Below are 47,048 nucleotides of genomic sequence, written 5' to 3'. Positions count from 1 at the left end.
CCCCCCGCCCCCGGCAATACTTTTGAAGGTATTAGTGCTGGCGGGGCCGGTAGCGGGAGGGGTCCAGGGAGAGGTCTTGGAGGAGCCGGTGGACGTGGCGGCGATTCAGGCCCGCGTGCCGCGCCACCTTGGAAACGTTGCCCCTGTACTTGGTCAACAAGGCTTCCAGGTACCGGCGGGACACGTCGTCGACGGCCCGGGCCTTTACCTCGGCGTAGGTGAGGCCGGGGGGTTCGAACTCGGCGGCCGGCCCCGCCCCCGGCAGGGTCAGGTGTGGGGCGTCCAGCACGTCGACGTCATGGAACACCAGGGCCTGTTCCAACGTGTTCACGAGTTCCCGGACGTTTCCAGGCCAAGGGTAGGATTCCAACCGCCGGATCGCCTCCGGGGTTAGTGCCCGGGTCCGGCGCCCCAGCCGTTTCGCCAGCATCGGCAAATGGTAAGCGGCCAATGCCGCGATGTCCTCCGGCCGCTCCCGCAACGGGGGAATGCGAATCTGCACCACACCGAGCCGGTAGAAGAGATCGGGCCGGAACCGGCCTTCCGCAGCCTCGGCCCCGAGGTCCCGGTTGGTCGCAGCCACCAGGCGCGCATCCGTCACCCGCTCGCGCGTCTCCCCGACGCGGGAATAGGTCCGGTACTCGAGAATCCGCAGAAGCTTCTTCTGGACCCCCAGTTCCAGTTCTCCGATCTCGTCGAGGAACACGGTACCCCCCGAGGCCACCTCGAAGTAGCCCGCCCGATCCCGGTACGCTCCCGTGAACGCCCCTTTGGCGTGCCCGAAGAGTTCACTTTCCAGGACCGCCCCGTGGAGCGCCGCACAGTCGACCGTGATGAACGGCTCGGCCGCCCGCGGCCCCCGGCGGTGGATCTCCCGGGCCACGAGTTCCTTTCCGGTGCCGGTTTCCCCCGCGACGAGCACCGTGGAGTCCGTTCGCGCCACGGCCTCCACCCGGTCGAGCACCCCGCGCATGGCCGGGCTGGCCGCCACCAACCCAGGCGGCGGCCCGGCCCGCGCCAGGGCCTCCGAAAGGCCGTCCCTCTCCCGCATCAGGCGCCCCTGTTCGATCGCCCTGCGCAGGGTCGCATCCACCTCGTCCAGATCGAAGGGCTTCGTGAGGTAGTCGTACATCCCCTGGCGTAGGGCCTCCACCGCCCCCCGAATGGTCCCGTATCCGGTGAGGACTACCACGGGCAACCCAGGGATCCGCTCCCGTAACGCCCGGCCCAACTCGAGTCCATCCATTCCGGGCATTTTTAGATCCACCAGGGCCACGTCGGGCCCCCAAGGCGCCGCGCCATCCAATGCGGCCCGTGCGTTCCCCTCGGCCCAAACCTCGTACCCCATGGCACCGAGGGCCTTGGAGAGGGCCTGGAGCAACTTCTCGTCGTCATCCACCACGAGCACCCGAGGCCTTTCGCTCATTCCCCGTCTCCCCCGTTGCGGCCCGTGGGAAGCACCACCCGAAACACGCACCCTGCGGGCATCCGATTTTCCACCTCAATCTTCCCCCCGTGATTCCTGACGATCCGAAACGAAACCGGCAACCCGAGGCCGGTGCCCTGCCCCACCTCCTTGGTCGTAAAAAACGGCTCGAAGATCTTGGGCAGAAGGTGATCCGGCACGCCAGGGCCCTCGTCCTCCACCTCCAACACCACGACGGTGGTATCGAGGCGGGTCGCCACCCGGACCCGGCCCCCCGTCCCCTGGGCGTCCAAGGCGTTCCCCAGGAGGTTCCAGAGGACCTGCCGCATCCCCGACCGATCCAGCTCGAGCGCCGGCACGGCGGGGTCGAGGTCCGTCTCCAGCAGGATCTCCCGCGACTTCGCCTCGTGGCGCACCAGCCCGACCATCTCCTCGATCAGGCGGTTGAGGTCCGTCGGAACCCGTTGCGACGCGTCCGACCTCGCCAGATCGAGCAAGGCCCCGACCTTGTCGCGAATCCGGCGGACCTCCTCGAGCACCACGGCGAGGTCTTCCCGGGCGTCGGGCGGAAGGTCGGGGTTCCGGCTGAGCAGTTGGGCGTACGTCGCGATCGTCGCCAGGGGGTTATTGACCTCGTGGGCCACCCCCGCCGCCAACCTCCCCACGGCCGAGAGTTTTCGCTCCTGTTCCATCTCGGCGTACGCCCGCTCGAGCTCCCTCTTTTTCTCCTGGAGGCTCTCGGCCATGGAGTTCAACGCCCGGGCGAGCCGGCCGGTATCCCCCCGGCCTTCGGGCAGGCGGTGCTCCAGGTGCCCCTCCCCGATCCGGCGGATCCCACGGAGGAGAACCCGGAGCCCCTTGGATTGGTGCACCGCCACGAGCCAGGCGAGCCCGACCACGCCCAGGGTGGCGAACACCAGGATGTGGACGAAATTGACCCGGATGCGGTCCGTCTCCCGCAGGATCTTTCCCGCGCTCTCGTAGGCCGGCCCGACGACGTCCGCTTCGGGCACCAGCAGCGCGAGCCGCCACCCCGGCGGCCTCACCTCGGCCGTGGCCGCAAACCACCCACCGTCGCGCAGGTAGTGGACCCGGGCCGGATCCCCGGCGAGTTCCTGCCCCACCTCGGCCACGAAGGAGGCGGACAGGTCCTGGCCGTGGGCCGGACGCGATGGGTCCAGCCCAAGGTCCGCCAGGGGGAAGTTGGCGGAGGCGGCCAAAATCCTGGGCCCCGCCAGGAGGGCCGAGGCCGACCCCTCCGAGACGCGGATCGTTCCGATCTCCCGGAGCAGCTTGTCCACGGTCACGTCCATTCCCACCGTGGCGACGTGCTCCCCGCCGACGTAGGCGGGGGAAAGGCAGGAGATCATCCACTCGTGGCTCAGGGGATCGAGGTAGAGGTCGGTGAACACCTCGCCCCGGCCCGGGTTGTGAGCCGGGTCGGCCAGGTAATAGAAGGGCCAGGTGGTGTAATCCTTGTCCCGAGGCATCCCGCCGAAATCCCGCCAGGGATAGGCCCGGGTGATCCCGTCTCGCAGGATCATCCAGGCGAGCACGATCCGCTCCTCGCGTTCCACAATGGGCCGGGCCACCAGGTCGAAGACCTCGGTTCTCTGGACCAGGGGCAACAACTCCGGCCGGAATCTCGGCACGAACAGCACCGAGTTCCCGTCGTCGGTGAGGTTCCCGAAACTCCCGTCGGCGGCGAGCGCGTACACGCTGCCGTTGCGGCCGGCAAGGGCCCCGTCCCCCACAAGCACGCGCTCGACAAACCGCCGCAGGACATGCACCTCGTCGGCCAGGCGGCGAAACCCGCCGGCCAGACGCTCCGACTCCTGGGCCAGTTTCTCGGTCATGCGGTTCATCTGGGCCGAGATGAGAAGGGCGCGGGTCTCCTCGACGGCCGCCACCTGGATCGTGCGCAGGTGCCCCAGGGAGAGCGCGGTCATCACCCCGATGGGGGCGAGGGCGAGAACGAGAAAGCTGAGGACGAGTTTCGCGGGAAGACCCATGACTCCCGCCGTAGGGCCGAGGGAATCGGACCGGCCGCGGTCCTGGAGGCCGGCACCCGGTCGCCAGAAAAAGCAAATTTCAGGCCGTTTGTTACCCAACCCCGTCCAGGAGATCGGCCACCCGAGCCACTCCGGCGAGCTCAAGGCCCGGAACCCGGCCCAGGTGCTTGGCGGTGGTCGCGGGCAGGAACGCCCGGCGGAACCCGAGTTCCCGGGCCTCGGCGAGCCGGGCGTCGGGCCGGGAGACGCTCCGGACCTCGCCGGCCAGCCCCACCTCGCCGAAGAACACGGCGTCGGCCGGGAGCGGCCGGTCCCGAAACGCGCTCACGAGCGCCGCCACCACGGCGAGGTCCACGGCCGGCTCGGCCACACGAAGCCCTCCGGCCACGTTCACGAAGATGTCGTGGGTGGCAAGGGGAAGCCCCAGCCGCCGCTCCAGCAGCGCCGCCAGGATCTGCACCCGGTTTCGCTCGATGCCCGAGGTGGTGCGCTGGGGCGCGGCAAAGGCGGCCGGGGCCACCAGGGCCTGCACCTCGACGAGCAGGGTGCGGGTGCCCTCCAGGCACGGCACCACGGCGGAGCCGGCCGCGCCCCGGGGGCGCTCGGCCAGGAACAGGGCCGAGGGGTTCGCCACCCCCTGGAGGCCGGCGTCCCCCATCTCGAACACCCCCACCTCGTTGGTGGACCCGAACCGGTTCTTCACGGCCCGCAGGATCCGGTAGGGGTGGCCCCGGTCCCCCTCGAAGTAGAGCACCGTGTCCACCATGTGCTCCAGCAGCCGGGGCCCGGCCAGGGCCCCCTCCTTGGTCACGTGGCCCACCAGGAACACCGGCACGCCCCGGCCCTTGGCGAGCACCGAGAGCCGTCCCGACACCTCCCGCACCTGGCTCACGGTGCCGGGGGCGCTTCCGATCTCGGGGGCGTAGAGGGTCTGGACGCTGTCGGCCACCAGGATCTCCGGGGAGGTCTCGTCCACGGCCGCAAAGACCCGCCCCAGGTCGGTCTCGCTCAGCACGAAAAGACCCGGGGCCGGCCCGCCCAGGCGGTCGGCCCGCATCCGGATCTGGCGGGCCGACTCCTCGCCCGTGACGTAGAGGACCTTCCGGCCGGCCCGGGCCTGGGCCTGGAGCATCTGGAGGAGCAGGGTGGATTTCCCGATGCCCGGGTCGCCCCCCACCAGCACGGCCGAACCGGCCACGATGCCGCCCCCCAGCACCCGATCGAGCTCGGGCAACCCCGAGGGCCAGCGCAGCTCCGCCCCGCCCTCCACCTCGGCCAGGGGCGCGACCCTCCCCGACGACGCGAGCCCGGCGTAGGCCCCCCGGCCCGGGGCCGGCTCGGGCCGGGACTCGGCGAGGCTCCCCCAGGCCCCGCAGTCGGGGCACCGGCCCAGCCACTTGGGGCTCTGGGCCCCGCACTGCTGGCACTCGAACACGGTCCGGATCTTGGCCATGGGCGGCAGGGTAACACGGGGGTTCGGAGCCGAAAAGCGCCCTCACCAGATGTAATCGGCCGCGATGTCGCGCTTGTCCTTGCCCCAGAGCACGTGGACCACCCGCAGGCGCTTGAGGCGCTGGGGGCTCAGGGTGCCCAGCGGGATGTACACGATCCTCCGGTCCATCCACGAAGCGTACTGCTTCAGGAACCCCCGGGGCGGCCGGGGGGCGCAGTAGACCACGAACCGGTCCTCGGAGTAGTCGATGCCGGCCGCGAGGAGCCGTTCGGCCGGGGTGCGGGTCCAGGCGTAGTCGGGGTCGGTCCACACGTCGGCCATCCGAAGCGGCGGGTACGAGAGCAGGAACCCCCCGTACTCGCACCGGCAGATGCCGGGCCCCACCACGTTGTCCAGGGGCGCCGTGGCGTAGAACGCCATGTCCGACTCCTGGTCGTGTTCCCCGAGCCAGGTCATGGTGAAGGGGTGGCGCTCCAGGTCGGGGTCCTCGTCGAAGATCACCACCACGCTCCCGACCCCGCCCGGCACCTTCCGGAACTCCCGGACGTAGATCTCCCCCTCGGGCAGGTGGCGGATCGTCTCGCGCATGTCGATGCCGTCCAAGAGCGACCCCCGGAACGGCTCGGACCGGGCCGACTCCTCGGAAAGGACGCGACCGGCCTTCTGCTGGAGCCACCGGCCGAAGGCCTCGATCACCTCGTCCTCGGGCGGGTAGGAGCAGATGCCCTGGGGGTCGAACCCCTCGAGCCACTCGCCGGGGGCCTTCTCCCCCTTGCGCCGCCGGGGCACCCGGAGCACCCGCCGCTTCGTGCGGCCGAGCCGGCGGCGGATGCGGATGCGGCGGGACCCCATCCGGAGTTCGTCGGCCGAGAGTTCCACCGCGGCCAGGTCGTCGGCCCCCTTCTGCCACGGGGTGTGGCCCGCGAGCCGGAGCACCGCAAAGGCGAAGTTGTCGTCGGCCACCGACCGGGCCCCCTCGACGAGCTGGTAGAGGTCCGGCAGGAGCCGACCATCCAGGAGGGCCCAGTTGCGCAGGTACCGAAAGAGCGTGCGGACCTGCCAGGGCTCGAGCGTCTCCCCGGTCTCCTGCCGGTAGTGCCGGCCCGCGAGCCGTACCAGGTGGTAGAGGCACCGCTGGCGGTCGAGGGGCCGGCCGGGCGGCCCGTTTCGGGCGGCGGCCCAGGCCACGGCGTCGTCGAGGGCGCGTTTCTCGTCCCACCGGGCCCGGCCGGTCAGGATCTCCAGGGCCCCCACCCGCTTTCGCACGGTGGAGCCCTCGAGGTCGGGCTCGGCCACGGGGCCGGCCCGCCGAAGCTCGTACACCGCCTGCACGAAGGGGATCTCGCTCGCCACCTCGGGGAGGCTCTCGGCCGAGAGGTGAAAGAGCCGCACCCCCTCGCGCCGCAGCCGGGCCAGGGGCTGGGCGTGGGGGCCCGGGAGCATCCGGCCCACCCGCTCCAGGTGGGCCAGACCGCACACGAAAAGGACCCGCTCCCCCGGCCCGGCCGCCGCCGCGAGCCCGGCCGCCATGGCCCGCTCGCGCCGCAGGTCGGCCTGGGTGGCCGGATAGGGCCGCTCCCGCAGGCACGCCTCCACATAGGCCCGGTGGCCCACGCGGGTCACGGCGTAGGGGTCGGGGAACGGCTCGTCGTGCTCGGGGGGTTGGTCGATGTCGGCGTCCACGAAGTGGAGGGGAAGATTCGCCTCGCGGCCGCGGCGCAGGGCCTCCACGAAGGGGTCGGCCGGCTCCACGAGCCAGTAGACGGCCTCGTCCCCGGCGGTCTCGTAGGTCACCACCGAGACCCGGGGCAGCCGGGCCAGGGCCCGCTCCACGGCCTCCCGCAGGGTGGGCGGAAGTTCCACGGCCACGGCCGTGGGCCGCACCGCTTCGAACGCCCGGGCTACGGCCCCGGCGAACTCCACCCGGCCGTGGAGCACGGGCACGGCCACGACCTCCCCGCCCCGCGGGGCCTGCCAGCGGGCGAGGTAGAGGCCGCCCTCACCCATGCGGGGGCCCCTCCGTTGCGGATCGCAGGGCGTCCGGGTATGTTGTTGAAAGATTCAACATCAGGAGATGCCCCATGGCCACCGTGAATTTCAGCGTCCCCGACGAGGTCAAGAAGGCCTTCAACGAAACCTTCGCCGGCCGGAACAAGAGCGCGATCATCGCCAGGCTCATGATGAACGCGGTGGAAGAGGAGCGCCGCCGGGTGCGGCGGGCCCGGGCCATCGACGCGATCCTGGAGCTCCGGGCCACGGCCCCTGGCAGCACCGACGAGGAGATCCGCGCCGCACGGCGGGAGGGCAGGCCGTGACGACGGTGGTGGTGGACGCGAGCGTCACGGTCAAGTGGGTCCTGCCCGATCGGCCCGGCGAGGACGACGTCGGGCCGGCCGTCGCCCTGTTGCGGGATATCCAGGCGGGTGCCGTGGCCCCGCTCCAGCCGCCCCATTGGCTCGCCGAAACGGCCGCCGTGATCGCCCGCCTCGCTCCGGATCTGGCCCGACGGGCGACACGCCTGCTCTGGGCCCTCGAGTTCCCGGTCCTCGACACCTGGGAACTGTACGAAACGGCCACGGATCTTTCGGTTCGGCTGGGCCACCATCTGTTCGACACGCTGTACCACGCCGCCGCGCTCGTGAGCCCCGGGGCGGTGTGTTACACGGCCGACACCAAATACCTCGTCAAAGCGCAGGGGCTCGGGCGAATCGCCTCCCTCTCCTCCTACGTTTCCCGCTCCGGGAACTTGAGATAGGCCAGGGCGTCCTCGCCGATCACCTGCTCCAGGGCCCGGGGGACCCAAGCCACCGGGTCCTCCCCCGAGGCCCGGGCGAGCTTGAGGGCGTACCGGGCCGCGTTGATCCCGTCGCGCACGCCGTAGGGCTCGTCGGCGGCGTGGGCCGCCTGGAGGAACCCCACCACGTACCGCAGCAGGTCCTCCGGGGCGAAGGGCAGGTGCTCCCGGAGGATCGCCAGCTCCTCCTCGGCCTCGGGGAAGTCTACCTGGATCTGGGGCTGGAGCCGGGTGTGGATGTACTCGGGGATCTCGTAGGTGGAGGCGTCCTCGTTCATGGTGACGGCCAGCCGGAAGTCGGGGTGGGCCCGGATCTGGAGCCCCGTGAGCACCGACTCCACGTACCGCCGGTCGTCCAGGAGCGGGGCCAGGGAGGCCCAACTCTTCTCGCTCATCCGGTTGCCCTCGTCGAGCACGCACACCCCGCCCCGGATCGCCGCGGTCACGAGCGCGCTCGCCACGTACTGGATCTTCCCGTCGGGCCCCACCACCGGGCTCACCACCAGGTCCTCGGGCCGGGTGTCCATGGTGGCCTGGAAGAGGTACACCTCCCGGCCCAGGCGCCGGGCCGCCGCGAACGCCAGCGTGGTCTTCCCGACGCCGGGGCGGCCCACGAGCCGGGGGGTCATGGGCCGGTCGCGCTCGTCCAGCACCATCCAGGCCGCGAGCACCTGGCGCACCAGGTCCTCCCGGCCCACCCAGGGCAGGTCCAGGTCGGCCGGCCGGGCCAGGTGGAGGGTGACGCCGTCGATGGTAACCTGTCGCATGTCTCGTTCCTCGAACCGAACGCCCGGCGGCCTCGCCTGGGGGGCCGGCCGCGCGGAAAAGCGAAGGGACCGATGCCCCGCGATTATCCCCCACCCCGAACCCGCCCCACAAGGACGCTGCTCGCCGCCCTCCTCGTGCTCGCGGCGGCCTGCCTCGGCGCCGACCGGCCCGGCCGGTTCCCGGTGGAGGTCGTGCACGTGATCGACGGCGACACCGTGGTGGCCCGGTGGGCGGGGCAGGAGGCCCACGTGCGGCTCCTCGGGGTGGACACGCCGGAAAGGGCCCGCGAGGGCCGGCCGGCCGAGCCCTTCTCCGCCAAGGCCACCCGGTTCACCCGGTCGCTTATGGAACGGGCGGATCGGGTGGAACTCGAGATCGCCGGCGACCGGGTGGACGCCCACGGCCGGGTGCTCGGTTTCCTGTGGCTCACCCTGCCCGGCCGGCCGGACCCCGTGAACCTTTCGGAGGAACTCCTCCGGGCGGGGCTGGCCGAGGCCATACGGCACTTCGAGTATCCGGGGAAGGAACGGTTCTTGCGGTTGGAACGGGAGGCGTGCCGCCGAAGGGTGGGGCTGTGGCGCCAGCGGTCATGCCCCTACTGAGGCCGGCAGGGCCACCCCGACGCGGGTGCCCTGTTCGGGGGTCGAGTCGATCCGCACGGCCCCGCCCACGGCCCGGGCCACCCCCCACACCACCGAGAGCCCGAGGCCCCGGCCCAGGAACTTGGTGGTGAAGAACGGGTCGAAGGCCCGGCGCCGGGTTTCTTCGTCCATACCCGGGCCGGTGTCGACCACCTCGAGAAGGACATAGGGCGTGCCCGGCGCCGGTTCCCCGGCCTCGGCCCCCGCGAACCAGGCCGCCGGGTCCTCCAGGGGCGCCGCCCGCACCGTGACCCGCCCACCCGACGCCGCCACGGCCTCCACCGCGTTGGTGACGAGGTTCTGGACCACGAGCCGGGCCTGGGCGGGGTCGACCCAGGCCACCGGGGCGTCCGGGAGCGCCTCGATCTCCACCCCGACCCCGTCGGGCACCAGATCCCCCAGGTCGTCCACCACCTCCGCCGCCACCCGGCCCAGATCCACCGCCTCGGGCTGGGCGCGTTGCACCCCGGCGTAGGCGAGGAGCTTCGCCACCAGGTCCGCGGCCCGGCCCGAGGCCGCCACGATGCGCTCGAGGCCCTTGCGCGCCCGTCCGGGAAGATCCGCGTCCAGCAAGGCGAGTTCCGCGTTGCCCTGGATCACCATGTGGAGATTGTTGAAATCGTGGGCAATGCCGGCGGCGAACCGGCCCAGGGCCTCCAGCCGCTCGGTCTCCCGGAGTCGGCGCTCGAGAGCCTCGCGCGCCTCCCGGGCCCGGACGAGATCCGTGATGTCCCCCCCGTACACGTGGACCCACCGCCCGCCCGCCACCGGAAGGGCGTTCCACGAAAACCACCGCCCCGCCCACTCCACCTCCCGGCGCAGCACCGGCCGGCCCGTGGCGGCCGCCCGGCGAACCACCTCGGGGGCCGGCGGGGGCAGCAGGTCCTCCGGGCCCCGCGCGCCCACCTCCGCCGCGAGCCGTCGGGCCGCGGCGTTCGCCCATAGAAGCCGGCCCTCCCGGTCGAACGAGAGCACCGGTCCCGGGCTCTCCTCGGCCAGGGCCGCGAGGCGCTCGAGATCCTCCCGCGCCCGGTGGAGTTCGGTGAGGTCCGTGACGCTCACGAGGGCCCGGCCCCGGTCGGGCCCCTCGGCGGACACCCAGAACCGCAGGAGGACCCGGAGGGGGCGGCCGTCGAGGGTGCGGTTCTCGGCCTCCATCTCGAACCCGGTTTTCCCCCGGGCCAGCGCCTTCACGGCCTCGCCGAACGCGGCCAGCCCCGAGGGGGTGAGGACCTGCTCGAGGGAGCCGAGAAGCACCTCCTTCCTTCGGGCGCCGTAGAGCTCCAGGGCACGGCGGTTCACGTCGAGGACCCGTACCCGGGCTGCCAGATCGACCAGGAGTTGCGGATCCTTCCGGAGCCGGGACGAGAGCTCGCTTCCCTCGGCCCGGAGTTCCTCCACCCGGTCGAGTAGCGCCGAGGCGTCCTCCTCCCACAGCGCGACGGGGGCCATCTCGAAGAGCGTTCGATACCGCGCCTCCCGCCGCTCCACCTCGGCCTGCCGGCGGGCCTCCTCCCTCAGCAACCGCCCCACCACCCACGCCACCGCGCCCGCGGCCGCAACGACGAGAACTCCCGCCTCGATCCGACGGAACCGCAAGAACCCCTCCGGGTCCAGCCCCAGGTCGGCCACCCACCGGTCCGACACCAGGAGCCACGCCGCCCCCGCCCCCAGGAACGCGGCCCCGGCCAGCACCGCCCGCCGCCCCGACGGATCGCCGAAAAACCCCACGGATGTCCTCCTCGGGTCTCGAGGGCCTCGCTTCCCCGACCCCTGCCGGAAGGTGGAGCACCGATCCCCTGCGGGATGCCGCGCGGCCCCGGAGCCCTCGCTCGTTCCCCCCGGGGTCGGCCCCCCTTCCCCACACCCGCCCCACTATGCATACCACGTTCCTCAAGAATCGCGAGCGGGGACCTCGCGCCCGAACCTCGAACGTGCGGAATCCCCTGGCGACAACCACCCCGGTTGCGGGTACAATGCGCCCCGCCATGTACGGAAACGTTCTCGTATTCCTGATTGCGATCGCGATCCAGGCCCTGGCCCCCCGGGGCGGGGAGCCGGTCTGGACCCTGTCGGCGGCCGGGCACATGGTGCTCTACCCGGTGGTGACCTGGGCCGCCCTCCGGTGGCGGTTCCGGCGGCTCATGGCCCAGGCCCTGCACGACGAGGCCGAGGCCGGCCACCTCCGGGCCCTCTTCCCCGGGCTCGTGCAGACCTACCAGGCGGTCATGCTGGTGCCCTTCGCGGCCGTGTGCTACGCCACCGACTACGTGGGGCTCGTGGTGGAGCCGGCCGCCGGCCGCTCCGAGATGCTGGCCAGCGTGCTCGGGATCCTGCCGTTCGTGGCGCTTCTGGGGATCCTGTGGTGGGAGGCCTACCCCCTGCACGGGGTGCTCCTGGGGGGAAGCCGCAGCCGGGCGCGGTTCGTGTGGTCCCACGCGCGCATGGAGCTGCCCGTGCTCGCGCCGTGGGTCGTGCTCATGGCGCTCTCGGACGCCCTCCGGGCCCTGTGGCCGGCCGGGTACGCGGCCCTCGAGGGCAACCCCCTGCTCCAACTCCTCTACGCGCCGGCGTTCCTCGCCCTCCTGGGGATCTTCCTGCCGGCCCTCGTCAAGGCCATGTGGGGGTGCCAGCCCATCGAGCCCGGCCCGTTGCGCGACCGGCTCCAGGCCCTGTCGGACCGGCTCGGGCTCCGGGTGGCCGAGATGCTCTACTGGCCGCTCCTGGAGGGCCGGGTCCTGACGGCCGGCATCGTGGGTCTCGTGCCCCGGTACCGGTACTTGCTCATCACCCCGGCCCTGGCCGAGATCCTCACGCCGGAGGAGATCGAGGGGGTGGTGGCCCACGAGGCCGGCCACGTGCGCCACCACCACCTGTGGATCTACCTCTTTTTCTTCGTGGGGTACGTGGGGCTCGTGGCCGTGTTTTTCCGGCTGGTGGAGGCCGCCCTCGCGGGGTGGGGCATCGCCGACCCCCAGTTCCTCCGGAACCCCCGGGCCGACCTGATCGTCTCGGCCTCGACCACGGCGGGCCTGCTGGTGCTCCTCGTGGCGTATTTCCGGGGGATCTTCGGCCGGCTGAGCCGGGCCTTCGAGCGCCAGGCCGACCTCTACTCCCTGGAGGCCCTGGGCCGGCCCGAGCCGGTGGTGTCGGCCCTGGAGCGGGTGGCCCGGTACTCGGGGGACATCCGGGACCTGCCGAGCTGGCACCACGGCTCCATCGCCGAGCGGGTGGCCTTCCTTTGGGCCGCGGCCCGGGACCCGGCGGTGGGCCGGGCCCATCACCGCAGGGTGCGGCGGCTGGTCGCGGCCATCAGCTCGGGGGTCGTGCTCGTGGGCGGCCTCGCCGTGGCCCTCCACACGGGCCCCCTGGACCGGGGGCTCAACCGGTTCGTGGCCGAGCAGGGGCTCCGGCACCGGGTGGAGAAAAACCCCCGGGACGCCTCGGCCTGGTTCGTGCTGGGGAACCTCTACTACGAGGCGGGGGACGAGGCGAAGGCCGAGGAGGCCTACCTCCGGGTGATCCGGCTCGACCCCAAGAACGCCGAGGCCCTGAACAACCTGGCCTGGATGTACGTGACCACGAAGGACCCGTCGCGCTACCGGCCCGAGCGGGCCCTGGCCCTGGCCGAGATGGCCGTGCGCCTCAAGCCCGACCCCCACATCCTCGACACCCTGGCCGAGGCCCGGTTCCGGGTCCGCGATTTCCCGGGGGCCGTGGAGGCGGCCCGGGCGGCCCTGGCCCGGGCCCGGTCGAACCGCGCCTATTACGAAGCTCAGCTCCGCAAGTTCAAAGCCGCGGCCGAGGCCCAGAGATTACTCCCGCCCCCCGCCGGGAAGCCGGGCTGACGTCCGCACGTCCTAACGTCCCAACGGATCCCCCATGACCGACACGCTCCACGCCCTTCTGGAAAAGCTCGACCGCATCGCCGAACTCCTCGGCGGCCCGGAACCCGGCGCGGCCGCCCCCCCGGACCCCGCGACCCGAGCCTTCGTGTGGCAGGGCCGGTTCGCGCCGGTGGCCCGGGTGGCCGAGATGGACCCGGACCTGCTCCTCGGCATGGACCGCCAGAAGGCGGCCTTATACGCCAACGTGGAGCGGTTTCTGGCCGGCGCCCCGGCCCACGACGTGCTCCTGTGGGGCGACCGGGGCACCGGGAAGTCGTCGCTCGTGCGCACCCTGTTTCGGGTGTTCCCGGACCTCGCCCTGGTGGAGGTGCCCGAACCCCGGATCCCCGAACTCCCGGCGCTCCTCGAGGGCCTTTCGGCCGACCCGCGGCGGTGGATCGTGTACCTCGACGACCTCTCCTTCGCCGGGCCCGACGACCGGTACCGGGAACTCAAGGTGCTCCTGGAGGGGGGGCTCCGGGCCCGGCCCGAGAACACCCTGGTGGTGGCCACCTCGAACCGCCGCCACCTCGTGCCCGAGCGGTTCCCCAACGACGGCGAGATCCACCCCCAGGAGAGCGTGGCCGAGACCGTGAGCCTGGCCGACCGGTTCGGGCTCTCCCTGGGGTTCTACCCCTTCGATCCGGCCACCTACCGCCAGGCCGTGGCCCGGCACCTGCGGGCCTTCGGGGTGGAGCCGCCCCCCGGGTGGGAGGCCGAGGCCGAGCGCTGGGCCCTGGAGCGGGGCATCCGCTCCGGCCGGGCCGCCCTCCAGGCCGCCCGGGAGATCGCAGGGAACCTGAAGCGTTGACTTGGTCCACCACGACATTTGGTTTTGGCTGAGTGGGAGGTTTCTGCCATGCTCACGGTGAGCGTACACGAAACCAAAACTCATCTTTCGAAGCTTCTGGACCGGGTGAGTGCTGGCGAGGAGGTCGTGATCGCGAAGGCTGGGAAACCGGTTGCCCGCCTGATTCCGTACACCGCGGTCCCCCCGCGGCGCGTTTTCGGCCGGGATGCCGGACTCTTCACCGTGCCGGACGACTTCGACGACGAACTTCCGGAGTGGGGTTCGCCGGTCGGCGAGAAACGATGATCACCGTCTGCCGCCCGTATTGCGCTTCCAAGTAACTTCCCGCTGGGATGCTAGGAAGCTGGGAGGCTAGGACGCGAAAATCCTTTGGGATTTCAGCGTCTGCGGTTGTCCTAACCTGTGGGAGCGGTTTTCGAGCCGCGACCCTGTCCCTTCGGGCCTTCGGCCCGGATCGCGGCGGGGACGCCGCTCCTACCTCCGGGCACTGACTCGCGCGTTACTGTCATGCACAACGGGGCCCCAAAGGGGCGCTGGGGAGCTTCCAATGCCCCCCGGGAGGCCGGCGGTTCGGCTTCCGAAAGCACTCCCACGAGTGAGCGCCCCACTTGAGCCGGCCACGGCGCTTCGGCTACGATCGCGGAGGCCAGCGAACAGGCCAGCCCTTGCCATCCATCCCGGCCCGTGGCCCATGACCCCAGCCGAGTTCATCGCCAAATGGCGCGGCGTCACGCTCTCGGAGCGGGCCGCGGCCCAGCAGCACTTCCTCGACGTGTGCGACCTCGTGGGCCACCCCAAGCCCGCCGAGGCCGACAAGGACGGCTCCTGGTTCACCTTCGAGCGGGGCGCGGCCAAGGCCGGGGGCGGCGACGGCTGGGCCGACGTGTGGAAGAAGGGCTTTTTCGGCTGGGAGTACAAGGGCCGCCACAAGAGCCTCGACAAGGCCTACGCGCAGCTCCTCCAGTACCGGGAGGCCCTCGAGAACCCGCCCCTCCTGGTGGTGAGCGACACCGACCGCATCGTCGTCCGCACGAACTTCACGGCCACCCCCACCCAGATCTACGAGATCGCCCTGGAGAACCTGGGGGAACCCCGGAACCTCGAGATCCTGCGGGCCGTGTTCCACAACCCCGAAGCCCTGCGGCCCGGCGCCACGAGCGCGGTCATCACCGAGGAGGCGGCGCGCCGCATCGCCGAGATCGCCCAGGCCCTGCGGGGCCGCGGGGTGGACCCCCACCGGGCCGCCCGGTTCCTCGACCGGGTGGTGTTCTGCCTGTTCGCCGAGGACATCGGGCTCCTGCCCGAGGGCCTGTTCACCCGGCTCCTCGACCGCACCCGCACCGACCCCGCCCGGTTCCAGAAGCTCGCCTCGGACCTCTTCGGGGCCATGGCCCGGGGCGGCGACTTCGGGGTGGACCCCATCCGGCGGTTCGACGGCGGCCTCTTCGACGACCCCGAGGCCCTGGAGCTCACCCCCCGGGAACTCGACGCTCTGCACCGGGCCGCCCGCCTCGACTGGAGCGCCGTGGACCCCTCGATCTTCGGCACCCTATTCGAGCGGGGCATGGACCCGGCCAAGCGAAGCCAGCTCGGCGCCCACTACACGAGCCGGGCCGACATCGAGACCCTGGTGGAGCCCGTGGTCCTGGCGCCCCTGCGCCGGGAGTGGGCCCGGGTCCGGGAGCTGTGCGAGAACCTCCTGCGCACCGGCCGAAAGCACCCCAAGGGCGGCGAGCCGCCGCCCGGGCCGCGGCTTCGGGCCAAGGCCCGGGGCGAGGCCGGCCAGATCCTCCACCGGTTCCTGAACCGGCTCGCCCGGGTGAAGGTGCTCGACCCGGCCTGCGGCTCGGGCAACTTCCTCTACGTGACCCTCCAGAAGCTCAAGGACCTCGAGAAGGAGGCCCTCGTCTTCGCCATGGACCGGGGCCTGGGGAGCTTCCTGCCCCAGGTGGGGCCCTGGCAGCTCTACGGCATCGAGAAGAGCCCCTACGCCCACGAACTCGCCCAGATGGCCGTTTGGGTGGGCTACCTCCAGTGGACCCGGGCCAACGGCTACGGCTGGGGCGCCGACCCGGTGCTCCGGCCCCTGGAGCAGAACTTCCTGTGCAGGGACGCGATCCTCGACCTCTCGGACCCCGAACACCCGGCCGAGCCCGAGTGGCCCGCCGTGGACTGCATCGTGGGGAACCCGCCGTTCCTGGGCGGGAAGAAGCTCCGGGCCGAACTGGGCGACGACTACGTGGACGCCCTGTTCCGGGTGTACAGGGGCCGGGTGCCGGCCGAGGCGGACCTGTGCGCCTACTGGCTGGAGAAGGCCCGGGCCGCCGTCGAGCGGGGCCGGTGCCGCCGGGCCGGGCTCCTGGCCACCCAGGGGATCCGGGGCGGGGCCAACCGCCGGGTGCTCGAGCGGATCAAGGAGACCGGCGACATCTTCTTCGCCGAGAGCGACCGGGACTGGATCCTCGACGGGGCCGCCGTGCACGTGAGCATGGTGGGGTTCGACGACGGCGAGGAGACCGAGCGGGTGCTCGACGGCCGGCGGGTGGACCGGATCAACGCCGACCTCACGGCCCGGGCCGACCTGACCCGGGCGGTCCGCCTTCCGGCCCTTCGGAACCTGGCGTTCATGGGCGACACCAAGGGGGGCCCCTTCGACCTGCCGGCCGACGAGGCCCTGCCGCTCCTGGGCCTGCCCAACCCCCACGGCCGCCCCAACTCCGACGTGCTCGTGCCGTGGGTGAACGGCCTCGACGTGACCCGCCGGCCCCGGGACATGTGGATCGTGGACTTCGGGTGCGACCTGCCGGAGGAAGAGGCGGCCCGGTACGAGGCCCCCTTCGAACTCGCGCGCCGGCGGGTGCGGCCAAAGCGCCTGGAAAACCGGCGGGCGGCGTACCGGGACGCCTGGTGGCGCCACGTGGAGCCACGACCGGCGATGCGCGCCGCCCTGGCGCCCCTGGGCCGCTTCGTGGCCACAGCCAGGGTGGCCAAACATCGGATCTTCGTTTGGGTCCGCCCGCCCACCCTTCCCGACTGCCAACTCATCGTCTTTGCCACCGACGACGACTTCTGGTTCGGCGTGCTCCACAGCCGGTTCCACGAGGTGTGGGCCCTGCGGATGGGCACCCAACTCGAGGACCGGCCCCGCTACACCCCGACCTCCTGCTTCGAGACGTTCCCCCTGCCCGAGGCCCCGGCCGACGCCCGACGGGCCGTGGCCGAGGCGGCCCGGGACCTCGACGAACTGCGGGAGCGGTGGCTCAACCCGCCCGAGTGGACCCGGCAGGAGGTGCTCGAGTTCCCCGGCTCGGTGGACGGCCCCTGGGCCCGGCACGTCACGAACCCCGACGAGCGGGGGATCGGCACGGTGCGCTACGCCCGCCGGGTGCCGGCCGACCCCAAGGCCGCCCGGGAACTCAAGCGCCGCACCCTCACGAACCTCTACAACGAGCGGCCCCGGTGGCTCGACCTGGCCCACCGGCGGCTCGACGAGGCCGTGGCCGCGGCCTACGGCTGGCCCGCCGACCTCGGCGACGACGAGATTCTGGAACGGCTCCTGGCCCTGAACCGGGAACGGGCCCGCGACTCCGGGGAGGAATCCTGATGGCGCGCGACGAGAAGCGACGACAGAAGGCCCTGCAGAAGAAGGCCGCCAAGCGAAAGGCCAAGAAGGCGCCCAGGGCCGGCACGGGGGGCGGCCGAAAGCCCTCCGTTCCGGCCGACGCGCCGGTGCACGAGTGCCTCGTGCCGGAGGAACTGTTCGAGCAGGGGCTCGGGAACGTGGTGGTGGCCCGGCGGCTCCCCGACGGCCACATCGCCGCCGGGGTGTTCCTGGTGGACGTCTACTGCCTCGGGGTCAAGGGCGCGTTCCTGGCCCGGTACACCCTGGAGGAGTACCGGCACCACATGGACCACCTGGCCGAGATCCACCGCCTCCGATCCGAGGACCCGGCCGCCGTGCGAAAGCTCGTGGAGGGGGCGGTGGCCTACGCCCGGGATCTCGGGATCGAGCCCCACCCGGACTACCGCGACGCCCGGCGGGTGTTCGCGGGCATCGACGCGGACGCCTGCGAGCGGGAGTTCACCTACGGAAAGGACGGAAAGCCCTTCTACGTGGCCAGCCCCCGCGACTCGGCGCTCCGGCGCAAGAAGATCCTCCAACTCCTGGAGCGCCGCTGCGGCCCCGGGGGGTACGACTACGTGCTGCCGCTGGACACCCCGCCGTTCGGCTGATGCGACCACGGGTCCGATCACCCAGCCCGTCTCGGAAAGGAACTCCCATGCCGAGTGCAAAACCCTTCAACCCGCTCGCCGGACTCGACCTTCCGCCCTTGTTGGAGATGTCGGCGGCCGAAGCCTTGGAAAAAGCGGGCTACAACCTCGACGACGGTCATGACGCCTTGGCCGGCATGGCCGCGTTCGCGGCCGCGGTCCGGGTGTACAACGCGGCCTTCCCCCCACGGGAGCCGAAACAACCCCGGAAGGTGGGCCGCAACGACCCGTGTCCCTGCGGGAGCGGCCGCAAGTACAAGAAGTGTTGCGCCCGGAGCCCCGAGCCGGAGACCGCCCCCCGCGCTCCGCACCGGGCACCGAACGTGGACCCGTTCGACCTGATTCCCCGCCTTTTCCCCACCGACGGAGACCCCGAGGAGGACCTCCGGGTCCTCTCGCGGATCTTCCAGGAGGACCCGGGCCTCCGGGAGGTTCGGTTCGGGAAAGACCGCCTGCGAGAGTTCCTGCTCGGGGAGTTGCGGGGCAAGACGGAAGAAGATCGTACTCCCGACCTCTACAGGGAACTGATGCGCCGCTACCTCCGGGAGGTGGAACCCCCCGCCTCGTTGGGCGATCTGAAACAGAAGGTCCTGGAAGCCGCCCCGCGCTGGCGGGACGACCCCGCCGCCCTGCGCGCCATGGCCGCGGGGGTGGCGTTGGAACTGCTGGCCGAGGCAATGGCCGAGGAAACCCCCTCGGTCGCGGATGACCCAACCCCCTTGGATCTAATCGTTTACGAACTGACCATCACGAACATGGTGGAGGCCCAGGTTCGGTGGCCGGAATGGGTCGAAGGCATGGGGGGGCCCGATGCGCTGCGGCAGCATCTGGCCAGGGGGCAACCCCTGCCGTTGGAGGGGCTCCCGCTCGACGCGGCGGAAGCGATTCCGGACGAGGTACGAGAGGCGGCGGAAGAGCACCTTCAGGAGCTGGTCGAGGAGATCCTGGCCGAGGGGCTGCCCCAGGGGCTCCCCTTCGCGAGCGTTCTGCCGTGCCTGGTGAGGTTCGCCCTGCTCGTACGGGAAACCCCGAAGCCGGCCCGGCAGGAGGTCACCCGCATTTTCCTGGAGACGGCGGAGGAACTGGGCCGGGAGGACGCGGAACTCTTTGACGAGTTCTTGGACCAATGGGTGCTGGAGCACGGCGACGAGGCCGATGAACCCACCTTGAAACGGATCGGGAGCGTGAGAAATCTGCTGGCCGGCGGGGACATCCCCGCCCCCCTCGGATCCGCGCTCCTGCTGCACGCCCTGAAACGCGGCTCGGAGGGCTTCTCGGACCTGGAGGGGGCCCCAGCGCTCGCTGCAGAGGACGGCGAATCCGCGACCGGTGCCCTCTCCCCCGAGTTTCTCGAGCGCTACGGGGACTTCCTGTGGGAGCAGGCCCTGCCCGACATGGCCCGCCGCACCTGGAATCTGTGCCGGCTGTTCGGCCCGTTGCCCCCGTCGGTCGATGAGAAGCTCTCCCGCTGGGAAGCTGGGAGGCTAAGAGGCTAAGATCCTTCGTGATTCTATTCTCAGCGGCTCCCAAACCGCCCCCCTCACCCCGGCCCTCTCCCCCCTCGGGGGGAGAGGGCATTTTGTGGTGGTGCCACAAAGCGGCACCGATCCCCCTCCCCTGGAGGGAGGGGGACAGGGGGAGGGGGCAAGCCCCGGCGCCGCCCCCCTCTGTTCCAAGAAGCCTCCGCCGTCGGTCGCCGGTCCCGCGGGGGCCGGTCCGCTGGCCCGGACCGCGGCGACGCGCCGTGCGGCCGACCGGCGAAAAGGTATTGCAAACAGGCCGCCTCTACCCGGTTTCTCCTGTCTTGTGTCCTCCGGCCTCCGTCCCCCGGCACGGCAGGTACACCCGGAACGTGGTCCCCCGGCCCGGTTCCGACTCCACCGTGATGTGGCCGCCGTGTTCGGCCACCAGGCCGTGGACCTGGGAGAGCCCGAGCCCCGTGCCCTCGCCGGGGGCCCGGGTGGTGAAGAACGGCTCGAAGATCCGGGGCAGCACGTCGGCCGGGATCCCCTCGCCCGTGTCGGCCACGGTGATCCGACACCACTCCCCCTCGTCCGGGGCTCCCGGCTCGGCAGGGAGGTTCCCCGGTCCGACCCGGTCCACGGCCAGGGTCAGGGTGCCGCCCTCGGGCATGGCGTCGCGGGCGTTGGCCGCCAGGTTGAGCACTGCCTGCTCGAGCCCCATCGGATCCGCCCACACCCGGTGTTCGCCCGGGGCCGAGCGAAACTCCAGAGCGATGCGGCCGGGGAGGAGCCGCCGCACCATCTCCGAGAAGGCGCCGAGGTGCTCGGGGAGATTCACGACGGTCTTCTCCCTGGGCGTCCCCCGGCCGAAATCGAGCAACTGGCGCACCAGCACCTGGCCGCGCCGGGCCTGCTCGCCGATCACCCGCAGAGCGTTTCGGACCCGTTCGGGCACCCCGGGCAGGTCGGCCAGCATCTCCGGGTAGAGCACCATCGGGGTGAGCAGGTTGTTGAAATCGTGGGCGATGCCGGCGGCGAACTGCCCCAGGGCGGCGAGCCGCTCCTGGGCGCGCAGCTCGGCCTGGCGGCGCTTCTCCTCGGAGAGGTCGCGCACCAGGGCCAGCACCCGCCCCTCGGCCTCGGGCCCCTCGAGCCGCCGGAGCCGCACCTCCACCGGGAACGTGCTCCCGTCCTTGCGCCGGGCCACCCACTCGAAGTCCTGGGGCGTCCCCTCACGGGCCCGTCGGACCCTCTCGAAGACCTCCGAGGAGTCGACGCCCGCGCCGCTCGCCTCCGCCGGATCCACCTCGCGAAACTCCTCTCGCGACCACCCATAGATCCGCTCCACGTTCTCGTTCACGTCCTCGGCGCGGCCGTCGGGCCCGTGGACGAAGATCATGTCGGGCACGGCGTCGTAGATCGCCCGCAACAGGGCCTCGCGCAGCCGCGATCGGGAGCGGTTCCGGGGCTTCGGCATGGGGGGCTCCGGGGAAGGGGATGGTGTCCACCCTACCACGGGCGGTTCGGAGGGCGCACGAGCGGCCCCGGGCCTGCGCCCGGCAAGAGAGTTTTCGGCCCCCCGCTTCATGGCTTTCCAGCCTGCCCGCCTCCTAACCTCGCCCACCTTCCGGCACCGCGAGGAGGACGCCCGTGGCCGCCAGGGCGAGCGCCGCCCCCGCCCCGAAGGCCACCGGCGCCCCCCAGGCGGCCCACAGGGCCCCGAAGAGCACGCTCGCCGGCAGGGCCATGAGCCCCATGGCGGCGTGGACCCATCCGTAGGCCGCGCCCCTGGCCCCCCGGGGGGCCAGGGCGGCCGTCCAGACCCGTTCGGCCGGCTCGGCCAGCCCGAAATAGAGGCCGTAGGCCAAGAACCACCCGATCCCCGCGGCCCGCCCCCGGGCCAGGGCGAACCCGAGGTACACCACGGCGTACCACAGCCATCCGGCCGCCAGGCATCGGCGGGGCCCCAACCGGTCCACGGCCCGCCCGCCCCACAGGTTCGCCGCGGTCTTCACCCCGTGGTGGGCGGCCCACAGGAGGGCCACCCCGGCGGCCGGGGCCCCCAGCTCGGACATGCGAAGCAGGAGGAAGGCGTCGGTGGAGTTCCCCAGGGTGAAGAGCCCCAGGGCCAGGAGAAGCCGCCGGAACCCGGGCCCGAACCCCGCGGGCTCGGGGGCCCCGGCCTCGGCCGGTCCGGACGGAGGGGACCGCGCCGGTTCCGCCACCCCCCACACGATCACGGCCACCACGGCCGCCGCCGGCAAGGCGGCCAGCCAGAACACGGCCCGAAGGGGCACCCCCCAGCCCAGGAGGGCCGCCGCCACCAGCGGCCCCGCCACGGCGCCCAGGTGGTCCATGGCCCGGTGGAACCCGAACGCCCGGCCCCGCTGGCCGGGCTCCACGGCGTCGGCGATCAGGGCGTCGCGGGGCGAGGTGCGAAGCCCCTTGCCCACCCGGTCGGCGAACCGAAGCCCGAGCACCCCGACCCAGGAGGCGGCCGCGCCGATCAGGGGGCGGCTCATCCCGGACACCGTGTACCCCAGGAGCACCAGGGGTTTTCGGCGCGCCATCCGGTCGGACCACCGGCCCGACACCCACTTGAGCGCCGAGGCCGTGGCCTCGGCCACTCCCTCGATCACCCCCAGGGCCCCGGCCCCCGCCCCCAGGACTCCCGTGAGGAACCCCGGGAGCAGGGGATAGATCATCTCGCTCGAGAAATCCGTGAGCAGGCTCACCCACCCGAGCGCCTTGACCGTGCCCGGGAGCTCCCGGCTCAAAACGCGCCGACCCATGCCAGGCCTCCCCCGCCCCGGCCGAGCCAGGGCACCAGCCGGGCGGTGGATCCCTCCGGCCGGTGCGCCACCCACCACCCGGTGGCGGCCCCGAGGAGTGCGCCGGCCGCCACGTCGCTCGCCCAATGGTCGTCGTCGTGGAGGCGCGACCAGCCCACCAGGCCGGCCAGGGGGTAGGCGATCCATCCGGCGCCGGGGATCCGCTCGCCGGCCACGGTGGCCACGGCGAACGCGAACGTGGTGTGCCCCGAGGGAAACGACGACCGCCCGCCCCCGGGCCCGCCCCGAAACGGGCGAACCGTGCCGGCGCCCTCCCCCTCCCCGGGCCGGCTTCGGCCCACGGCCACCTTGAGCACCGAGGCCGCGGCCAGCGAAAACACCCCGGCCTCGGCCATCCGAAACCCGGTCTCCCGCACCCCGTCGGCCCCGGCCGCCCAGCCCCCCAGGTAGGTGGCCGCCACCACGGCCCCGCCCCAGCCCAGGGGCTCCCCCAACCCCTTCAGGGCCCGGGCGAGATCGTGGGTTCCCCCCGTGCGGGCGTCCTGCACCGAGGTCCGGATCCCCTCGTCGGCCAACTCCACGGCCACCACGCCCCCCACCGCGAGCCCCAACCGCCCCCATTCCTTCGCCCCCCACCCCCCGGGCGCCGTGGCGTAGGCTCCGGCGTCCCGGACGGCCCGGGCCGCGTCACCGCGGACACCCGCGGCGGCGGGCCCCGCCGTCACCGCCAGGGCGAGGGCGATGCCCCGAAGGAAGCCTCGCCTCACGCCCCGGCCCCCCGGCCCCGCCGGGCGGCCGCGAGGTCCCAGGCGCCCACGGCGAACACGACGAACAGAATCGTGCCCGGGACGTGGGTGGCCACGAAGCTGCGCAGGTGGAGGAACACCAGGTTTCCGGCGCGGGCGAGAAGCCCGAACGGCGGCGACGGGATCCGGACCACCTCCTCGCGCACGCCCCCGGGCCCCACGGTGACCTTCACGTAATGGTAGAAGTCATGCTCCGGGTCGATCCCCACGAGCGGCGCCCCCGCCCCCCCGGTGAGGGTGAACGGCACCCCCTCCCACTCCCCCCGGTAGAACCCGTGGATGTGGGAGCAGTACAGCCTCGTGACCCCCCACCGCCGGAACGCGGCCGCGTATTGCCGGGCCGTCGCGTCGTCGGCCAGACTGTGGTGGAACATCCAGTTGCCGGCCCGGGCCGGGAGCAGGGCCTTGAGCCAGTCGAGGTCCGTGCGGTGGCGGGGATCGAACAGCGGCACGTGGAACATCACGAACGTGTGCGCCGCGTCCGATTCCCCCAGCACCCGCCCGGCCCAGGCCCACTGGGACGGCTCGAACCCCACCTCGTCGGCGTCGTCGAGCACCACGAACAGGGCGTCGCCCACCCGGAACGAGTAGTAAAACGGCCCGAAGGCCTCGTAGTACACCGCCCGGCCGCCCTCGCGGATGTCGTGGTTCCCCGGCGCCACCACGAAGGGTTTCGTGAATCCGGCGATCTGCTCCAGGAAGAACCGGTACTTCTCCCGCTCCCCGTCGAACACCAGGTCCCCGAGGTCCACCGCGAACCGGATGTCGGGGTCCGCCTCGATGCGCCGGAGGATCTCGGTGAACACGGCCTGGCTGTTGCGGTTGTCGCCCAACACCGCGAAGCTGAACGGCTCTCCCGGACCCACCGCGGGAATCCGGGCGATCTCCCGGAAGTTCCGGTCGGCCGCGGGAAGCGGTTGGGCCGCCACCGCCGCGTAGTAGGCGACGCCGGCCAGGGCCGCGGCCAGCAGGGCCAAACGGAACCACCGGCGGCGCCCCAGGTATCCGCCGGCCAGGTGCGCCAGGGCCGCTCCGGCCCGCCGGATCCGGTTCCACGCGCCGAGGGCCCGGCCCACCCGGACCAGCGCCCACCCCGCCAGCACCAACCCGACCGCGGCGGCGAGCACCTGCCACCGGTGGGCATGGAGAAACCCCAGGGCCTCCTCGAGGTTCGAGCCGAAAACGTACCCTACGAGCACCACCAGGGGGACCGAGATCACGGCCCCGGTGAGGTCGAGCAGAACGAACGTGGCGGCGTTCATGCCGCTCGCCCCGGCCAGGAAGAACACCGCGAACCGCACCCCCGCGACGAACCGGGCCAGGAACACGGCGCCCAGGCCCCGTCGGGCCAGGAGGGTTCGAGCCCGGTCCAGGCGCCGGGGGCTCGCCAGGTAGCGAAACGGCCGATGCCCGAGGAGCCGGGGCCCGTACTTTCGCCCCAGAAGGAAAAGCAGCAGGTCCCCGGCCAGCACCCCGAGAAGGGCCGCCCCCACGATGGGGTAGTACCCCGTGCGCCCCCAACTCACCACGGCCCCGGCGGCCAGGAGGATCACGTCCTCCGGCACGGGGAGCCCCAGTCCCGTCAGCACCAGCAGAAGAAAGGTCACCGGGTGGGGGTGGGTCGCCAGGAGCGTCAAGATCCGTTCGGTGAGCGAGTACACGACGTCCGCCTCCCGCCGCTACAACAGGGGTGCCAAGAGTTCCGCCAAGTCCACCAGGAGTTCTCCCACATTGCCCCTCCGGTGGGGAAACGCCAGGGGTCCGGACGCCGACGCATATTCCGCGGCGATCCGCCGCAGCGCTCCGACGTCCTCCGGGGTGTAGAGGGCCAGCCCGACCTCGAAATTCAAGTACAGGCTTCGCATGTCCAGATTGGCCGATCCGAAAAGACCGAAGCTCTCGTCGACGACGACGAGCTTCGCGTGGATCATGCTGCGGCCGTATCCCAGGATCCGGGCTCCCGCATCCCGCAAAATCTGCAACGGGCGCTCCCGTGCCCAGTCCGCCAACCGGTGGTTCGATCGCTCGGGAACGACGATGGTCACCTCGATTCCGGCCCGGGCCTGGACGGCCAGCATCTGGAGCAGGGCCTCGTCCGGAAGGAAGTAGGGCGACACGACCCACACGTGCCGCCGCGCGCGGGCGAAGGCGGCGAGCAGGGCGTCGCGCAGGGGGTTCCCCTCCACGTCCGGGCCCGCCGCCACGGCCTGGACCGTGCCCGCCCCCCCCGCCCGGGGACGCCCCGATCCCGACCGCCCCCCCGGGGTCGGCCCCCGTGGCAAACCGCCAGTCGGCGCGAAACCCCTCCTCCAGATCGGCCACCGCCGGCCCCTCCACCACCGCCGCCAGATCGGCCCACCGGCCCGGGCGGGCCGCGGGTCCCAGGTATTCCTCGGCCAGGTTCATGCCCCCGAACCACGCCCTCCGGCCGTCGGCCAGGACCAGCTTACGGTGATTCCGGAGGTTCGCGGACCACCGCCGGCGCAGGGGGAGCACCGGCAGAAACACGCCGACCCGGCCGCCGGCCTTCCGGATCGGAGCGACGAACCGTCCCCTGGCGCCCCAGCCCCCCATGGCGTCGAGGAGCAGGCAGACCTCCACCCCCGCCCGAGCCCTTTCGGCCAGGGCCTCCACGAGGGCCGCGCCCACCGGGTCGCGCCCCAAAATGAACGTCTGCACCCACAGCCGCCTCCGTGCGCCCCGGACCAGGTCGAGGAGCGCGCCGTACGCGCGCACACCGTCCGGAAGCCACGTGATGCGGTGCCCCGGGCGGGGCGGCGGCTCCCCCCGGGCCGTGAGCACCCGGGCGACCGGGGATCCGGAGGCCTCGGGCCCGGCAGGTGGAGCGGCCGTGCGGAGGCTTCCCTTTTTGCGCAGAACCTCCCGCGTGCGCGCCCCGCCGAGGAGGAGGTAGAGCGGGATCGCCACGTAGGGGATCACGACCACCCCGACGATCCAGCTGAGCGCGTTGGCCGGGGGTCTCCTTTCCCGGAGAATCCGCACCGCGAACACGAACGCGAGCACCCCGGTCAGCACCGAGGCCCCGTGTAGCAGCAAAGATGTGGACACGCCGTCTCGTCCTCCGGGTCCTCTCCCCCTCCCGTCCGTCTACCGTCCGGAAACCCCGCGCACCCAGCCCCGGTGGATCCATCCCTTCGCGATCCGCGCGTACAGCCGCACCACTCCCTCCAAATGGGGGGCCAACGGGCGCCTCACGACCCGCACGGCGATGCAGGCCGCGGCCGCCACCCCCGCGGAGCCCAGGATGTCGGTGGGGAAGTGTACCCCCGCATACACCCGGGCCCAGGCGGTTCCGAGCGCCAGGAGGGACAGCGCGGCCCCGGCCCGCCGGCGCGGCGTGAGGAGGAGCAGGTAGAGCCCCACACCCAACAACAGGGTGGCGTGATCGCTGGGAAAGCTCGTCTCGTAGGCGTGGGTGATAAGCGGCTGGACCAGGCCCATCATATAGGGCCTCGGACGGAAAAACAGCAGTGCGAACAACTGGTTGACCCCCAGACCGAGAAGCCCCGCGGCCGTGGCTTCGAGCAGGGCCACCCGATCCCGGATCCCCCGACTTCCCCAGACCCAGAGCGCGATCAACCCCCCCGCCGTCCCCCACGGACCCGCGGAGGCCAGGACCTTCGCGAGACCGTCCAGCCAAGGGGAAGCCCCCCTCGCGGCCGCGTACCGGGACAGGAGGGCGAGTTCCCAGTCGGCCACGGGACTCATCGGTCGCGCCCCCCCTCCACGGCCCGCAGGTGCGCCGCCGGCCGGAACGCGAACCCACACGCGCCGCCGCTCGCGCGGATCTCCGCGAGATCCCGCTCATCGATCGGGAACGCAGCGCACACGCGGGGTCGGATTGCACCGTAGGTCAAACAGAGCCCTTGCCCGGCGAACATCGGGCAGGTGACCGCGAGGCTGCAGCAGCGCCCGCACCGCAGGCACCGGCCGGTCCGCTCCCGACGTTTCCGGGCGACATATCCGGGACGAAACCACACGAGCCAGAACCGGCGGATCTTTCCCAACATCTGGCGCGCCAGCAGCGGCACCCGGAGGCCATCCTTCGTGACGGAAACCCGGGACGCCGCAGCCGAGACCGGGAGCGGTTTCATTCCAGGACTCCTCCCTTGTCGTTCTTCCCAAGATGGGAAGGCGCAGGCTACCACCACCGACGCGGCGGAAGCATGGCAGGATCATTACAAGCCTGTAACGGGAAACGGACAACCGAGGGGGCCCTCACAACCCGGGGAGCCACCGGACGCACGTCGACACCAGCGCCGCCGCGGCCAGATTCATCGCGAGGCCGCCCCCCACCATGCGCCGGAGGGAAACGCCGCGGATCCCCCCGTACACGAACCCGTTCACGCCCGTGGCCAGGGGGCTCATGAACGCGCAGGTGCTCGACAGCGTGACCGCCAGGGCGGCCCGGGTGTACGAGCAGGGGAGGGAAGGGGCCAGGGGTTCCAGGAGGACCAGCAGGCTCACCTGGACCGCCGTGTTGCTGACCGCCTCGGTGGCGAACGAGGCCCCGAGCGAGAGCACGAACAGGGTCAACCAGGCGCCGCCGGATAGGGGAAGAAAGCGGGCGATCCCCGCGGCCGCCGCCCGATGGAGCCCCCCCTGATAGGCGGCCCAGGCCGCACCGACGCTGAGCGCCACGAACGCGGCGCCCCGCGGCGGGATGCCCCGGAAGACGTCACCCGGCCGCAGCAGGGGCGTTCGCCCGAGTTCCCGCACCGGCCAGAGGAAACTCCAGGCCGCAAAGCCGAACGTCGCAACCCCGGTGACCAAGGCGGCCGCCCGATCCCAGGGGGGGCCCGCCCACGACACCGCCGACAGGACAAACCCCGCGGTGAGATACGTAACCGACACCCGGACGGCCCACCGTTCCCTGCCCTCCACCGGGGGGCCCGGGGGAACCGTGCCCCCCCCGGAACTCTTGGCCGAGCCGGAAACCAGCAGGATCACCCCGGCCGCGACCGCCGCGAGGGCGGCCGAGAGCGGCACCCCCCAGAGGAGCCACCCCGCGTAGGAGACGGCCGGGCCACGCGGGATCCCGGCCGCCACGAGCCAGGCGACCAGCACGCCGTTGGCCGGGGTGCCCGTGAGCGCCGCCATGCCCCCGATGTTCGCCCCGTACAGAAGGGCCAGCGCCTTGGCCGTGGCCCACCCGTCATCGTCGGTTTCCGCCGGACCCCGACCCAGGCGGGTCACCACGGGCAGGAGCGTGAGCACGACGAGCACGTTGGGCACCACGGCCGACAACGCCGCCGCAGCCGTCAGGATTCGCAGGCACAGCCCGAGGGCTCCCAGACGCGTCCCCGGTTTCGCCCCGAGGTAGAGCAGACGCTCGGGGAGGGGGGTTTGCACCACCGCACGCGAAACGAGGTACCCCGCCGCAAAGAGAAACGCCGTCTGGATCTCCCGCACCCGTCACCTTTCCGGCGGGATCGCGTTCACCCCCGCCCCCCCGCGTGCCCGCGAGCCCGGCGGGACCGGGGCCTGCCGTTCCCCGACCACGTGCCCCGCAGCCCCTCGGCCCCGCGGGCGCTCCCCAACCGCTTCTGCCGCCGCCCTTCGCGGAGTTCGAACGTCCCCAACACCCGGGCGCCCGGCGGCGGACGGAAGAAGACCGCCCCCTGACGGCACACCTCTGCCGCCACACCCAGGGGATGCGGCTCCACCGGAACCCCACCGGGCAGACGGACGCGAAACCCGAACGGGAGCAGCCCCAGCAGGCGCTCGGCCTGCATCGGGGTCACGGTGAGGTACAAAGGGATCCGTTCCCGCTCGCCCACTTCGAGGCAGATCACGTCCATGGCAGACCTCCTTCGATCGGGTTGACGCCACGACGCAAACATAACCGGGCGAGGTGAAAGGCGGATGAACGGCGCATGAAAAGTTCGTAAGGTTCCGTACGCGGCGGACCCCGTGGACCCGGCGTCCTCACGTCGCGGCACGCCACGATGCTTGGATTGCTTTGGAGGATCCGAGATTTCCGCTGCCGGCGCCCCGACCTACCGAACCGGCAACGGCCTGCGAAGGCGCGGCGAAAAAGGTGCCGCAGTCGCGCCCGGCCGGCAGGCCCCCCGCCCGCGTCCGACGATACCGTCGTGGGCCTGAGTCATAGAGAGCCGCCGGGTCGTCGGAAACCGATTCGGCCCCGGTGCATCTGAAGCAGACGTAGGCGCATCGTGTTCTGCCGTGGTTTCCCCCGACGGAGGTAACGCCCATGAAGTACGACACGATCCTCATCCCGCTGGACGGTTCGGAACTGTGCCACTTTGCCGTGGACGCGGCCCTGCCCCTGGCCCGGGCCTTCGGGAGCCGGGTGGTGCTTCTGTCGGCCCTGGACTTCAACGCGGGGCTCTTCAACATCTACTACGAGTCCTACTCGCCGGAGGACCTGACCCGGGAGATCCGGCGGCACCTCGAGGCCGTGCTGGACCGGGCCCGGGACCGGCTGGCCCAGGGCGGGGTGAAGGCCGACACGATGCTCCGGGAGGGCGACCCGGCCGAGGTCATCGTGGACACGGCCCGCCGGGAGAACGCCGACCTCATCGTGATGACGAGCCACGGCCGCAAGGGGGCCCGCAAGCTCTTCCTGGGCAGCGTGACCGACGCCGTGCTCCGGGAGGGGCCCTGCCCCGTGCTCGTCGTACGGCCCGAATAGGCACGGTCAGCCCTTCCGGCTCAGGGCCACGCCGGCCAGCACGGCGGCGGCACCGACGAGCTTGGCCGGGCCGAAGGCCTCCCCCAGGAACACCCAGGACAGGAGGCCGCTCGTCACCGGCACGAGGTACTGGTAGACCACGGTGCGGCTCACGCCGCGCTGGCCGATGGCCCAGTTCCACAGGCTCACGGCCACCACGATGGGAAACACCACCGAGTACCCGACGGCGGCCCAGCCGGCCGCGCCGATCCCGGCCCAGTTCTGGCCGAAGAGCGACGGCACGGCGAACGGCAGGAACAGGGCCGCCCCGATCTGGAACGTGCGGGTGGTGAGATAGAAGGCGCCGTAGCGTTCGAGCAGGGGCTTATTGAGGATGCCGTAGCACGACCACGACACGGCCGCCCCCAGGGCCAGGAGGTCCCCCACCCCGCCGGCCCGGGCCACGAGCCGGGGCCCCACGTACAGGACGAGCCCGACGAGCGCCAGGACGATGCCGGCCCACTGGCGCCGGCCCACCCGCTCGAGGCCCCAGAGCGTGAGGATGAGCGCGGCCCACACGGGCCCCGTGTTGATCATGAGGGCCGTGGAGAAGGCCGTGCCCCGGTGGAGCCCCAGGATGAAGAGCCCCTGGTAGAGGGTGTAGCCCACGAGCGCCGAGAGGACGAACGCCTTCCGGTCCGCGCGGGCGATGCGGCCCTCGACCCGCCGGGCCCGCAAAAGGAGCTCGAACAGCGCGGCGATGCCCACGAACCGCAGCGCCGCCAGTGCCAGCGGGTCGAACCGGGGCAGGGCCGCCTTGAGGATCACGAAGTTCAGAGACCACAGGACAACCACGGTGAGGAGGGCGAGGTCCACCCTCCAGGGGGGCGCCTTCGACTGCGTGGGCACGGGGGCACTCCTTTCGCGAGAAAGCCCTCACCGGTACCACAGTCTCCCCCGTGAAACCAATGGAAAAGGCCGGCCCCTCGTGGGGCCGGCCTTTTCGCCGTTCCGTGGGAACGGGCGGCTACTTCTTGTTCAGCCGCCCTTCCACGAGCTGGTCCACCACCGAGGGGTCGAGCAGGGTCGAGGTGTCGCCGAACCCGGCCTCGATCTCGTTCGCCGCGATCTTCCGGAGGATCCGGCGCATGATCTTGCCCGACCGGGTCTTGGGAAGCCCCGGGGCGAACTGGATGAAGTCCGGGGTCGCGATGGGCCCGATCTCCTTACGCACGAGCTGCACGAGCTCCTTTCGGAGCTCCTCGGAGGGCTCGGCCCCGGCGACCAGGGTCACATAGGCGTAGATGCCCTGGCCCTTCATCTCGTGGGGGAACCCCACCACGGCGGCCTCGGCCACCTTGGGGTGGAGCACCAGGGCGCTCTCGATCTCGGCCGTGCCCATGCGGTGGCCCGAGACGTTGATCACGTCGTCGATGCGGCCCGTGATCTGGTAATCGCCGTCGGCGTCGCGGTTGGCACCGTCGCCCGTGAAGTAGTACCCGTCGTACTGCTGGAAGTAGGTCAGGCGGAACCGGTCCGGGTCGCCGAACACACCCCGCATCTGGCCGGGCCAGGGCCGGGCGATGCACAGGGCTCCCTCGGCCACGCCCTCGAGCACGTGGCCCTTCTCCGGATCCACCAGCACGGGCTTCACGCCGAAGAACGGGGTGGTGGCCTTACCCGGCTTCATGGGGATGGCGCCCGGCAGCCCCGAGATCAGGATGCCGCCGGTCTCGGTCTGCCACCAGGTGTCCACGATGGGGCACTTCTTGCGGCCGGGCAGGTTGTAATACCACCGCCAGGCCTCTGGGTTGATGGGCTCGCCCACCGTGCCCAGGAGCCGTAGGGTCTCGAGCTTGTCGAGCCGGCTCGTCACGTACTCGTCGCCCTGGGCCGCGATGGCCCGGATGGCCGTGGGCGCGGTGTAGAGCACGTTGATCTTGTGCTTGCCGATGATGTCCCAGTACCGGCCGGCGTCCGGGTAGGTGGGGATCCCCTCGAACATCACGGTGATGGCGCCGTTACAGAGCGGCCCGTACACGATGTAGCTGTGGCCCGTGACCCACCCGATGTCGGCGGCGCAGAAATAGACGTCGCCGTCGTGGTAGTCGAAGATGAGCTTGTGGGTGTACGAGGTGTACACGAGGTACCCGCCGGTGGTGTGCATCACGCCCTTGGGCTTCCCGGTGGAGCCCGAGGTGTAGAGGATGAAGAGCGGGTCCTCGGCGTCCATCTCCTCGCAGGGGCACTCCGGGCTCGCCTTCGCGACCTCCTCGTGCCACCAGAAGTCCCGGCCGGCCTTCATGTTGGTCTGGAGCTTGTCGCCCACCCGCTCCACCACGATGCAGGTCTTGACGTCGGGGCACTTCTCCATGGCCTCGTCGGCCTGGGCCTTCTGGTTCACGAGCTTCTGACCCCGGTAGAACCCGTCGCAGGTAATCAGGACGTGGCTGTCGGCGTCGAGGATCCGGTCCTTGAGGGCATCGGCCGAGAACCCGCCGAACACCACCGAGTGGATCGCGCCGATCCGGGCACATGCGAGCATCGCGATGGCGAGCTCGGGGATCATGGGCAGGTAGATCGAGACCCGGTCTCCCTTCTTGACGCCCTTGGATTTCAGCACGTTGGCGAACCGGCACACCTGGTCGTGGAGTTCGCGGTAGGTGATCTTCCGGTCCTCGGTGGGCTCGTTCCCCTCCCAGATGATGGCCACCTGGTCGCCGCGCTTCTCGAGGTGCCGGTCCACGCAGTTGTAGGCGACGTTGAGCTTACCGTTGATGAACCACTTGATGTAGACCTCGTCCTTCGAGTACTTCCAGTCCTGGACCTGGTCCCACTTCTTGAACCAGGTCACCTGCTCCTCGGCCACCCGGGCCCAGAAGGCGTCGTTGTTTTCCAACGACTCCTTGTAGAGCCGCTCGTATTCCTCGCGGCTCTTGATGTACGCCCGCTTCCGGAACTCCTCGGGAACCGGGTACACCTCTTGCGTGTGCTCTGCCATGACCGACCTCCTTCTCCCAACGGGTTGAACGAAAACGCGACCCGCGGCAGTCCCCTTCTCCTCCCCGGGGTCGCCCCTCACGAGCGCACAAGTGCGACTGAGTATACCGAGGCGACCCCGGGTCGCGCAATACCCCAAACGACGTTAGGATCACACGAGCAGGGGCGCGCGGAAAACCCCGTTTTTACCAGGGCATGGCACGCTACACCCGGTCCGGTGCCCCACGAGTGTGGCGCATTTCGGGGTTCGGGGAAGGGCCCCCGGGGGGGGAAACGGGGGTAGTCGCACGGTCAGGCGTCCGGGTCCGGAACCCGGATTCCGTACTCCTCGGCCTTCTTGCGAAGCGTAAGGCGGGTGATGCCCAGGAGCCGGGCCGCGGCGCTCACGTTGCCGCCGGTGCGCTCCAAGGCCTCGGCGATCAGGCTCGCCTCGGCCCGGGCCACGAACCGGTGGAACGCGCCCTCGCCCCCCTCGTCGAGGGCCCGGGCCGCGAGAGACCGCAGCTCGGCGCAGGCCGCGTCCTCGCCGGGGCAGGCGGGCGGGATCTCGGCCGCGAGCACCTCGCCCCGGGTCGAGGCCAGGAGCCGCCGGATCTCGTTTTCGAGTTCCCGCACGTTCCCGGGCCACGGCCGGGCCTGGAGCGCGCGCAGGAGATCCTCGGACACCCCGGTCACCGGCCGGCCCACAGCCGCACCGTGCTTCTGCACGAAGTAGCGCACCAGGGCCGGGATGTCGCCCCGCCTCTCCCGCAGCGGCGGCAGATGGATGCGGCCCACGTTGATCCGGTAGAAGAGGTCGGCCCGGAACGCGCCGGCGGCCACCCGGGCCTCGAGGTCGGCGCAGGTGGCGGCGATGACCCGGACGTCGGCCCGGATCTCCTCGGTGCCCCCCACCCGCTGGAACGTGCCGTCCTGGAGCACCCGCAGCAGCTTCGACTGAAGCGCCAGGGGGATCTCGGCGATCTCGTCCAGGAACAGGGTGCCCCCGTGGGCGAGCTCGAACTTGCCGAGCTTCCCGCCCTTTCGCGCCCCCGTGAACGCCCCCTCCTCGTACCCGAAGAGCTCCGACTCCAGGAGGTCCTTGGGAATGGCGGCGCAGTCCACCACCAGGAAGGGCTTTTCGGCCCGGGGGCCGTAGTGCACGAGCGCCCGGGCCACGAGCTCCTTTCCCGTACCGGTCTCGCCGGTGATGAGGCAGGGGAGCGTGGTGGCGGCGATCTGGCCGATGCGCTTGTACACCTCGACCATGGCCGGGGAGTTCCCGATGATCCGGTCGCCGGGCGACGGCGCGTCGGGCCCGAGGGACACCGCCGACCGGGTGAGGGCCCGTTGCTTGCGGGCCGCCTCGATGAGCGCCCGTACGTGGGCCACGTCGAAGGGCTTCACCAGGTAGTCGTAGGCCCCCCGTTTCATGGCCTCGATGGCGGTCTCGGTGTCGCCGTAGGCCGTGACCATGACCACCGGCAGGTTCGGAAACCCCTCCCGCAGCCGGTCCAGGAGCCAGAACCCGTCGCGGCCCGGCATCCGGATGTCCAGGAGCACGAGGTCCACCGCCTCGGGGTCGGCCTCCACGGCGGCGAGCCCCTCCTCGGCCGTGACCGCGGCCCGCACCTCGTAGTCCTCCCCCAGGGCCCGGCCGAAGGAGTACCGGATGCCCGGGTCGTCGTCCACCAAGAGCACGATGCCCATGGCTACCTCGGCTCGAAGGCTAGGAAGCTGGGAGGCCGGGAGGCTGGGAGGCGGATTCCGGCCCGGCCCCTTCCCCGTCGTCCACGCCGGTTTCCCCCCGGATCACGAACCGCGCCCCGCCGGCCGCGGTGTCCTCCACCTCGATCTCCCAGCCGTGCTGGAGCACGGCCGAGCGCACGATGCTCAGCCCCAGGCCCATGCCCCCCTCCCGCTTCGAGAAAAACGGCTCGAAGATCCGGCCCCGGATCTCCTCGGGGATCCCCTCGCCCTCGTCCTCGACCCACAGGGTGAACCGGCCGTCACCCCCGGACCATCCCACCCGCACCGTTCCGCCGGGAGGCGAATGGGCCAGCGCGTTTGCCACCAGGTTGGTCAGCGCCTGCTCCAACCGCTGCCGGTCGGCCCACACCCTCGCCGGCGGGCCGGGGAACGCCTGCAGGCGCACCCCCCGCTCCCGGGCCGCCACGGCCTGGGCCTCCACCACGGCCCCGAACACGTCCCCCAGGTCCACCGACCCGGGCCTGAGCGGCCGCGGCCGGGCGTAGGCCACGAACTCCTCGAGCACCTCGTCGATCTTCGCCACCTGGCTCGCCAGGAGCTCCAGGTCCTGGCGGGCCACCTCGATCCGCTCTCCCCCGTCCCGGGCCTCCCGGACCATGGACTCGATGAGGAGACGCACCGTGGTCAGGGGGTTCTTGATCTCGTGGGCGAGCCCGCCCCCGAGGTGGGCGAGGCTCTGGAGCTCCTCGGCCCGCCGGGCCCGGGCCTCGGCGTCTCGCACCTCGGCCACCAGCCGCTCGATCCGGTCGAGCATGGCGTTCACCCCCCGGGCCAACCGCCCGGCCTCGCCCCAGGCGCCCTCTTCGGCCCGCACCGAGAGGTCGCCCTCCCGCACCCGCCCCACCACGGCCTCGAGCCGCTCGATGGGCCCCGCGAGCCAGCGGACCAGCAGTAACGAAGCCAGGAGCCCGCAGCCCATGACCGCGGCCACTCCCACCCCGTACCGGCGCACAGCCGAAAGGTGGGGGGCCTCCGGCCCGAGGCGGCCCAGGAGGACGTAGTGCCCTCCGATCTCCCGGCCGGTTTCCGCCGGAACGGCGCAGGCCACCATCCCATCCGGTCTTCGACCGGGGCTCCAGACCGGCGTGCCGGGCCGTGCCAGGGCGCGCCGGGCCAGCGACAGAACACCCGTGTCCACGTCGCCCCCCCGCGCTACGAGCACCCCGGCCGCGTCGAACACCAGCGCGGCCACCCAGGTTTCCGGGCTGTTCCGGGCCATGCCCTCCACGTATCGAGTCATCCGGCCGGGGTTTCCCTCGGCGAGGGCGTCGGCGGCGAGCAGGGCCCCGAAGCCCGCGGCGGCCCGGGCACGCACCTCCAGGCTTCGCAGGAGGAGGTCCTGGGTCGTCCGGTACAGCGCCACCGCGGTGAACCCGGCCCCCCCGATCGTCACCGAGGCCAAAAGGAGCACCAGCATCTCGAAGAGCCCCAACCGTCGGGGGTGCTGCCCTTCCCTTGCCATCATGCCAGCCTACCCGTCCTCGACCCCGGAGCAAAGCCCCAACAAAACGGCGGGCCCCGAGGGGCCCGCCGCGTTCCCATTACGCACCCTTTCGCACACGTGCCTTTCGGCTCGCCACCCGGGCGATCACTCGCCGGCCGGCGCCTCGATGCCCTCGACGACCCGGCGGGCCTGGGTTACCACGGCCACGGCGAAGCTCGGGTTGTGGATGCCGTGGCTTCCGTCGTTCTCGATGAGGAGGTAGTTCCACCCCGCCTTGGCGATGAGCTCACCCGGGCCCTCGCCGTCGGCGGCGCCGTAGGTCAACAGGGTCCCGTCCTCCACGTTCACGTGCCGCAGCTGGAGGTGCCCGTACACGATCTCCTCCCCGCCGCGCGTGACCTTCACGTCCATCGCCTGGCGGCCGTGGGAGTCCGCGAAGTGGGTCACCTCGACCTGATCACCGGTTTGCAGGATCACGTCATCCAGTGTAGCGCTTTCGTCCGCCGGGTCGGTCATGTTCGTCAAGGTGACGGTAAGCCCCTGGTCAACGTAGGCCATCAGGAGCTCGGCGATCTTCTGGCGCAGGGCTTCACCCAGCAGGTCGACCTCCACGCCCACGGTGTTTTCCATCTCCTCGGCCGTGATCGAGGTGTGGCAGTTCGCGCAGATGTCCTTGCTCGCGTAGAAGGTGTGGTTCGTGCCGCCCCGATTGTACGCCAGGAGGTCCGGTGGGGGGGTCTGCACCATGTGGCAGTTGGCGCAGGTGTCCTCGATCAGGCTGTGCTTGCCCCGCACGCCCACCTCCACGAAGAAGGCGTTCTGGCCCATGAGCACATCGGCCTGGGCCCCGCCATGGGGGGCACGGCCGTTCACGATGACCTCGTCCAGATCCTGCTCCACCACCTCACCCCGGCGGGTGTTGTGGCACACCATGCAGATGGCACCCCGCCCCGCGTTCACCACCCGGTACCCGGCGGCCAGCTCCGGGGTGTCGTTCTGCACGCGCACCGTGGCGTTGCCGCCGCCCGTGCCCGACTGGGTGCCGATGGCGTGGGGGTCGTGGCAGGCCACGCAGGTCTGGGGCTGGATCTCGTCCGGGGTCCAAGCCACCTCCGGCGTCTCGCCCGGATCGAACCCCAGCTCTGCCCAAGCGATAAAGCCGTTGGCCGTATGGCATCGGGCACAGCTTCCGCGCGTCCCCTCCTCCAGGGCGAGTTCCATGTTTGCGTGGCCGCTCAGCTGCCACTGCTGGAACCGGGCGTGGCGCAGCGGCTCGCCGTGGCACACGGCGCACAAATCGGAGGACAAGCTCACCCGGTTTCCGATGCCGTTCGTGTGGGCCCCACCCGCCCCGTTGGGGCCATGGCAGTTCTCGCACTGGATGTTGGAAAGCCGGGCGATCTCCGGAAAGTTCTGCAGGAATTGGTTGAAATTGTCGCTCCCGCCCGCCGGGTGCCCCTCGGGGAAGAACTCCTCCAAAAACAGGTCATAGGTCGCGAGATCGTCGAACCCGGCATTCGCGGCGGCGTCGTCCCACCCCACGGTGTGGCAGACGAAGCACCCCTCGCCGTAATGGCCCGCGGAGCCCCGGTTCAGGTTGTCCGTGAAGATCTCGGCATGGCCGGTGGCGGGCCACTCCTCGAACTCGTGGTATGCGGTGGCGGGGTCCCCATCGTGGCAGCCCGTGCAGGCCCCAAGCACCGGCCGGCCGTCCCCGTCGAGGGCCGTGAGGCCACCTTCCCACCGGGCGGCGTAAATCTCTAGCGTTTCCCCGCTGTTCGCCTCGGTTACGGCGTAGAGGCCCGGCACGTCCGGGGTGAACTCGGGGTTCCGGGTCTGGGCGTCCACCAACTGCGCGGCGGACCCGCTGGGCGCCGTGAGGCTCCAGTCGTAGTCCTCCTGCTCCGCCCCCTGCAAAAGCACCGGCACGCCGATCGGCGCGTTCCGAAGGCCCGCGGCTGGGCTCCAGGGAAGCTCGGTGTGGATGTCCACCGTTTTCGTGTAGGTGCCCGAAGTGGTCTCGACGGTCACGGTGAGCCCCACGTGGCCGGCCTCCTCCAGGGCGAAGGGGTTGATCCCCAACACGTAGAACCGGTCGAGGAGGAACTCGCGCCCCTCGCCCTCCTCCGGCACCGGCACGTTTTCGGGCAACTCGTCCGGGCCGATGGCCGGCTCGTCGAGGGCCTTGAGGAGCTCGGCCTTGTAGGCGTCGCGGTCGGGGAGGGTGATCGTGAAGGTACCGTCCTCGTTTTTCTCGATCGCGACCTCCACGCTGTTCGACTGGGTCACCCGGATCTCCTGGACCTGGGACCCATCGTAGGGTGTGACCGACACCGAGGCCGTCATCGTGGCGCCCGGCTGCGCGTCGCCCTCGAGGGTGACGTCGACGACCACGGGAGAGTCGGGGGCGAGGGCCACGTCCACGGTGCGCGTCTCACCGGCCGTGACCGCCACGCTTTCCGTCTCGGCCGCGAAGCCGTCCTTGGCGAACGTGAGGGTATAGGGCCCGATGGGCAGGTCGGGCAGGCTGTACGCGCCGTTGGCGTCGGTGGTGGTGGTGCGGCCCCCTGGCTCGGCCGTCACGGTCACACCTTCCAGGGCCGCCCCCGCCGCCTCGTTCGTCACGGTGCCGGTGATGCTGCCCACGCTGGTGCCCGGAGCGCCGTCGTCGCCGTCGTCGCCGGCGCAGCCGCCGAGGGCCAGGGCGCCGCCCAGGGCCAGCACCCACGCAAACCTCCAAAGTCCTGCCTTTCGTCTCATGGCCTCTCCTCCTTTTGTTTGAGGGGTGATTCCGTCCGATCGCTCACCGCTCCCCCCGCCACGGTTGGGCCGGTCGCGCGCCAGGTTTTTCCGCATGCAGACCTCCTCGATTTGGACTTTCGACGGGCAACCCGTTACGGGTTGTTCCACACCTTGTCGTGACAGGCGAAGCAACTCCAACCGTCGCCCCACGAGCCGTTCCGGGGCGCCCGTCCCCCCTCGAGGGTGGGGCCGTGGCAGTACGAAAGGGTGCAGGAAGTGGCGTCGCCGCCCCGGTCGTTCACGAAGTCCCCGTGGGCTTCCAGGTCTTCCCCCGGTAGCCGGCCAAATCGGGCCCCGATGGGATCGCCGTCCGGGTGCACCAGTCGCTCGTCCGTGGCGGCTCCTCCGAGGTGGCAGTCGGCGCACCCGGGGGGCGTGCCGGGCTGGAGCACCCCTTCGTTAAGCACGTCCGCGTGGCACTCGGCCAGGCAGGAGCCCACGCCGATCCGGCTCACGGCCACATGGTCGTTCTCCCATCCCTCGGGGTGACGGTAGGCAGCGCCGGGCCCCGCCGGATGGCAGGCGCTCGCCGTCTCCGCGGAAAACGGGGCGAAACAACTCGGCGCCTCCGGTTCGGGGCTCGGGGCCGTCGTCGTCGTCCCGTGACACAGCCCGCACGCCTCGAGCCCGTCCCGGCCCACGATGCGGTGGGAGGCGGCGTAGGTCGGGTCGGGATCGTTCGCCCCCTGCCATCGCGCCGGGTGGGCTCCGGCCTTCGCGTGGCACTCGCTGCACCCCACGCCTACGAACCCACCCGAGAAGGACCGGGTGCCGGGCTCCCCGTGGCACGACTGGCAGCGCGTGAGGTCCTCCACCGCGCCGGGCCCGTGGAGTTCGGGGGCGGAGAAGGGCAGTTGGTGGGAGACGGCGCCGGGGCCATCCCCGTGACAACCGACGGATTCCCCCTGCGCGCTCGTGAACGTGGCCGAAAAACAACCGGGCGCCTCGGGCTGGGGCGACGCCCCTGCGGCCTCCACCGCGTGGCACAGGGCACACCCGGTGTCCATGGCGGCCGGAGGAGTTCCCCGGTGAGTCTCGAGGTAGCCGTCGCCGGCGTCCTCCCGAACCCACCCGATCGGGTGAGCCCCCGCGTCCGGGTGGCAGCCGGAGCAGTCTCCACCGGGCCGGCCGAGGATGGCGTGGTCGGCGACGAAACCGCCGTCGAACCGGTTCCCATGGCTGGCGTGGCACCCGGCGCATTCCCTCAGATTCGCCCGGGCGGCGCGGCCATGGGCTTCCGGGGCGGAGTACGAGGCGGGGTGCGGGGCCGGCGGGCCGGCCTCGTGACACGAGGACTCGAAACATCCGGGCGCCCCCGAGAGTGAACTGCCCCTGAGGTCGGCGCCGTGGCAGGCCGCAGCGGCGCACCCAGTCCAGGACCACGCCCTCGCGAACCCCCGATGGTCCGCCAGAACGTCGTCCCAGTCGGCCGGATGCGCACGGAACGGCGGACCCTCCAGATGGCAGGTCAGGCAGTCGGGCGCGCGGCCGCTCCCCCGGTAATCTGCACCGTGGCACACGGTGCAGCCCTCGACCGGTTCCCCTGCGTGCAGGGAGACCCAGCCGTCGGGGTGGGCAGCCCCGTCGGGCAGATCGCCCTCAGTGGCGCACCCACCCGCCAGCACGGCGCCGACGAGCCCCAAACCGAGCAGACACGAAACGAGCTGGCGCATGCTGCGATTCTCCTTAGGCCTGGCGGCGCGTCACCCGTGGCAACGGGCGCAACTCTTGGCGGTCTTGGGATTTCCGTGGCACCGCAAGCACGAGGTGGGATCGAGCCGAGCATCGATGCGGTGCCGCGAGAGGTAATCGCCCCGGTGCGGAAGGGCCCGGTAGGTCTCCGCCTGCCGGAACACGGAAGGCTTCAGCTCCACGCGGGTGGCGTGGCACTCGTTGCAGAACTTCTGGGCATGGCACATGCCGCACACGGCCTCGCTTCCCTTAACGTGTAGCCGATGCTCCTCGGCCCATCGCAGGCCGTGGTCGAAATCGCGGTACGCCAGGGAGTCCCCCACGGGATCGTGGCACTCGGTGCACACGGGATTCCCTCTGCCCAGGGGTTCCGGGTGCGCCGTCGGGAGCACGCGCTCTTGCATCACGGCGCACGCCGAAACCGCGGCCACCGCGACCAGGAACGGGATCCACCGAACCGTTCTTCGCATGGGTATGCTCTCCGCGCAGGCGGTGCCGTTCAGGGCACCGAAAAGGTCCATTTCAGATTCACCAGGGCTCGGACGTCCTTGTCGTAGTACGGGTCGGCGCTGTAGTCGGCCGAGAGGCTCGCCTCCAAACGGTCATCAAGCGCCCGAACTCCGCCGGTGAGGGAGCCGTACACCGAACTCCGATCTCCCCCGATCTCCTCGTCGTAACGGGCCGCCACAAGGTCCGCTGAGCCGAACCACACACCCCGGCTCGCGTAGGCCCAGGCCCGCCCCAGGACATACCGGTGTTCGTCCTCGTCTCCCTGGGCCCGGCCCACCTCTGCCCCAACCCAGGAACTCTCGCCGAACGGGAATGCCCCCAAAAGACCGCCGTAGCGGGCGCCTTCATCGCGCTCCGTATAGCGGTACTCCCGCCAACGCGCCCCCACCTGCGCCGATCCGCCGATCGTCCACTCCGCGTCGAGGCCGAACAGGGCCAGGGTTTCGTCCTGCGTCCGGAGGAAACCCAGCGGGCCGGACCGCGTGGTCGCGGCCTCGGGAAACGCCTCGAGTTCATACCGTTCGAACCGCGGGGTCAGGGTGAACGGCCCAACGTACACGGGCAACTCGGCGGTGACCTCCTGGGTCCCCCCGTCCGCCGTGTTGAACACGCCGCGGGCTCGCAAGCAGGCCAGATCCCCAAGTCGCACGGTCCCGTCCGCCGACGCGAGCTCCTCGACCCTGTCTCCATCGTCGTCGGCCGCCTGGAACGACACGCCGAGATCCCACAACGAACCCCAGCGATGCGCCACCCGCGCCCCCCAGAGGCGATCCCCGGAACGGCCGCCCGACGCGTCGAACGCCGCGGGCATTCCACCGAACGCCTCCACCGAGAAGCCCCCCGCCAGGCCCGCCCGTGCGACGACCCCGTCGATCACCTCGTTGGCCGGGCCCGAGAACAGGGACGTCCTCCCGGCCCTGACCTCCAGGTCCCACTGCTCCGGCGCGTAGCGCAGATACCCGTATAGGAGTTCGCCGGCCGAATCGTCCTCGAACACTCCGGCGCCGTCGAAGCTGTGCCGCCCCCATCCGTAGGCGTGGAACGACACCGGCCCGATGCCGGCGAGGTCCAACCCGAGGTACTCGTAAACCGGAAACGCCTTGGCGTTCTCGGCGTTTTCGGTGTCCCGCTCCAAATGCCGAAGGATGGTCTCGGTCGTCACGGTCGCCTCCAACGCGTACCCCCATCCGGGTGCGACCGCCAGCACCGCGGCGCCGATCCAGGCTCCTGCCCTTCGTTTCATCCGGCTCCGCCTCCTTATCTATGGGGCGCACAAACCCCCTATCCAAAAGTTCCCGACGTGGGTGCTAAGCCAAACCAGGCCCGCGGCTACGCCTCCCGGAAATCCATTTAGGCGAACCGTCGCGCGGGTCAGGGCACGATTCTCCAGAAAACCGATGTGCGTATCGCTTGTGCCCTCTAGCACATTCCGTGCCGCGGGGTTGCGCCAGGAAAACACTAGGAGATTCCAGCAAGGTACTGTGGGGCGGAGAAGGGCCGCCGGTCAGTTCGTGACCAAACCGGACTGCGGGGGTGATCAGACCGTGACCACCCCGCTGGCCGCCTTGACGGGCCGGAGACGCGCGGGCAGAGTGGCGGGCCAACCGAGATCCGGGGAGGAAACCGTGGGGAAGCCGGTGCTGGAAGCCCGGGGGCTTAGGGCCTGGGCGGGGGGATCCGCCGTGGTCGAGGGGGTGGACCTCGCCCTGGGGCCGGGGGAGGTGGCCTGGATCGGGGGGGCGTCGGGCGCCGGGAAAACGACGATGCTCCGGGCGCTCGCCCGGCTCGGGCCGTGGGAAGGGAGGCTTCTCCTTCGGGGGGAGGACGCGGCCCGGATCCCGGCCCACCGGTGGCGGGCCCGGGTGGTGCTCGCGCCGTTTCCGCCCGTGGCCCTGGGGGCCACGGTGGCCGAGGACCTGCGGGCCCCCTGGCGGTTGCGGGTGCGAAGAGGGGGGCCGGTGCCGGACGACGGCGCCCTGGAGCGGGAACTCGGCCTCCTGGGCCTCGGGGAGATCGGGCTCGGCCGCCCCACGGCGGAGCTCAGCCAGGGCCAACTGGGACGGCTCGCCCTGGCCCGGGCGCTGCTCGCCCGGCCCGAGGTGCTCCTCCTGGACGAGCCCGCGGCGAACCTGGACCCGGAGGCCGCGGAACGGGTGGCGGAGCGGCTGGGGCGCTTCGCGCGCGAGGGCGGGGTGGCCGTGGTGGCCGGACACGGCGAGCCGTGGCCCGGGGTCACCCGGCGGTTCCGGATCGCCGGCGGGCGGCTGGAGGCGCTCCCGTGACGGGCGCGCTGCCCATCGGCCCCTGGCAGCTCGCCCTCGCGGCCGGGTTCCTGGCCGTGGCGGCCGGGCTTTCGCTCGCCCTCTCCCTAGGGCTCACCCGGTCGCTCCTCGTGGCGGCGGCCCGGGCCTACGCCCAGCTCCTCGCCCTGGGGCTGGTGCTCCGGTGGGTGTTCGGGGTGGGCACCCCGTGGCTCGTGCTGGGGATCCTGGGGCTCATGATCGCCGTGGCGGCCCAGACCCTCACGGCCCGGGTCCAGGCGGCGCCGCCCGGGCTCTTCCTGCGGGGCCTGGGGGCCCTGGCGGTGTCGGGGTTCACGGTGACGCTCGCGGTCACGGGCCTCGTGGTGCGGGTGGAGCCCTGGTGGGACCCGCGGTACGTGATCCCCATCGGCGGGATGGTGGTGGGAAACTCCCTGAACGGGGTGGCCGTGTGCCTCGACCGGCTCTTTGCCGACCTCCGGGCCCGGGCCCGGGAGATCGAGGCCCTGCTGGCGCTGGGGGCCACACCCTGGGAGACCGTGCTCCCGAGCGCCCGGGCGGCCCTACGGGCCGGGCTCATCCCCACGATCAACGCCATGGCCGCCGCGGGGATCGTGTTCATCCCGGGCATGATGACCGGCCAGGTGCTCTCGGGCACCGACCCGCGCACGGCCGCCGCCTACCAGATCGTGGTGCTCCTCATGATCGCGGCGGCCACGGCCCTGGGCTCGGTGCTCGCCCTCCTCGCCGGGTACCGAAGCGCCTTCGACCGGGAGGAACGGCTAGGAAGCGAGGCTGGGAAGCTAGAACGCTAGGATGCTAGGAGGCTGGGACGTTCCGGCGCCGCGTCGGCGCCGCCTCGCCGCCTAGCTGCCTAGCTGCCTAGCCGCCTAGCTGCCTCGCTGCCTAGCCGCCCAGCCGCTTACCCCTCCTTCGCCAACCGCCGGAGCACGGTGTGGAGGATGCCGCCGTTTCGGTAGTACTCCATCTCCACCGGTGTGTCGATCCGGACCACGGCCCGGAAGGTCTTCTCCGTTCCGTCCTCGGCCCGGGCGCGCACGGTGACCTCCTGGCCCGGCGCGAGGTCCTCGCCGAGGCCCTCCACCGTGAACACCTCGCGGCCCGTGAGGCCCAGGCCCTCCACCGACTCCCCCTCCCGGAACTGGAGGGGCAGCACCCCCATGCCCACGAGGTTCGAGCGGTGGATCCGCTCGTAGCTCTCGGCGATGACGGCCTTGACCCCCAGGAGCGCCGTGCCCTTGGCGGCCCAGTCGCGGCTCGAGCCCATGCCGTAGTCCTTGCCGGCCAGCACCACGAGCGGCGTGCCCTCGGCCCGGTAGCGCATGGCGGCGTCGTAGATGGGGAGCACCTCGCCGGTGGGCAGGTGGGTGGTGAACCCGCCCTCGGTGCCCGGGGCCAGGCGGTTTCGGATCCGCACGTTGCCGAAGGTGCCCCGCATCATGACCTCGTGGTTCCCCCGGCGGGACCCGAAGGAGTTGAAGTCCTCGGGCTTCACCCCCCGCTCCATGAGGTACCGGCCGGCCGGGGTGTCGGGGCCGAAGGCGCCGGCCGGGGAGATGTGGTCGGTGGTCACGGAGTCGCCGAGCACGGCCAGGGCCCGGGCGTTTTCGATGGGCCGGATGCCCGGCGGGTCCAGGGTGAGGTCCTGGAAAAACGGGGGCTCCTGGATGTAGGTGGAGGCCGGGTCCCAGTCGTAGAGCTCGGCCCCCCGGGCCCCGATGGCGTTCCAGAGGTCGTTGCCCTCGAACACCCGGCCGTATTCCTCGGCGAACATCCGGTCCGACACGGCCCGGGCCACGGCCTCGCGCACCTCGGCGTCGCAGGGCCAGAGGTCCTTGAGGTACACCGGCTCGCCGTTGGGGTCGTGGGCCACGGGCTCCCGGGTGAGGTCGATGTCCACCGTGCCCGCGAGCGCGTAGGCCACCACCAGGGGTGGGCTCGCCAGGTAGTTGGCCTTCACGAGCGGGTTGATCCGGCCCTCGAAGTTCCGGTTCCCCGACAGCACCCCGGCCACCACGAGATCGTTCTCCACCACGGCCCGGGCCACGGGTTCGGGGAGCGGTCCGCTGTTGCCGATGCAGGTGGTGCAGCCGTACCCCACTAGGTGGAACCGCAGGGCCTCCAGGTAGGGCAGGAGCCCGGCGGCCTCCAGGTACCGGGTGACCACCTTGGAGCCGGGGGCCAGGCTCGTTTTGACCCAGGGCCGCACCGTGAGCCCCTTCTCCACGGCGCGCTTGGCCACCAGCCCGGCCGCCAGCATGAGCGACGGGCTCGAGGTGTTGGTGCACGAGGTGATGGCCGCGATCACCACGGCCCCGTGGGTCAGCGAGGCCTCGACCCCGTCCAGGTCCACCCGGACCCGCTGGCCGTTGTAGGTGTCGTGGCGGCGCGGGGCGTGGACCACCGGCGCCTCCAGCGGCTGGCCGCCCTCCCCCACCCAGCGGCAGTTGGTTTCGTCCTCGGGCAGGTCGGCCTCCACGCCCTTGGCGTAGGTGGTGCGAAGGGCCTCGTAGAACGACCGCTTCACCCGGCCCAGGGGGATCCGGTCCTGGGGCCGCTTGGGCCCGCTGATCGCCGGCTCCACGGTGGAGAGGTCGAGCTCCACCACCTCGCTGTACCGGGGCTCGGGCCCGCCGTCGGTGCGGAAGAGCCCCTGCTCCTTGGTATACCGCTCCACCAGGTCCACCTGGTCGGGGCTCCGGCCCGTGAACCGCAGGTAGGCGAGGGTCTCCTCGTCCACCGGGAAGAACCCGGCCGTGGCCCCGTACTCGGGGGCCATGTTGGCGAGCACCGCCCGGTCCGGGAGCGCGAGCCGCCCGACCCCGTCGCCGAAGTACTCGACGAGCTTGCCCACGACCCCGTGCTGGCGCAGCAGTTCGGTGACCCGGAGCACGAGGTCCGTGGCCGTGACCCCGGGCCGCAGCTCCCCGGTGAGCCGCACCCCCACCACCCGGGGCACCAGCATGTACACGGGCTGGCCCAGCATGACCGCCTCGGCCTCGATGCCGCCCACGCCCCAGCCCAGGATCCCCAGCCCGTTGATCATGGTGGTGTGGGAGTCGGTGCCCACGAGCGTGTCGGGGAACGCCACCCCGTCCCGGGCCACCACGACCTGGCCCAGGTACTCCAGGTTCACCTGGTGGCAGATGCCCGTGGCCGGCGGCACCACCCGGAAGTTGGCGAAGGCCTTCTGGCCCCACTTCAGGAACTCGTAGCGCTCGCGGTTCCGCTCGAACTCCTTCCGGGCGTTGAAGCCGAAGGCGTCCTCGGTGCCGAACCGGTCCACCTGCACGGAGTGGTCGATCACGAGGTCCACCGGGATGAGGGGGTTGATCCGCTTGGGGTCGCCGCCCAGCCGGGCCATGGCCGAGCGCAGGGCCGCCAGGTCCACCACGGCCGGCACCCCGGTGAAGTCCTGGAGGAGCACCCGGGCCGGCATGTACGCGATCTCGCGCTGCTCCCCCGCCACCGGGTCCCACCCGGCCAGGTACGCCACGTCGTCCTCGGTGACGTGGTACCCGTCGCAGTGGCGAAGCAGGTTCTCGAGGAGCACCTTGAGGGTGAACGGCAGGGTCGAGACCCGACCCAGGCCCTGGCGCTCCAAAGCCGGCAGGCTGAAGGCATCCAGGCGGCCGGCGGCGGTTTCGAGCGAGATCCGGGACGAGAACGGGTTGGCCATGGTGCGGCTCCTTTGCTGGCAGGGGGTCAAGCGAAGAGCCGCAAAGGATTCCATAGCCGCCGGGTGGGTGCAAGCGCGCGCGGGCCGGGCGGACGCGCGGCCGTTAGGAC

At 71.6% G+C, this 47,048-nt stretch carries 36 protein-coding genes and 1 pseudogene; 12 read left to right on the top strand and 25 right to left on the bottom strand.

Going from position 1 to position 47,048, the window contains the following annotated elements:
• Nucleotides 1–31: 31 nt before the first annotated feature.
• The 4 genes from ACYQ8L_RS09545 to ACYQ8L_RS09530 form a co-directional block, all read right to left on the bottom strand.
• Nucleotides 32–1,426 carry a sigma-54-dependent transcriptional regulator gene (locus ACYQ8L_RS09545; RefSeq protein ID WP_459941561.1) on the bottom strand — a complete coding sequence of 465 codons (1,395 nt, stop codon included), beginning with the start codon at nt 1,424–1,426 and terminating at the stop codon, nt 32–34.
• Nucleotides 1,423–3,438 (bottom strand): ATP-binding protein, encoded by a 2,016-nt coding sequence (locus ACYQ8L_RS09540; protein WP_459941560.1) that lies wholly within the window; start codon nt 3,436–3,438, stop codon nt 1,423–1,425. Before ACYQ8L_RS09540 ends, ACYQ8L_RS09545 begins: the two co-directional genes overlap by 4 nt.
• Before the next feature lie 91 nt (nt 3,439–3,529).
• Entirely contained in the window at nt 3,530–4,891 is a 1,362-nt protein-coding gene (gene radA, locus ACYQ8L_RS09535; RefSeq protein WP_459941559.1) for a DNA repair protein RadA, read from the bottom strand.
• A 42-nt stretch (nt 4,892–4,933) separates the two neighbouring features.
• Entirely contained in the window at nt 4,934–6,898 is a 1,965-nt protein-coding gene (locus ACYQ8L_RS09530; RefSeq protein ID WP_459941558.1) for a hypothetical protein, read from the bottom strand.
• A 74-nt stretch (nt 6,899–6,972) separates the two neighbouring features.
• Here ACYQ8L_RS09530 and ACYQ8L_RS09525 point away from each other — a divergent pair, with 74 nt between their 5' ends.
• Nucleotides 6,973–7,206: a hypothetical protein gene (locus ACYQ8L_RS09525; RefSeq protein ID WP_459941557.1), complete on the top strand. Its 234-nt coding sequence runs from the start codon at nt 6,973–6,975 to the stop codon at nt 7,204–7,206.
• Entirely contained in the window at nt 7,203–7,646 is a 444-nt protein-coding gene (locus ACYQ8L_RS09520) for a type II toxin-antitoxin system VapC family toxin (RefSeq protein WP_459941556.1), read from the top strand. Before ACYQ8L_RS09525 ends, ACYQ8L_RS09520 begins: the two co-directional genes overlap by 4 nt.
• Here ACYQ8L_RS09520 and ACYQ8L_RS09515 read toward each other — a convergent pair.
• A complete protein-coding gene (locus ACYQ8L_RS09515) occupies nt 7,616–8,452 on the bottom strand; it encodes an AAA family ATPase (protein ID WP_459941555.1) in 837 nt (278 codons plus the stop codon). The two genes, ACYQ8L_RS09520 and ACYQ8L_RS09515, sit on opposite strands and share 31 nt — an antisense overlap.
• A 72-nt stretch (nt 8,453–8,524) precedes the next feature.
• On the opposite strand from ACYQ8L_RS09515, the gene ACYQ8L_RS09510 reads away from it, so the two are divergent.
• Nucleotides 8,525–9,055: a thermonuclease family protein gene (locus tag ACYQ8L_RS09510; RefSeq protein WP_459941554.1), complete on the top strand. Its 531-nt coding sequence runs from the start codon at nt 8,525–8,527 to the stop codon at nt 9,053–9,055.
• On the opposite strand, the gene ACYQ8L_RS09505 is transcribed toward ACYQ8L_RS09510, so the two are convergent.
• The gene (locus ACYQ8L_RS09505; protein ID WP_459941553.1) at nt 9,041–10,825 is read right to left on the bottom strand and encodes a PAS domain-containing sensor histidine kinase; all 1,785 of its coding nucleotides are present in this window, start codon (nt 10,823–10,825) and stop codon (nt 9,041–9,043) included. The two genes, ACYQ8L_RS09510 and ACYQ8L_RS09505, sit on opposite strands and share 15 nt — an antisense overlap.
• Before the next feature lie 257 nt (nt 10,826–11,082).
• On the opposite strand from ACYQ8L_RS09505, the gene ACYQ8L_RS09500 reads away from it, so the two are divergent.
• The 6 genes from ACYQ8L_RS09500 (at nt 11,083) to ACYQ8L_RS09475 (ending at nt 19,560) form a co-directional block, all read left to right on the top strand.
• Nucleotides 11,083–12,942, top strand: a complete 1,860-nt coding sequence (locus ACYQ8L_RS09500) for a tetratricopeptide repeat protein (protein ID WP_459941552.1) — start codon at nt 11,083–11,085, stop codon at nt 12,940–12,942.
• 34 nt (nt 12,943–12,976) lie between these two features.
• A complete protein-coding gene (locus tag ACYQ8L_RS09495; protein ID WP_459941551.1) occupies nt 12,977–13,792 on the top strand; it encodes an ATP-binding protein in 816 nt (271 codons plus the stop codon).
• 48 nt (nt 13,793–13,840) lie between these two features.
• Nucleotides 13,841–14,077: a type II toxin-antitoxin system Phd/YefM family antitoxin gene (locus tag ACYQ8L_RS09490; RefSeq protein ID WP_459941550.1), complete on the top strand. Its 237-nt coding sequence runs from the start codon at nt 13,841–13,843 to the stop codon at nt 14,075–14,077.
• A 406-nt stretch (nt 14,078–14,483) separates the two neighbouring features.
• Nucleotides 14,484–17,396, top strand: coding sequence for a class I SAM-dependent DNA methyltransferase (locus ACYQ8L_RS09485; RefSeq protein WP_459941549.1), 2,913 nt, complete (start codon nt 14,484–14,486; stop codon nt 17,394–17,396).
• A complete protein-coding gene (locus ACYQ8L_RS09480) occupies nt 17,396–18,025 on the top strand; it encodes a hypothetical protein (protein WP_459941548.1) in 630 nt (209 codons plus the stop codon). The genes ACYQ8L_RS09485 and ACYQ8L_RS09480 overlap by 1 nt, the downstream gene beginning before the upstream one ends.
• Nucleotides 18,026–18,072: 47 nt before the next feature.
• Entirely contained in the window at nt 18,073–19,560 is a 1,488-nt protein-coding gene (locus ACYQ8L_RS09475; protein WP_459941547.1) for an SEC-C metal-binding domain-containing protein, read from the top strand.
• A gap of 289 nt (nt 19,561–19,849) precedes the next feature.
• On the opposite strand, the gene ACYQ8L_RS09470 is transcribed toward ACYQ8L_RS09475, so the two are convergent.
• The 10 genes and pseudogenes from ACYQ8L_RS09470 to ACYQ8L_RS09425 all read right to left on the bottom strand — a co-directional run bounded on the left by ACYQ8L_RS09470 (nt 19,850) and on the right by ACYQ8L_RS09425 (nt 28,947).
• Nucleotides 19,850–21,004, bottom strand: coding sequence for a two-component system sensor histidine kinase NtrB (locus ACYQ8L_RS09470; RefSeq protein WP_459941546.1), 1,155 nt, complete (start codon nt 21,002–21,004; stop codon nt 19,850–19,852).
• Between the two features lie 133 nt (nt 21,005–21,137).
• Nucleotides 21,138–22,319, bottom strand: coding sequence for an MFS transporter (locus tag ACYQ8L_RS09465; protein WP_459941545.1), 1,182 nt, complete (start codon nt 22,317–22,319; stop codon nt 21,138–21,140).
• Nucleotides 22,301–23,086, bottom strand: a complete 786-nt coding sequence (locus ACYQ8L_RS09460; protein ID WP_459941544.1) for a phosphatase PAP2 family protein — start codon at nt 23,084–23,086, stop codon at nt 22,301–22,303. Before ACYQ8L_RS09460 ends, ACYQ8L_RS09465 begins: the two co-directional genes overlap by 19 nt.
• On the bottom strand, nt 23,083–24,786 hold the full coding sequence (locus ACYQ8L_RS09455) for a VTT domain-containing protein (protein ID WP_459941543.1): 1,704 nt from the start codon (nt 24,784–24,786) through the stop codon (nt 23,083–23,085). Before ACYQ8L_RS09455 ends, ACYQ8L_RS09460 begins: the two co-directional genes overlap by 4 nt.
• Before the next feature lie 18 nt (nt 24,787–24,804).
• Nucleotides 24,805–25,329, bottom strand: coding sequence for a phospholipase D-like domain-containing protein (locus tag ACYQ8L_RS09450; RefSeq protein WP_459941542.1), 525 nt, complete (start codon nt 25,327–25,329; stop codon nt 24,805–24,807).
• 94 nt (nt 25,330–25,423) lie between these two features.
• Nucleotides 25,424–26,137: pseudogene (locus ACYQ8L_RS09445) on the bottom strand (phospholipase D-like domain-containing protein); the annotation flags it as partial.
• A 96-nt stretch (nt 26,138–26,233) separates the two neighbouring features.
• Nucleotides 26,234–26,854, bottom strand: a complete 621-nt coding sequence (locus ACYQ8L_RS09440) for a phosphatase PAP2 family protein (RefSeq protein WP_459941541.1) — start codon at nt 26,852–26,854, stop codon at nt 26,234–26,236.
• Nucleotides 26,851–27,240: a hypothetical protein gene (locus tag ACYQ8L_RS09435; protein WP_459941540.1), complete on the bottom strand. Its 390-nt coding sequence runs from the start codon at nt 27,238–27,240 to the stop codon at nt 26,851–26,853. The genes ACYQ8L_RS09440 and ACYQ8L_RS09435 overlap by 4 nt, the downstream gene beginning before the upstream one ends.
• A 124-nt stretch (nt 27,241–27,364) precedes the next feature.
• Nucleotides 27,365–28,558 (bottom strand): SLC13 family permease, encoded by a 1,194-nt coding sequence (locus ACYQ8L_RS09430; protein WP_459941539.1) that lies wholly within the window; start codon nt 28,556–28,558, stop codon nt 27,365–27,367.
• Between the two features lie 26 nt (nt 28,559–28,584).
• Complete coding sequence (locus ACYQ8L_RS09425) at nt 28,585–28,947, bottom strand: hypothetical protein (protein ID WP_459941538.1); 363 nt, start codon at nt 28,945–28,947, stop codon at nt 28,585–28,587.
• A 413-nt stretch (nt 28,948–29,360) separates the two neighbouring features.
• On the opposite strand from ACYQ8L_RS09425, the gene ACYQ8L_RS09420 reads away from it, so the two are divergent.
• Nucleotides 29,361–29,801 carry a universal stress protein gene (locus ACYQ8L_RS09420; protein WP_459941537.1) on the top strand — a complete coding sequence of 147 codons (441 nt, stop codon included), beginning with the start codon at nt 29,361–29,363 and terminating at the stop codon, nt 29,799–29,801.
• A 6-nt stretch (nt 29,802–29,807) separates the two neighbouring features.
• Here the strand turns inward: ACYQ8L_RS09420 and ACYQ8L_RS09415 are convergent, their stop codons facing one another.
• From ACYQ8L_RS09415 to ACYQ8L_RS09380, 8 genes are all read right to left on the bottom strand, one after another.
• Nucleotides 29,808–30,689, bottom strand: coding sequence for a DMT family transporter (locus tag ACYQ8L_RS09415; protein ID WP_459941536.1), 882 nt, complete (start codon nt 30,687–30,689; stop codon nt 29,808–29,810).
• A 118-nt stretch (nt 30,690–30,807) separates the two neighbouring features.
• A complete protein-coding gene (gene acs / locus ACYQ8L_RS09410; RefSeq protein ID WP_459941535.1) occupies nt 30,808–32,781 on the bottom strand; it encodes an acetate--CoA ligase in 1,974 nt (657 codons plus the stop codon).
• 290 nt (nt 32,782–33,071) lie between these two features.
• Nucleotides 33,072–34,469, bottom strand: a complete 1,398-nt coding sequence (locus tag ACYQ8L_RS09405) for a sigma-54-dependent transcriptional regulator (protein ID WP_459941534.1) — start codon at nt 34,467–34,469, stop codon at nt 33,072–33,074.
• A 19-nt stretch (nt 34,470–34,488) separates the two neighbouring features.
• Nucleotides 34,489–35,994 (bottom strand): sensor histidine kinase, encoded by a 1,506-nt coding sequence (locus ACYQ8L_RS09400; RefSeq protein WP_459941533.1) that lies wholly within the window; start codon nt 35,992–35,994, stop codon nt 34,489–34,491.
• A gap of 123 nt (nt 35,995–36,117) precedes the next feature.
• A complete protein-coding gene (locus ACYQ8L_RS09395) occupies nt 36,118–38,733 on the bottom strand; it encodes a carboxypeptidase regulatory-like domain-containing protein (protein WP_459941532.1) in 2,616 nt (871 codons plus the stop codon).
• 134 nt (nt 38,734–38,867) lie between these two features.
• Nucleotides 38,868–40,448 (bottom strand): hypothetical protein, encoded by a 1,581-nt coding sequence (locus tag ACYQ8L_RS09390; RefSeq protein ID WP_459941531.1) that lies wholly within the window; start codon nt 40,446–40,448, stop codon nt 38,868–38,870.
• A gap of 30 nt (nt 40,449–40,478) precedes the next feature.
• The gene (locus ACYQ8L_RS09385; protein ID WP_459941530.1) at nt 40,479–40,937 is read right to left on the bottom strand and encodes a cytochrome C; all 459 of its coding nucleotides are present in this window, start codon (nt 40,935–40,937) and stop codon (nt 40,479–40,481) included.
• Between the two features lie 29 nt (nt 40,938–40,966).
• Nucleotides 40,967–42,220, bottom strand: coding sequence for a hypothetical protein (locus ACYQ8L_RS09380; protein ID WP_459941529.1), 1,254 nt, complete (start codon nt 42,218–42,220; stop codon nt 40,967–40,969).
• A gap of 382 nt (nt 42,221–42,602) precedes the next feature.
• Between ACYQ8L_RS09380 and ACYQ8L_RS09375 the strand changes: the two genes are divergently transcribed.
• Complete coding sequence (locus tag ACYQ8L_RS09375; protein ID WP_459941528.1) at nt 42,603–43,259, top strand: ABC transporter ATP-binding protein; 657 nt, start codon at nt 42,603–42,605, stop codon at nt 43,257–43,259.
• Nucleotides 43,256–44,053, top strand: coding sequence for an ABC transporter permease (locus tag ACYQ8L_RS09370; RefSeq protein WP_459941527.1), 798 nt, complete (start codon nt 43,256–43,258; stop codon nt 44,051–44,053). The genes ACYQ8L_RS09375 and ACYQ8L_RS09370 overlap by 4 nt, the downstream gene beginning before the upstream one ends.
• A 107-nt stretch (nt 44,054–44,160) precedes the next feature.
• Here the strand turns inward: ACYQ8L_RS09370 and acnA are convergent, their stop codons facing one another.
• Nucleotides 44,161–46,938 (bottom strand): aconitate hydratase AcnA, encoded by a 2,778-nt coding sequence (gene acnA, locus ACYQ8L_RS09365; protein WP_459941526.1) that lies wholly within the window; start codon nt 46,936–46,938, stop codon nt 44,161–44,163.
• Nucleotides 46,939–47,048: the final 110 nt, after the last annotated feature.

The sequence above is a fragment of the Deferrisoma palaeochoriense genome, from assembly GCF_054656955.1.
The sequence above is the reverse complement of the archived record's forward strand: the minus strand, read 5'-3'. Positions and strand labels throughout refer to the sequence as shown.

Coding starts and splice junctions, on each gene's coding strand:
- ACYQ8L_RS09510 (WP_459941554.1), top strand. CDS start 8,525: ATGCCCCGCGATTATCCCCCACCCCGAACCCGCCCCACAAGGACGCTG.
- ACYQ8L_RS09425 (WP_459941538.1), bottom strand. CDS start 28,947: ATGGACGTGATCTGCCTCGAAGTGGGCGAGCGGGAACGGATCCCTTTG.
- ACYQ8L_RS09540 (WP_459941560.1), bottom strand. CDS start 3,438: ATGGGTCTTCCCGCGAAACTCGTCCTCAGCTTTCTCGTTCTCGCCCTC.
- ACYQ8L_RS09525 (WP_459941557.1), top strand. CDS start 6,973: ATGGCCACCGTGAATTTCAGCGTCCCCGACGAGGTCAAGAAGGCCTTC.
- ACYQ8L_RS09495 (WP_459941551.1), top strand. CDS start 12,977: ATGACCGACACGCTCCACGCCCTTCTGGAAAAGCTCGACCGCATCGCC.
- ACYQ8L_RS09380 (WP_459941529.1), bottom strand. CDS start 42,220: ATGAAACGAAGGGCAGGAGCCTGGATCGGCGCCGCGGTGCTGGCGGTC.
- ACYQ8L_RS09515 (WP_459941555.1), bottom strand. CDS start 8,452: ATGCGACAGGTTACCATCGACGGCGTCACCCTCCACCTGGCCCGGCCG.
- ACYQ8L_RS09420 (WP_459941537.1), top strand. CDS start 29,361: ATGAAGTACGACACGATCCTCATCCCGCTGGACGGTTCGGAACTGTGC.
- acs (WP_459941535.1), bottom strand. CDS start 32,781: ATGGCAGAGCACACGCAAGAGGTGTACCCGGTTCCCGAGGAGTTCCGG.
- ACYQ8L_RS09500 (WP_459941552.1), top strand. CDS start 11,083: ATGTACGGAAACGTTCTCGTATTCCTGATTGCGATCGCGATCCAGGCC.
- ACYQ8L_RS09470 (WP_459941546.1), bottom strand. CDS start 21,004: ATGCCGAAGCCCCGGAACCGCTCCCGATCGCGGCTGCGCGAGGCCCTG.
- ACYQ8L_RS09435 (WP_459941540.1), bottom strand. CDS start 27,240: ATGAAACCGCTCCCGGTCTCGGCTGCGGCGTCCCGGGTTTCCGTCACG.
- ACYQ8L_RS09405 (WP_459941534.1), bottom strand. CDS start 34,469: ATGGGCATCGTGCTCTTGGTGGACGACGACCCGGGCATCCGGTACTCC.
- ACYQ8L_RS09390 (WP_459941531.1), bottom strand. CDS start 40,448: ATGCGCCAGCTCGTTTCGTGTCTGCTCGGTTTGGGGCTCGTCGGCGCC.
- ACYQ8L_RS09440 (WP_459941541.1), bottom strand. CDS start 26,854: ATGAGTCCCGTGGCCGACTGGGAACTCGCCCTCCTGTCCCGGTACGCG.
- ACYQ8L_RS09395 (WP_459941532.1), bottom strand. CDS start 38,733: ATGAGACGAAAGGCAGGACTTTGGAGGTTTGCGTGGGTGCTGGCCCTG.
- acnA (WP_459941526.1), bottom strand. CDS start 46,938: ATGGCCAACCCGTTCTCGTCCCGGATCTCGCTCGAAACCGCCGCCGGC.
- ACYQ8L_RS09475 (WP_459941547.1), top strand. CDS start 18,073: ATGCCGAGTGCAAAACCCTTCAACCCGCTCGCCGGACTCGACCTTCCG.
- ACYQ8L_RS09485 (WP_459941549.1), top strand. CDS start 14,484: ATGACCCCAGCCGAGTTCATCGCCAAATGGCGCGGCGTCACGCTCTCG.
- ACYQ8L_RS09490 (WP_459941550.1), top strand. CDS start 13,841: ATGCTCACGGTGAGCGTACACGAAACCAAAACTCATCTTTCGAAGCTT.
- ACYQ8L_RS09400 (WP_459941533.1), bottom strand. CDS start 35,994: ATGATGGCAAGGGAAGGGCAGCACCCCCGACGGTTGGGGCTCTTCGAG.
- radA (WP_459941559.1), bottom strand. CDS start 4,891: ATGGCCAAGATCCGGACCGTGTTCGAGTGCCAGCAGTGCGGGGCCCAG.
- ACYQ8L_RS09545 (WP_459941561.1), bottom strand. CDS start 1,426: ATGAGCGAAAGGCCTCGGGTGCTCGTGGTGGATGACGACGAGAAGTTG.
- ACYQ8L_RS09465 (WP_459941545.1), bottom strand. CDS start 22,319: ATGGGTCGGCGCGTTTTGAGCCGGGAGCTCCCGGGCACGGTCAAGGCG.
- ACYQ8L_RS09385 (WP_459941530.1), bottom strand. CDS start 40,937: ATGCGAAGAACGGTTCGGTGGATCCCGTTCCTGGTCGCGGTGGCCGCG.
- ACYQ8L_RS09480 (WP_459941548.1), top strand. CDS start 17,396: ATGGCGCGCGACGAGAAGCGACGACAGAAGGCCCTGCAGAAGAAGGCC.
- ACYQ8L_RS09530 (WP_459941558.1), bottom strand. CDS start 6,898: ATGGGTGAGGGCGGCCTCTACCTCGCCCGCTGGCAGGCCCCGCGGGGC.